Below are 56,863 nucleotides of genomic sequence, written 5' to 3'. Positions count from 1 at the left end.
AATTCTCGGGCGATTTGACCAAAAACCGCTTTGTCCGCTTCATTTCCGTCCCCTACTTTCAGGAATAAAGGTACATCTCCATCCCCACTTACGATTAAGTCAATCATAAATTGTTTTAAGTCAGGTCTTCGGTCGCGGGAGTATCCGTAGGTAATTTTTATTGGCTGTTGTCTGGTTTCAATTTCTTCTCCCACTGCTCCTGATTTCAGGATTTCTACTGTTGGGTATTCCTTTTTATATTCTCCTTCTACTGATAGAGAAGTCGAATCTAAATGGGAGTTCTCGGTTGCTACACCAAATTTTTTCACGGCGGCTAAACTGATGAGTAGGAAAATACCCGAAACATCCAGTTGATAAAGTTTGTCCATTACTCGACCAATTTTATCATCATTCAAGTGCTTGGGTTCGATGCCCTCTCCCAGCAGATGTTCGGTTGCTTTATCTTCAAAAAATTGAGGAAATAAATACAAGGCTCGGGAGACAAATCCCAATCCATTCAGGATAATTGCTTTCACTACTTGCCCCGCTGTGACAATTTCTCCTCGCTCAATTGAGACTTGTTCGTTGATAATTTCAACGATTCCTATTTCATCGATAATTCCGGCTACTAATCCCAGATGGTCTAGATTTTTGACTTCAATTTCTGTTGATTGATTCATGGTCGAACAGTCCACTCGCCTCAGTTTTCCAACAATTCCTATTTTTTCATAATTAGGGGTCTCAAGACCCCCCTAGCGGCCACCGAGAAAACCTTCACCAGCTAGGTATTTTTACTCAAGTCTCTGGAGGGGGACAGCTTACACCATTTTTCTTTATTCGCGTCACAACGAACACCGGCTTGGCAAGCATTCGAGCGTGGATGTCTGTCATGGATTTAGAAATTTGGTATTATGTGACAGTTGAGGGTGCGGAATGTGGGATACCAAGTAACGAAGAACCATCTCTTCTTGTTGATAGTAATTATAATTAACAATTCGATGACGATGAATCTCTAAATAACGACAGAAATTTTCAGCTCGTTCGTTTTTTAAAGGAGAGATTAATGCTATTGTTTCCTCAATTTTGCCCTGCCATAATAAACTTTCTGCTTTTTTCAATCTCTTCACTGAACCGCCGACTTTATGAAGATTTTCTACCAAATGAAACCAGTCAAGTATTTCTCTTTTTTCTCCTGGACAATCCCAGTTTTTCACAATTTTCCCAATACCGGGATGTCCGTCTCCCAAACAGGTAAGGGGGTCAGATAAAGGTTGTTGATTAACCCAATATATTAACGATTCATTCTCTCCAAACCAAGCTTTTCTTAGGAAAGTATCAACACAGATTGCTTGATAATCTTTCCAGATACAAGCCTCTCCCTTAGTTTCGGTTCTTAAGCGCACTTTTCCTCCATCTAGACTAATTTCTTGAACGGGGTTTCCTGATTCTTCTTCGGCAAATTGGTGGCGATGGACTAATCGTTGTTGAGTCCTAGCCGAGACCTTCATCCCTATATAAAATTGAATATCTCTGGCGGCATTTTCATAAGAAACATTGGCACTAGCTCTTAAACAACAGCGTTCTAAGTAAGGACTAATTTGGTTATTACGAGGAATATTTAAACGGATTGCTTGTTTTTCTGTCAGGCATAATTCTCCGATGATGCTTTTTATTTTTCTCGGTCTCCCGGCTTGAGTTCCTGTCGTTTTTGTGACCAAAAAAAATCCTAGTTTCGGAGTTATATATTTTCAGGTCTGTTCTCTTATTGTCGTCTCTATTCCCTCTAAAGTTTGAATTTTTTCAGCCTCAGCTTCCTGATGAAGAATCTTGGCTATCGCTTGAATATGTTGGTTAAGTTCTTGTTGTTGCTCTGGAGTCATTTTTGTCTTTTCCCTACTCTTTTCTCTATCCCATACCCAATTGATGCTTTTGTCAAGTAGTTTATTTGTTCTTCAGCTTTGACTTGCTCCCGTGCTCTCTTGAGGGTATCTAGTTTACCCAATGGACAAAAAAATCCTTAAAATTCAAGATTAAACAGTTAAAATTAGGTATAATTTAGCTATCTCCAACCAATGAGCGACGATTAATTATGAATGAGTCTGATACTTTGGCTAATCTCCAACAATTAGAATATATTCCCTACCTAGATGCCACGGGTAATATCTCTGCTGATTTCCAGGGAAAAATCGGGGTTTATGCCATTTTTGATCGAGAACAAGTCTTGGAGTTTGTCGGCTATTCTCGTGATATTTATCTCAGTTTAAAACAACATCTTGCCCGACAGCCTCAAGCTTGTTATTGGCTAAAAATACAGTTGATTGATCGTCCTAATCGGACTATTCTCGAATCGATTAAACAAGCTTGGCTAAGAGAAAGTCAGGCAGTAATCGACAATGAAAAACTCTGGACAGAACCAATTGATGCTAAATTAGCCATGACTGAGACAGAAAAAGAATTTTATCAAAGTGCTGACGAATTGGGGCAAATCAAGTTATTAAAACAGTTATCCAGACGAGTAGAAAACGATATTTTATCAACCCTAGAAAAACGGGGAGTACAGATGGAAATTCGTTTTAATCCCAAGTTAAAAGAACAGGGTTTGCTCGATTTAAAGTAAAAATTACTAGGAGCGATCGATTCTCCCGACAAACCGCTATGATAGTATATCGCCCCATCCCGACACCAATGGAACAGCGATGACCACTCCAGACTGGCCAAACCTACTGCAGCAACTACTCGATCGAAAATCCCTTTCCCTTAACCAAGCTGAAGAATTAATGACCGGATGGTTAAACGGCCAGATTCCAGAAGTTTTATCGGGGGCGATTTTAGCGGCTTTGCAAGCAAAAGGAGTCTCGGCCGCGGAATTAGCGGGAATGGCCGGAGTTTTACGGCAACAATCTCGCTTAGAAGACCCTAAACCCCATACCACTCCCGTTATCGATACCTGTGGCACCGGCGGTGACGGGGCCGCAACTTTTAATATTTCCACTGCTGTGGCTTTTGTGGCGGCCGCCGGGGGTGTCAAAGTGGCTAAACACGGCAATCGCTCGGCTTCCAGCAAGGTCGGTTCGGCCGATGTTTTAGAATATCTTGGGGTTAATTTGAGCGCCCCTAGCGAGAAAGTAGCAGCGGCTTTAGATGGGGTGGGAGTGACCTTTCTTTTTGCCCCCGGTTGGCATCCAGCCCTGAAAAGTGTGGCTAATCTCCGCAAAACCCTGAAAGTTCGCACGGTTTTTAATCTTCTGGGTCCTCTAGTTAATCCTCTCCGTCCCACAGGTCAAGTTATCGGGGTTTATGACCGGCAATTTCTCACCCCCATGGCCACGGCTTTAGCACAAATGGGAACCCCAAAGGCGATTATTGTTCACGGCCGGGAAAAACTCGACGAGGTGGGGTTAGGAGATCTGACCGATATGGCTTTATTAAATAATGGCGAGGTGATTTCTGCGGCGATCGATCCCTTGTCAATTGCTATCCCCAGAGCCAGTTTAAATGCCCTTAAAGGCGGGGAAGTACCAGAAAATGCCGAAATCCTCAAAAATGTCCTGCAAGGGGGGGGAACACCGGCTCAACGGGATGCTGTGGCGATTAATGCCTCTCTTGCCCTACAGGTGGCAGAAAAGGTCACTTTTGGCGACCATGCTGCCGGTTTCGCCCTCGCTCGCGACATTTTAGCCAGTGGGTTAGCTTGGCAAAAATTAGAGGAGTTGGTTAAGTTTCTCGCCGCCTAGGACAATTCACAGGAGTCAGTCTCGATGAAAAAATTTTCACCCCCACAGATGAAAGAGGTTTTCTTCCCCACACCCCACACCCCACACCCCACACCCTCTTTCAAGTCAGGAGACTCCGAGACAGGAGATTGCTTTTATTTATTCTCCCCACTTCCCCACTCCCCCACTCTGCAATAATTACTCGCAGCCAGAAATAGGTTGGGCTTATCATACTTTGTGCTTTTTGTCAAAAAAACTTTTTTTTTGCAATAAAACTACACAAAAAAAAGATCATCGTTAGGGGTGAAATTGACTGATTTACCCGCTTCAATTAGGATACCCTTCTAGGTGTGGCAAGGGTTTCAACCATTGCTGGTCAAAAAAGCACAGAATAACCCATTATGAAATTCAGTAAAATCGCTGTAACTATGATAACATCGTTGTTAAATAAAAATCTTTCTCAATTAATTCTTAAGAATTTATAAATATTGCGGAATGTTAATTTAAATATTCTCAAGTTTTTGCAGTCAATAAATAATTTTTGCTTATCTTTGTCAGAAAATAGAACTCCTGCAAAAATCCAACATCTACCATGGGGTTAGGAGTCAGTTATCAGTTATCAGTTATCAGTTATCAGTTATCAGTGAGAAGGGGATAGGAAAATGGGGGAATAGGGTAATGGGGAGATAGAGTAATTTCCACTAAAACCCTAAAACCCTAAAACCCTAAAACCCTACACCCCACACCCTACACCCCATCTCCCCACTTCCCCATCACCCCACACCCTACACCCCACTCCCCACTTCCCACTCCCCACACCCCACTTATGAGAGATGATCAAAAGATGAAAGAATCATGGCGAGAACGTCTGAATATCTCTCGAATAGCGATTAATGCCCCGAGGTTAACCATTGCTTTCTGGTTAGCGGTGGCCATGGCGGGAATTTTGGCTTTTAGTTCCCTAAAATACGCTCTTTTCCCCGATATAAGCTTTCCAGTCGTAATAATTAACGCTCAAGCGGATTTAGCTACTGCTATCACCACGGAAAAGCAATTAACTAAACCCCTAGAAAATCCCCTTTTCTCTCTCCCCGGTTGTCGGGATGTGTCCTCGACTACTGCCCCCGGACAGTCAGTAATCAGCGTTTTCTTTAAAATTGGCACAAATTTAGACAAAGCCACCGCAGCAGTTAAACAGGCTATCTCGCAAATCCCTTTACCCCCTCAAGCTACCACAGAAGTTATCCCCGTTGATTTAAATGAGTCGGCAACAGTCACCTATGCGCTGGTGAGTGAGCAGAAAACCCTAGAAGAATTAAGCCAAATCGCCCAAGATAATTTAATTCCGCCCTTAAAAGCTCTTCCTGGTACGGCTAAAGTTAATTTACTCGGTCAGGGTACAGTTAGAGAAGATAATCCCCATAAAAGCTTAACCCGACCATTGCCCACGCTGGTGCGCTTTAACGGTCAAGAAGCGATCGCTGTGCAGGTAATCAAACAAGGTGCTGCCAATAGTCTCGATCTGGCCGCGGTCGCAGAAAAACTGGTTAAAGACATAGCACAAAAACTGCCCGATGTCAAGATAATTTTAGCTGAAACTCAAGCGGAATATATTCGCGCTGCCCTACAAGGCACGATCGATGATTTACTTTTGGCAGTTTTGCTGTCGGTGCTGGTGATCTTGATATTTTTAGGCAGTTTCGCTGCTACAATCATTTCTGCTCTGGTTATCCCCCTATCTCTTTTGGGGACTTTCATTATCATGGCCATCTATGGGTTTAATCTGGAAACCCTGACGCTGCTGGCTCTCGCTTTGGTAATCGGCATTGTCGTGGATGATGCGATCGTTGATGTGGAGAATATTTCCCGTTTAATCGACGCGGGGGAAACCCCGAAAAATGCGGCACTCAAGGGGACAAGGGAGATCGGATTAGCTGTCACTGCTTCCACTTTAACCATTGTTGCCGTGTTTATACCCGTGGCTTTTATGGGGGGTGCGGTGGGGCAGTTTTTCCAACCCTTCGGTTTAACTGTCTCGGCTGCGGTGATTTTTTCTCTGTTGATCGCCAGAACTTTATCGCCAGTTTTGGCAGTATATTGGCTGAAACCGCAGTCACGGGCAAAAATGACGAAACAAAAGCGACCGATTGAAAACGCCTATCGACGGCTCTTAAACTGGTCATTGCGTCATCGTTTGCTGGTCATTGCTATTGCCCTAATTACCTTTTTTGCGGGTATTGCCTTGATTCCTTTTATTTCTAGGGGATTTATTCCCCGACTCGATCGCGGCGAGTTTAATCTGGTTTATACTTCTCCTTTGCCGAAAATAACGCAAATTAGCCCTAATAAACCGACCGCTAAGAGTTCTACTGATAGTTTCGCTTGGATTTCCCAGTTAGCTAGTTCTCCCGAAAGTTTTCTCCTGCGTCGCACTATCCGCGATGGCAGCAAATTAGAAGCGCCGATTTTGCAGGATGGGGAAGTGGAATCGACTTTTATGATCGCCGGTTTACGCGGTGAGCCGAATCGGGGCAAAATTCACGTTAAACTGAAGAGCGATCGTAGATCTCACACCAGTGCGGTGCAGCAACGGATTCGGCAAATTTTACCGACAATTAGAGGGGTGAATGTCAGTGTCGAGGACATTCCTTTTGTGCAGACGGAAGCGGAAAAGCCGATCCAAATTGCGATTAAAAGCGATGATTTCAAGCTATTGCGCGATAGTGCCGAGAAATTGCGGGTTGAGGCCGCTAAAATCGCCGGTTTAAAGGATATTTCCCTATCATCTAGATTAAATGAGCGGGGGGATTTTTTGGCGATCGAGCGTTTAAATGGTCAACAGGCGATTTTTCTCAGTGCTAATCTCAGTCCGGATTTAGGCTTAGAAGATGCGGCGATTAAAATTGAAGGGATTCCTTTACCGGAAGGGATAACTTTACAGCGTTGGGGTACTTCTTCTCAAAGTAGCGATGTTTTGGGCAGTTTTGGTCGTACTTTAATCCTAGCGACAATTTTAATGTTAGGAGTTTTATGGTTATTATTCAGAAGACTGTTAGAAACTATCGTCATCGCTTTATGTTTACCTTTAGCGATTGTGGGGGCAATGTTAGGGTTATTGGTAACGGGTAGTGAGTTTAGTATGATTTCTCTGATCGGGTTTATCTTCCTCTTGGGATTACTGGATAAAAACGCTGTGTTATTGCTGGATTATACTAACCAATTGCGTCAACAGGGTTGGAGTCGGGAGGAAGCGGTTTTAGAAACGGGAATGATTAGGTTAAGACCGATTTTAATGACCACTTGTTCGACAATTTTAGGCATGATTCCGATCGCTTTGGGATTGGGTACTGGTGCGGAATTGCGGCAACCCATGGCGATGGTGATTGTGGGAGGTTTAGTCACTTCTTCCCTGTTGAGTTTAATTGTTGTGCCTGTGTTATATCTAAGTTTAGAGGATGTTTGGAACCAGATTAAAGCCGGTCAAAAGTAGCTAGTTTTACCGTTTTGGCTTCTGATTACTATAGAGTCGTTTGAACTCTTTTTGTTGTTGATTATGATCGACAATTGGCTCAGGATAACCACAACGATGTCTTTCTAAACGGGGGATTTTCCCAGTTACTAAATATTCCGTATCTACGGAAGCTAATTCCGGCAACCATTGACGAATATATTCCCCTTCCGGATCGAATTTTTGTGTCTGACTAGCGGGGTTAAAAATTCTTAAAGGTTTCGGATCCATGCCACTAGAGGCACTCCACTGCCAACCACCATTATTAGCGGCTAAATCGCCATCAAAAAGTTTCTGCATGAAGTATTTTTCGCCTTTTTGCCAGTTAATAATTAAATCTTTGGTTAAAAAACTCGCCACGATCATGCGACAACGATTGTGCATCCATCCCGTTTCATTTAATTGTCGCATCGCCGCGTCAACGATCGGATAGCCGGTTTTTCCCTGGCACCAAGCTTGAAAATGTTCTTCGTTATCCTGCCAAGGAAAATGACGAAATTCTTTTCTATAAGCACCGACCGCCAATTCTGGGAAAAAATAGAGACAATGCTGGTAAAATTCCCGCCAAGCTAATTCTTGCTGCCAAGTGATAATACTATCTTTTGCTTCCTGGGCGCAGCAATTTTCTAATAACTCTAGGGTTGCCGTCCAAATTGTGCGAATGCCAATCGCCCCAAATTTTAAAGCGGCACTCAAGCGCGAGGTGCCATCGAAAGCGGGGAAGTTACGATCTTCTTGATAATTGTTAATAACCCCTTGACAAAATTCTTCTAATCTGCTATGGGCGGCCTTTTCTCCGGGGGTGAGGGGTAAGGGATTTTGCCAGGTAAAACCTAAATTTTCTAGGGTTGGTAAATTAATAGTTTCTGTGAGTTTCTCCCCCTCATTTTCGTCTAATCCTTGCAGGTTTTCTAGGGTTTTGGGGCTGGCTTTGGCTAATTGGCTCCAATTTTTCCAAAAAGGAGTATATACGGTGTAGGGACTTTTTGAGAGGGTGAGGACTTGCCCTGGAGCGTGGAGAAGTTGATCCCAGAAGGTTTCTACTTCAATTCCTTTTGTTTGTAAAGCGGCGATTACCTGTTGATCCCGTTGACGCGCGTAGGGTTCGATATCGAGGTTAAAAAAAACTGCTTTTGCCGATAAATTGCCAGCTAAATTGACGAGTGTTTGACTGGGGTTGCCGCGAATAATCAGTAATTGACTACCTTTTTGGTGATAATTTTTTTCTAATTCCTCTAGACAACCGAGGAGATAGGCAACTCTAGCAGGGGCAATATCATCCCCTTCTAAAATAGCAGGATCGAGGCAGAAAACCCCGATAATTTTCGGACTACGCTCCCTAGCTTTACTCAGTCCAATATTATCCGAGAGACGTAAATCGCGACGATGCCAGAAAAGGATTAGATTTGACATATAGTGAGGTGAAGAGAAGATTATCAGGGGCGAGATTATTGGGGTACAGTTAAGAACAAATTCAAGTCAAAAATACTCTTTCTGTCATTATAGGACAGTGGATCAAGAATAATTGTCTAATTGGGTGCATCTGATTTTTATCAATCTACTGAGTTGGGATTTTTAAAGGGAAACTATCTTCTAAAATTGGTATTACTTCCGATTTTATCACTCAATCCAAGCTTTTGGGGGGTTCTACCCCCCAAACCCCGGAGCGCATTAGTTTTTCGGTGGGATGCTTACACGCAGCTGCTGACATATTTGTAATAATTTAAGAGTCACTGATAATTGCTGATTGTCGGTATTTCTGCAAATGTGAGATGCACCCGTCTAATTTTAAAATCTAGCTGTGATTGGCAGTTAATTGATTGACAAAATCTCGATGTTCTGCTGTTTCTAACCCCCGCTGCAAAATCACTAAAACTTTTCCTAAGTCCCCCGTTAATAAAGCGTTTTTATCTAGCCATAAACCGGGGAAGATTTGGGAGCGCATTATGCCATCACTATCGGGTTCTAGTTTAATATATTCTCCTGCCTGTAGCCGAAACCAATCAATTTCTTGTTCATAAAACCGCCAGACTAGATATTCTTGGACTTGATTGCGACGGTAAACATTTAATTTTTGATGAACATCGTAGGAAGCACTAGAAGCGGCAATTTCGACAATTAATTCCGGCGCGCCTTCTACATAATCATCTTGACTAATTGTCGATTGTCCTCCCTTGTCAATTCTTAATAGGGCATCCGGTTGGGGTTCGTTATCAATATCTAATCTCACAGTACAATTATCCCCTAATTGCAGATAGGGGGTAAAAGCTTTATAAAAACCCAACCATAACATAATATGCGCGTGGGGTTCACCATGTTGGGTAATTCTCAAGGGAGATGCCATATAAACAATTCCTTCAATTAATTCCGCTTTTTTGAGATGGGGCATCCCTTGATAACGTCGTTCAAATTCCCATCGAGTTAATTTATCGCCGTTTTCTAGGGGAGGAATTGTTAAAGAAGCAGCTATTACTGGGGTAGTTGTCATAAGTTTTCTCTTTTCACCCTCTAGTTAATCTTTGCCCGCTATCGGATCAGCAATTTCTCCTGATCTTCCATTATTATAACAACCATCGGTAGGGTGTGTTAAAGTAGCTCAACACACCCACAAAAATCAGTTAGAAGTCAATAAATAATCCATTAATTTGAGCAAAGTTTTTTCTCCCATATTATAGAACACTTGAGAGAAAATAATTATCTAATTTTTAAACTTGAGAGCGATCGCTAGTTAATTTATTAACAAAATCTTGATGTTCTGGTGTCTCTAACCCTCGCTGTAAAATCACTAAAACTTTTCCTAAGTCGCCCATTAATAAAGCGTTTTTATCTAGCCATAAACCGGGGAAGATTTGGGAGCGCATTATGCCATCACTATCGGGTTCTAGTTTAATATATTCTCCTGCCTGTAGTCGAAACCAATCAATTTCTTGTTCATAAAACCGCCAGACTAGATATTCTTGGACTTGATTGCGACGGTAAACATTTAATTTTTGATGAACATCGTAGGAAGCACTAGAAGCGGCAATTTCGACAATTAATTCCGGCGCACCTTCTACATAATCATCTTGACTAATTGTTGATTGTCCTCCCTTGTCAATTCTTAATAGGGCATCCGGTTGGGGTTCGTTATCAATATCTAATCTCACGGTGGCATTATCACCCAATCTAACACCTGGAGTCGCCGCTTTATAGAGAGCTAACCATCCGACAATATTAGCATGAGGCTCGGCGTGACTTTCAAATCTGAGGGGAGATGCCATATAAACAATTCCTTCAATTAATTCCGCTTTTTTGAGATGGGGCATCCCTTGATAACGTCGTTCAAATTCCCATCGAGTTAATTTATCGCCGTTTTCTAGGGGAGGAATTGTTAAAGAAGCAGCTATTACTGGGGTAGTTGTCATAAGTTTTCTCTTTTCACCCGTCTTCTAGGTAAGTGTTTCTAGTTAAATAGAAGATAGATTTTGCCCTTGATCCCCCCTGCCCCCCTTATTAAGGGGGGTGCCGATAGGCGGGGGGATCCCCCCTGCCCCCCTTGATAAGGGGGGTGTCTGACAATTTTTAACACCTACCTACTTAGTTAATCTTTGCCCGCTATCGGATCAGCAATTTCTCCTGATCTTCCATTATTATAACATCCATCGGTAGGGTGTGTTAAAGTAGCTCAACACACCCTAAAAAATCAGTTAGAAGTCAGCAAATAATCGACAAGCTTAATTAATCTTTTCTCTTTAACTCCTGACACCGGGCGATTTAGGACATCTTCCAAAGAATCAAAGGGCTTTTCTGAACGTTTTTTCAGAAAGTCATTAACAGATGCAGGTGGAATTCCCGCTTTTTTAAGTTGATTAGCATCACAGGTATTCAAAAGCTCTAAAATCGACTTAGAAGCAGGAGGAGGAGGAGGAAGAATAATAATTTTTTCTTCCAGTCTTTTGATTTCTTTTTGGTACTCCTCTCGGATTGCTTGTAACTGGGTTTCTAATCGTTTTTCAAGATTACTCACCCTCAATTCTAGAGGATTATCTGTTTTTTCAGGCGTGGTAATTAACCCAGGAGAAGGAGATAATAACTGTATTTGCTGTAAAGCGATATTCTCCGCTTCTTTATCAACCACAAAAGCGTTAATCATCTCGATGTCAGGAACTTTCTGATTGGCGATAACAGAAGCATAATATTCTAAATCTCCACTGATAAGATTATAACGTTCATCAACTTTTTTATTATCAGCTTTTTTGAGAATAGCAGGGCGAATAAGTCCACCCATTTCAATAATAAGATTGGCTAAATTCTCCAATTCAGTTTCGGAGAAGGTTTCTCTGGGAACAGAAGGATTAATATCAGTAATATCGACTCGTAAAAATTTCCACATTTATTTAACTCCTATTTTAGCTAAAACTTCCAGTGCTAAGGCTTCAAATTCTGCTGCTGACACTCCCGCATCAGCTTGATGTTCGGCATAATCGATTATAGATTGGGGGGCAGGAATTTCTAAATCTCCCACAGTAACGTATTGATTTATACAGCGAGATAAAGGCATTCTTTCCGAGATAATTGATTCCATCAAGGGTAAACCATACTTGTCTGGAATCACTTGTTTTTGTTTGGGGAAATTATATTTTAAGTATTGAGCGTGGGTAGAAATTTTGGAAGGTAAAACGCCTAAAATTTGTAGTGTTGGTTTACCCAAATCTCCACGACTTTCATTGATTTCCTCTTGAACAAAGTTTTTAACGCTATCTAATCCTTGATTAGAAAATGGTTTAAGATCTGAAGGAATTATCAGATAATCAGCTGCAATTAAAGCAATGCGTGCATATAAATCAAGTGCGGGAGGTGCATCAATAATTACAATATCGTATTGATCATTTACTTTCTCTAATTTTCTTGCCAATCTAGCAAATACCGCTGCATTATCTTTAATTTTAGCTTGGTTAGCAATTAAAGATATGTGAGAGGGAATAACATCAATTTCTGGATGATTGAATCCTTGAGACTTTCTGACGATATTCTCAATAAAAATGCGGTTACTGTTATCTAGCAAATGAAAGACATTTTTATCTTTTAAATCATCGTCATCATCGAATTGAAACTTAATTAAACCAACGGCAAAGGTACTATTCGCTTGAGCATCAATATCAATTAATAAAACTCGCTTGCCTTTTTTACTCAAAGCTGCCGCTAGATTGGTAGCGACGGTGGTTTTACCAACACCACCTTTATGATGATAAATTGCGATGGTTTTCATGGGGTTTCTGTGGTTGATTATTGGAGAATTGAGCGGTGGAATACCCAGGGATAAAGTTTCGTAGCCAATCAGAGATTTTAACTGTTCTAAGTGAGCGGCAATTTCTAACCCAGAACATCTAAAAACTAAATAAATTTTATCGGGTTTTCTTCGATAAAGTTGAATCTCATCACCATTGGTTAATAATCCCCACTGCACTTTAAAGTAGTCGAGATAATAACCTAAGCGGTGACGATGATTGATGAGCTTTTCTCTGGGGTTTTTAGCTTCGATAATTAGACAGTGAGAGGGTAAAAACTGCTTTTTGTTGATAGGTTTTTGAGCGGAAACAAGGAAATCTAAGCGTACTTTACCGAAGCTAACTTGTTGATACCAATGTTCGGCATTGTAGCCTAGTTTGGGGAGTAAATACTGGACAATTAATTTACTCTCCACTTCCCTTTCGTTATGACAATGGTGAGGGTTGAAAGTCACACATTTGAGGAAATAAGTAGTTGGACAAAAGTAAAGTTAACTGTGGGGTAAGGAGTCAGGAGTCAGGAGTCAGGAGTCAGGACTAAGTAAGAATTGTGGTAATTTACATTTCTTAAGATAGACAACAGAATTTATCTCCGACTACTTACTTAACAACAACTTATTGTTAGTTTAAATGATGACGGCCTTTCCCGTCAAGGTGAAGCACAGACTAAATCCTTACTTAATCAAGTATTTCAGCTGCAAGAACGAACCCCATCTATCCCAGAAAAGCTGTATATTGAGATGCACATCGGTAAATTTACGGATTTATTGCAGTAGGATGTTTATCTAGCACTTTTGGCAATGACAGAGAAAACCATCCTACCCACAGCTTAATTAATGGATCTGCATAATTTTCTCGGCTACTTTCTGGGAAATAAAAGGTAAAATTGAGCGATTTTGACTGTTATCTTTTCCCTCGGTAAATACCACCAAGAGATAGGGAGTATGATGGGGAATTTCAATATAGGCTGCATCGTGACGCACTTGACTTGTCCAACCAGCTTTTGACCAAATTTGACTATTTTCTGGTAATCCTTGTCCCAGAAATCCTAAGATTTGTGTCTCATCTCCTTGACTTGTCCAATCAGCAGGATTAAGACTACGTTTTAGTAAAGACATCATCATCTGGGAACGTTGGGAAGAAACCGCAATCCCCCCGATAATAGTATGAATTAAACGCGCCACTGCATTGCTAGTTAACATATTGCGATTCTCCATTAATTCCCCTAAAAAAGCGCGTTCACGTCCATAGGGACCATCAGACCAAGTTTTTTGATTAACGTTAATTGTCGCTAATTCTGGCCAATTTAGGGATTGAAAATAACGATTAACTATGTTGCGTTGTTGCTTCCAAGTTTCAAAGGGACCGGCGGCAATTTCTGGACCGCTAGTGGTTCCCGTAACCAGATCTACAACTAAACTGGTAGCATCATTACTAGAGTCAACAATCATGTCACGAATGGCGCGATTTAATTCGGTGTTTTCGGGAATCATTCCCCCTTCTAACCACTCATGAATCGCTACTAGATAAAATAATTTCACTAAACTAGCGGGATAGGTTCTTTCTTGTCCTCGATAACTAAATCCGCGGGGGGAATATTTCCAGAATTCTTCGTGAGAAATTGCTCCCCCCGTGTTGACGATAACGGGAGGATCATATACTATCCAAGTTAGGGCGATTTGTTCTTGAGCTAATTGGGGAAATTCTCGCCAAGTTGTTTCTAAAATATCTGTACCGAACTGTTGGAGATGGTCTTCAGTATGAAAAAAGTTCATAGGTGTGCTGCAAAGTCAAGAGTTAGAAGGTGGATAAATTCTTGAGTCGGCAATTCTCATTTTACGGTAAAATTTACCGATAATTAATTATTTGATCGCTTCTGAGTTTAATGTTTATATCTACCGATGAGGTTCATCTCTATTTTATCAGTCTTGATCCCTCTGGGGATAGACTAGAAACACTGGCTTCTTTGCTCTCGGAAGATGAAATAATTAGAGCTAATCGTTACCATTTTCCCGAACACAAGCGGCGTTTTTTGGTGGCTAGGGGGTGTTTACGGGAGATTTTAGGGTCATATTTGGCGATAAGTCCCGAAAAAATCGAGTTTATCTACAGTGAACGGGGAAAACCGAGTATTAACTATCAATTGCAGTTTAATCTCTCCCATTCCGAGGAGATGGCAATCTGTGGCTTGACTTTAACCGCTCGCATCGGGGTAGATTTAGAGAAAATGCGCCAGATGAAAGATTTAGATAGCTTGACAAAAAGATTTTTTTGTGCTAGGGAACACGAGCTTGTTGAAAAGTCTGCGGAGAAGGAAAAGCTATTTTTTCAGTTATGGACGGCAAAAGAGGCTTATTTAAAGGCAGTGGGAACGGGAATTAGCGGGGGACTCGATCGAGTGGAAGTAGGCCTCAATCCCTTAAAATTAGACAATGTGGCGGGGGAATGGCAATTATGGACGGCAGCAATCGGCGATAATTATCGAGCGACGGTGGTTATCGAAGGTAGCGATCGAGTGATTAAAACCTTTGGCCTTTCTGATCTATGATTAATTGGGGAGTTAATTGCCTTGAGAAATTCAGTAATTATTCCTAGCTATCTCAAAAAGCTTGTCCTTAATTATTACTTAACCTTGTTTTCTCTATGCGAATTGCTCTTTTTACAGAAACCTTCTTACCGAAAATTGATGGCATTGTCACCCGTCTTAAACATACCGTGGAACACCTACAAAGATTAGGTCATCAGGTATTAGTTTTCTCTCCCGATGGCGGTTTAAAGGATTACAAAGGTGCTAAAATTCATGGAGTTACAGGGATTCCCTTACCCCTATATCCGGAATTAAAAATGGCTTTCCCCCGGCCTTCAGTCGGTCAAGCTTTAGAGAGGTTTAAACCTGATATTATTCATGTGGTTAACCCCGCTATTTTAGGGGTGGGAGGCATTTATTTTGCCAAAACTATGAACATTCCCCTCGTCGCTTCCTATCATACCCATCTCCCCCAATACTTACAACACTATGGATTAGGTTCCCTAGAAGGATTACTCTGGGAATTATTAAAATTGGCCCACAATCAAGCAAGTTTAAATCTCTGCACTTCCACCGCTATGGTGCAAGAATTATCTAGTCGTGGCATTGAAAAGGTCGAGCTTTGGCAAAGGGGAGTCGATACGGAATTATTTCAACCTCATTTAAAATCCCCAGCTATGAGACTGAAATTATCCCAAAATAACCCCGATAGTCCTCTCTTATTATATGTTGGTCGAGTGTCGGCCGAAAAAGAAATCGATCGCATTAAACCAGTATTAGAAGCGATTCCCGAAGCAAGATTTGCCATTGTGGGAGATGGTCCCCATCGGGAAGCTTTAACAAGTCATTTTGCCGACACAAATACCCATTTTGTCGGTTATTTACAGGGGTTAGAATTAGCCTCCGCTTTTGCTTCCGCAGATGCTTTTCTTTTTCCCTCACGCACAGAAACCCTCGGTTTGGTACTTTTAGAATCCATGGCTGCCGGTTGTCCGGTGGTGGCGGCAAATTCGGGGGGAATTCCCGATATTGTCACCGATGGAGTTAATGGTCATCTCTTCGATCCTAGGGATGAAAAAGGTTTAATTAGTGCCACCCAAAGATTACTAACCGCCAAGGCAGAAAGAGAGGAATTACGACGAAATGCGCGTCTAGAAGCGGAAAAATGGGCATGGCAAGCGGCCACCAAACAGTTATTAAATTACTATCACCGGGTTTTGAATAATAATACTGTGGCTTTTGCCGCTTAATTGTTGTCAAAATGCTCGAATTTAATTGCAAAAACCTTGACCTATTGTAACTTTTATGTCCAGCGCACCCAGTACCACCTTAGATAAGTCCACCCAAGTGGTCAAAAAGACTTATCCCAACTATAAAGTTATTGTTCTCAACGATGACTTTAACACCTTCGATCATGTGGCCAATTGTTTAATTAAATATATCCCGGATATGACTACTGATCGAGCTTGGGAATTAACTAATCAAGTTCACTACCAAGGACAGGCAATTGTCTGGACCGGTCCCCAAGAACAAGCGGAACTTTATCACCAACAATTGCGACGGGAAGGATTAACCATGGCTCCCCTAGAGGCCGCATAATTATGAATAATGGTCGCTTAGTTTGGAATCATTCTACTCATATTCCGGGGTTGATTGCGGTATTAGAAAAGTTAATTACTTATCAGGGAATCACCACTGTCACCCCGGGGGTACTTTCTCGCTCAAAAGGTCATTGTCCGCGGTTACAATTGCGGATATCAGTGCCGATTCGTGGTGGTTTTAAGCTGATTGCGAGGACAGGAAAAAGTGTTCAGGAGGTCTTTGTTATTACCGATTTAAACCAAGAGGATTTAGAAATGGCTATCCAAGCTTGTTTAGGAAAATAACTGTCGTGGGTGCGTTGTTGAAAGGCTGCTGGTTACTAATCATTGTTTTTCTGTTTTTCTGTTTACATTCTCTCCCTAGTTTGGCAGTAGTGGATAGGGTTCCTTTAACAGTAACTTTATTGCAGGAACGTTTAAGCGCACCCGTCCTTAAAGAAGGGATGACTACCATTAATTTAGCCAATTTAGTTATCGATATCCGCGATGAAAATAAAGAACTACAAGAACAATTTTATCAACAGATTCAAGGTCAAATTAATCGCGCTAAACAACCCCTAGGTTTAGATTTTAGTAATTCCTTAATTCAAGGCAATTTTATCGCTTCCCGTCTGGGTTTACCGACTCCTTTAACAAAAGTGGCTCTCGCTACCTTATTATCACCCACGGAAGAACAGTTATTACAACAGGACGAAAATTTTTTATTCGATAGCGATGAACCGGTTTTTAATGTCACAGTATTTCGCGGACCGGTGAAGTTGCAGGGAACCGTATTTATGGGAGAAGTGGACTTTTCTAAGACTTTTTTTCTGCAAATTGTCGAAGTAATGGAAGCAAAATTTAGTCGTGAAAGTAATTGGGTAGAATCGCGTTTTGCTAGGGTAGCGAAATTTACCAAAGCCACTTTTATGGGAGATGTAAATTTTAGTCAAAGTCAATTTTTAAATAAAGCTATCTTTCGCACGGCCCATTTTAAAAGTATTACTAACTTCCATCGCAGTCATTTTACTGCCGAAGCTTATTTTGATCAAACTAAATACGATAAACCCGCAGATTTTACCCGTACTTTCTGGGAAAAGGAAGCCAATTTTTCCCAAAGTCAATGGCGAGATCGTCCGCTATTTTCTAAGAGTAGATTTTTAAGTTTATTAACCTTTAGAAATGCCACTTTTGAAAAATCAGGCGCTTTCCGGTCTAGTTATTTTAATGGTGTCGTTAGTTTTCAAGATGTGAAACTTTTAGATCAGGTAGATTTTAGTAATTCCACTTTTACTAAAAATAGTTATTTGAGTGTATCAGGATTAGCTTTTGATTCCGATAAAGCGAAAATACTGGGAGATAGAGGAGTAATTGGTCAAGCAATTTATTTACCAACTTTAACAGGAAATGAGACAGTTTTAAGAAATTTAGTTCGTAATTTTCGCTCCCTAGAACAAATTGCCGATGCCAATCAAATTGAATACAAAACCGAAAAATTGCGATTTCAACAGTTAAAACAAAAACTGAATAATATCTCAGTTATTCGCCTAATTAACCTCACTTGGGTAGCTGATTTTCTGCATACTTCTTTCCTTGCTTTACTATTACTTTTAAGTCAAGATGGTACAAATTTTAGTTTAGTTTTCGGTACAGGAATCATAATTTTTGCCTATTTTGGCTGTTTATTTTGGTTAATTGATCGCGTGCGTCGTCTCACTCCTAAACCGGTAATTCCTAATCGTTATGAAATCTTTTGTATGGTAACTAGCTATATTATTCTCACCCTTTCAGGTGTGTTTAATATCCTGCAATCTGCCAGTCGTCCCCTACTAACTTTAACAGCTATTGCCCTAATTCTTGTCCCCTTACCCTTAATTTTAGTTATCGAACTTTATCGTCGGGGACGCTATCACGATTTAATGGATAGTTCCTATTTTTTGCAAGATGGTAGTATGCGACAATTACGCTTATTAATAACCCGTTTACCCGTGGTTCCCGAATTTCCCCTCTTTCGCGATCGTTATACTCCTATTCCTTGGCAAAAGCGTTGGAATTGGTTAAATTATTACGATTTAAGTCTCAATAATTTGCTAAAATTAGGCTTTAATGATTGGCGAGTTCGCGATCAAGAATTACCCGCTATCATTTCTTTTTTAGTTTGGTATCAATGGGGTATCGGCATCTTTTATATCACTCTCCTTATCTGGACTCTCTCGCGCACGATTCCGGGGTTAAATCTCTTGATTTATTTAAAATAAACTGTAACAATTTAAATACAGCAGTTATCTTTTTGTTTTGGGTAACAGAAATATGAGTGGAAAGAGGAAAAAAACATGAATGCCAAATTGATTGAATCTCTCGTCCAAATTATCCAATCCCTTTCTGAAGAAGAAAGATTGCTCTTAGAGAAGAAATTAGCTGCCCATGAAACTCAAACAGATTTTGATAACCTAGCCCAAGCTTTAGCAGAATTGCGACAAATTTGTGCTGAAGAAAACTATACTATAGAAGTTCCTCCTCGCCAAGATCGTTCTAATCCATTTGCAGAAAGCTTAAATGACATTCCTGTGTGATACTAACATTATCAGCGAGTTAGCACGTCCCCAACCTAAGATTTTTCTGCTAAAATTATGTACACAACGGTACACAAGCGGGAAAAGCAATAGTCTATGCTAGAAAAAATCGGAATGGGAGAATTCCGGGATCATCTCGCCAAATATTTGAGTTCTACTACTCCCATCGCCGTCACTTGCCAGGGTCAGACGGTGGGTTATTTCTTACCGGCACGACCGGAGCCATCGGAAGCGGAGATCGATGGGTTAAAACGCGCCGCCGAGAGGTTGGATGCGCTTTTACGGGAACAGGGACTTTCTGAAGATGCGCTCGTTCGCGAATTCCGTCAACTCCGCGAAGGCGAGCGTTAGGCTTTCTGCCATGACGAAAAGAATCGTTCTGGATGCCAATATTCTCATCCGTGCCGTGTTGGGGAAAAAGGTACGGGAGTTGACATCCTCGCCGCCCTAAAAGTGCGGCGATTCCTAAACCTCACGATTTAAGTTTCTGCTTCCACCACCGTCGCATACCACAGTTAAAAAACCATGTACTGTCTTACACAGAGTCCACAGACTTTCGCCCCATTTCAGAAGCCCGATTCCGTGTGTCCCACGGTACGTTGACCGCCTATAGCTTCTTGTACTTGTTGCGCGCGACTTTTTACCCGGCCAAGCTTTTCTGGTCGGAACCCCCTAAGCCGAGTTTTCAAGGTGCTGCGCCGTCCACTTGGTTTTCGAGACTGGCCTTTTAATTCTAACGTAAAGCCAACCTAGAACGGCGGGGTTTCAGACCCAAAATTTCCGATGATCGCTCGGTTCGCTCCCACGGTAGATTTTTTCACGACCGATCGCTGTTACGCCGACGCAAGGCGATATTTACCGATTCTTTTCGAGAAACGCGACCTAGGGAGCGAGGACGCGATGGCAGTCTTGGAAGGTTTGACCGGTTGGGTGCGGATCGTGGATAACAGCCTGTACGCTTCTTACGAGGGGGAGGCTAGAAAACGCATCGCCGCGCGGGATGTGGACGATTGGCCAGTCGTGGCGCTGGCTTTATTGCTGGAATGCCCGATCTGGACGGAAGACGCGGATTTTTTCGGCACGGGGGTGGCAACCTGGACGAGCAATCTGGTTCACCTGTATTTCGGTGAGTGAGCGACGGCGATCACAACAATATCCGATATTCTGGTGAATTCGTAAGAATCGAAGATATCCCGCCGTAGTCGGTGGGTGTCGCCCTGGGCTAGGTGCGCTTCCCAACTTTGCAAGCGTTGGATGAGTTTGGCTAGGGTTAATCTCAGACCGGCTAGATAGGGTTTGCTGAATAAATTTGAAATGTAGGCAAAGTAAAGGTTTTGGGGCTTTACGAGCGAAACAGGTGCAAGATTTTGAGAGAATCGTCGTTCAAAACCTTGCGTCTTCATCGGCCCGCGTCCTGTAGGGGCGAAGCATTCGGACAATAACCTATCGGTGAAAAGGTAGATTTTCTATCCGAATGCTTCGCCCGTACTTATTCAGCAAACCCTAGATAGAGCTTGCTGAATAAATCTAAAAACTCTGTTGGATTGCAGAGAATGACATTTGAGGGAATGAAACAACCCTACCCCACACCCCGCCCCCACAAAAAACTTTTTGCCGCAAACCCTGAGGGCGAAGGCAATTCGCCCCTACAATAATATTATTACGCCAATGGTAGGGCCGCACTGTGGTCAGTGAGTTTATCGAACTGTGTGCGCCCAAAATGTCCTATAGATATTTCGACCAAATTGAGATGCACCCAAATTATCCCTATTCTTCTTCCTTCCACACAAAAACTGGAAGAGCCATCTATTTCACCTATGATAGAACTAACTGGTAGCGACTCCGATAATTTTATGCAAATCACTGTTGATATTCCCGACGAAATCGCCCAGAGATTAGGTCAAACAGGCGATAATTTGGCTCATAAACTGCTGGAAATGGTTATTGCTGATGCTTACCGTGCCGGTATCTTGAGTACGGCCGAAGTTGGACGCATCCTTCAATTACCTTCTCGGTTAGAAACTCATGCCTTTTTAAAGCGGATGGGAGTCTATCTGAATTATGATGAAACTGAACTGGAACGCGATTTGCAAACTCTCAAAGAACTCAGAGCGAAATGATAGTTGTTTCTGACACTTCTCCGATTTGCTACCTGCTCTTAATTGACCAAATTATGATCCTACAAGAACTGTATGAGCTTGTGGTCATTCCTGAAGCTGTAGCTGATGAATTAAAGGCCTCAGAATCTCCATCTATCGTTCGCAATTGGATTGCTAACCCCCCTGATTGGCTCCGGATTGAAATTGTTAGGACATCCTCAAGGTCAGGATTGTAAAAACTCGATCCGGGTGAGCAAGAAGCGATTTTACTAGCAGAGCAAATTGAAGCTGAATTGATTATTTTAGATGACAAAGCAGGGAGGCAAATTGCTTCGGAGCGTGGCTTAAGAATTATTGGACTTTTGGGCATTGTCAAAGATGCTGCCCAATTCGGATTGCTCGATTTAAGAGTAACCTTTGAACGTCTCCAAGAAGCTGGCTTTTGGGTTGCACCCAGCCTACTCGAACGACTTTTGCGGCAGCAATAGATGTTCTGACGCTAACTTAAGATTCTTTACCGTTAGATTTTTCTGCTAAAATTATCTACACAACAGTACACAAGCGGGAAAAGCAATAGTCTCTGCTAGAAAAAATCGGAATGGGAGAATTCCAGGATCATCTCGCCAAATATTTGAGTTCTACTACTCCCATCGCCGTCACTTGCCAGGGTCAGACGGTGGGTTATTTCTTGCCGGCACGACCGGAGCCAGTAGATATCGTTTACAAAGATCAAATAATTTACATCAAGTACATTTTGACTCACGCGGAGTATGACAAAGATGAGGGGAAAAATGACCCTTACTTTGAACCGTGATACCTACGGAAGGTTACTAGCCGAGTATCTACCAAAAGTAATAGAAAACGATGCAGAAAACGAACAGGCTATTAACCTAGCTGAGGCCTTATCTCATCGAGAAAATCGCAGTCTAGAAGAAACCACCTTGTTAAATTTACTCTTGACTTTAATCGAAAAATACGAACAAGATCATTATCCCCTTGAAGAATCAGAACCCCATTCAATACTCTGGGAACTCATGGAAGCTAACAACTTACAAGAAAAAGATTTATCAGATATACTAGGTTCAAAAACAATAGTTTCTGATATTCTTATTGGCCAACAAATAATAACAGAAAAACAAGCTGTAAAGTTAGGACAGTTTTTTCACGTTGACTCAAGTTTATTTTTATCTACTCAGTAAATTTGTGCTATATAGGTGATGCTTGGTTATAACCCTACACCCTACACCCCACACCCTCCCCCCAGGAGAAACTTTTTGCCGCAAACCCTAGTCATGAACTCGACCCATTTGGTCGATTTTTGCTTAACAATTGAGATGGCAAATTCTCCTCAAATATGCCTGAATCGTGGGTAAGCAACTCACATAAAGTTAATTTTGTCAAGGATTGTTCAGATGCGCTTACCCTGCTAAAACCCCAACACCCAAGACCCTAATTTAGTGATTTAATAAAACCGACCACTGCTGCAGGAGATAAAAACTATGTGTATTCTCGGTTTTGATCCGGGTAAGGATAAATGTGGGATCGCGGTCAGGTCATCGACGGGGAAAATTTATACCCATGAGGTGATAGCATCGTCACAAGCGATCGAGCGTTTAGCTAGTCTCTGTCAACAATATCCGCTCGAATTATTGGTGATGGGGAACCAAACCACCTCGAAAAGTTGGCGCCAAAAAATTGCCGCTCGTATCACCATCCCGATTACTCTAGTAGATGAACGCAATAGTACCCTAGAAGCGCGCGATCGCTATTGGCAAATGTTCCCCCCCAAAGGATTACAGAAACTCATCCCCCAAGGTATGCGTCTTCCCGATCGCCCCATTGATGATATAGTGGCGATTCTGCTGATCGAACGTCATTTACAGTCCAAATAATGTCACACTACAAAATAGACACAGCAAGGTGAATTGACGATGCTCCTAAGTAAAGGTTTTGAAGTGGAAATGTACACCGGAACAGCAGCCGGAGAAATTATCGGTTTATCCGATCGCATTGTCAAGGATTTAGATGGTTTTGTCCGGGAACCGGATAGTCGTAACGTAGAATATACTACGGCTCCCATGACTAACTATGACCGTCTTTTATGCGCTACTTTAAAACCTCGTCTCGCTCTACGGCGATATTTGCGTCGTTTAGGCGATTATACCCTCATCCCTGGCAGTACCCTCTCCTTGGGCGATAGTCAACATTTTTATCGCAGTGACCCCCACAATCCCTATCATGACTATATTGAACAGACCTACGGCACTAATGTAGTCACGGCCAGTATTCATATTAACGTCGGTATTAGCGATTATGAGGATTTAATGCGTGCCTGTCGCTTAATTCGCCTAGAAGCTCCTTTATACTTGGCTTTAAGTGCTTCTTCTCCCTTTCTCGACGGTAAAATCACCGGTTCCCATTCCCGTCGTTGGCAAGTTTTCCCCCAAACTCCCGCTTATGTTCCCCTCTTTGAAAGTCATCAACATTTTGTCACTTGGACCGAGGAACAATTAAAACTCGGTACGATGCAGAATGTTCGTCATCTCTGGGTGTCGGTACGTCCTAACGGTAGCAATCGTCCCTATAATCTCAATCGTCTAGAATTGCGAATTTGTGACCTGATTGCTAATCCTATTAGTTTATTAGCAGTTATGGCTTTTTTAGAGGCCCGTTTAACTCAACTTTTACAAGCTCCCCAATTAGACCCCTTAATTTTAAGTCAATTACCCAGCAGCAATCGCAGCGAGGATTTATTAACTTTAACCCAAGAAAACGAACAGGCTGCCGCTCGTTTTAGTCTTGATGCCACCCTGAGACATTGGTACGATGGCCGAGAAATCTTAGCTAGGGATTGGATTAAAGACCTCTATGTTCAAGTTTATCCGATCGCTAAAGAAAAGGGTTTTAGTTGTTTCCTCTCTCCCCTACAAAAAATCCTCCGCGAAGGTAACACTGCACAACAATGGTTAAAACAATACGACCAAGGTATGGATGTTAAAAGTATTATCAAACAGGCGATTATTACCCTAGAAGAACAGGAACGAGAGTTAGAACATAAATTATGTCAGCATATTCTAGTTGCGTGAATAATTATTTTAAGGCCATGGTAATTAAACCCTGTTGACCGAGAAGAATTTCCCGCAGCAGCGTACAAATTCCCACCCAAATAATTGGAGAAATGTCAACTCCTCCTAAGGGGGGTATGAGTTTACGCACGGGGATTAAAAAAGGTTCTGTGGGCCAGGCAATAATATTAAAGGGAAAGCTATTTAAATCTACCTGTGGATTCCAAGTCAGCACGATCCGTAAGATAAACAAAAGGGTCATCAACCCTAAGATAATTGCCAATGTCCAACTTAATGCGATCGCTGTGTCCATAGTCTCCAATCCCGTCTTTTTTACCGATTATCTTCCCTAAAATATAACAGTTTTTGTCTCATAATCGCCCCAGCACCCTGCCAGTTATTCTTGTCAACCTCCCGGGTAAAAATGCCGCCAATAAAAAGTCCCGATAGGGCTTGACAAACCAGCCAGACTTGACTTATACTTTTCTTATAATGGGGATCCGTGTCGCCCTGGAGACCCTCTCTTTTCAGGCCAGATGCAGAAGTAACTTAAAAGATGACAGAATTTCGCATCGAGAAAGACAGCATGGGAGAAATTCCCGTCCCTGCCGATAAACTTTGGGGAGCGCAGACCCAAAGATCCCTACAATACTTTAGTATCGGTGATAATCTCATGCCCCGGGAGATGATCGGGTCCTATGCCATTCTCAAAAAAGCCTGTGCGATTGTCAATCAGCAAAAAAATCGTCTCAGTCAGGAGAGAAAAAACCTTATCTGTCAAGTCTGCGATGAAATTTTAGCCGGACAACACGCAGATAACTTTCCCCTCTACGTTTGGATGACGGGAAGTGGCACCCAGTTTAACATGAACATCAACGAAGTCATCTCCAATCGTTGTAGTCAACTGACGGGGAATCCTCTGGGTAGCAAAACTCCCGTGGATCCCAACGATCATGTTAATATGTCCCAATCGACTAATGATTCCTTTCCCTCGGCCATGTATATTGCCGTTGCCTTGGCAGTCAAGGAAAAATTAATTCCCAGTCTGCAACTATTACGGAATAGTCTCGATGAAAAGGCGCAATTATGGGCAAATATAGTTAAAATTGGTCGCACTCACCTACAGGATGCCACCCCTTTAACCCTCGGACAAGAATTCTCCGGTTATGTGGGTTTATTGGATGATGGCAGCGATTGGCTAGAAAAATGTCTAGAAAAAGTCTATCGTTTATCCTTGGGAGGAACTGCCGTCGGTACGGGAATTAATGCTCCCCCAGATTTTGATCGAGATGTGGCTGCCGAAATCGCTAATCTGACCAAATTACCTTTTATTACCGCCCCTAATAAGTTTACCGTGCAAGGTTCCCACGATGCTCTAGTTTTCTTGAGCGGGGGATTGAAAACTATCGCTAGTTCCCTGTATAAAATTGCTAATGATATCCGTTTACTTAGCTGTGGTCCCCGTTGTGGATTAGGAGAATTACAGCTGCCGGAAAACGAACCGGGTTCTTCAATTATGCCGGGGAAAGTTAATCCCACCCAATGCGAAGCTTTATCGATGATAGCATTGCAGGTGATGGCTAATGATTTAGCGGTGACGATGGGAGGCGCCGGAGGACATCTGGAAATGAATGTCTATAAACCGCTGTTGATTCATAATCTCATGCAGTCTATCCGTTTGCTCACTGATGGTTGCGCTAATTTCTGTCAGTTTTTGGTTAAGGGGATGACTGCTAATCAAAAACAAATTGAGACTTTTTTAAATCAATCCTTGATGCTGGTGACTGCCTTAAGTCCCGTGATTGGCTACCAAAAGGCTGCCTACGTCGCTCATTATGCCCTAGAAAAGGATTTAACCCTGAAAGTGGCAGCCTTGCAACTGGGATACATCAAGGAAGCGGATTTTGATCGCATTGTTGACCCCGCTAAGATGGTCAATCCCTACGTTGCCGATGGTTAATTCTCTGAGGGGTTGACTACCGTAAAAATCAGAGGTCGCAGGCAGGCACGGATTCCCATTATATATATAAGCATAAGGCAAGCGGCGGGATTTGTCAAGCCCCGCCGGTGAAAATTTCCGCTAAACTTGGCTAATGATAGCGAAGAAAACAAACAGAAAAACCATAAATGCCCCTGCCATGCGGAAGAAGGATTTAGGAAGATTAATAACTTTCTCCAGTTTCAAGAAACCCACCAGAAAATAAGCGGCGATTGCTAGGAGAATCGGGATAACCACGCGCAAGATTGTGCCAAGGGGACCAGAGAAAAACTCACCGATTTTATAGCGGGGTGTATTTTCTTCTGCGTGAGGAGGAATAGTTACACTTGTCCAAGTTTCTCCCCCATCGGTGGAACGAAAAACTGTAGTTTTAGCGCCACCAAAACCGAATAAAGTTTTATCTTGAGCGTAATTAGGAGAAAACTGGACGGAGATACCAGAGGAAGGGATACTATGAATTTTCACTAGGGGTATTTTAGGATCACCAATTGATTTAAAAGTTTCTCCTCCATCGGTAGATTTAAACAAGCCATTTCCCTGTAAACTAACTATTACCGTGCGATCATTAGCATAATCAGGAGAGATAGCAATGGTTTCTACTGATGCCTGCGGATTAAACCCTGGTTTCTCTAATTTTGTCCAACTTTTAGCCCCATCTTTGGTGACAAACAAACCAGAAATTGTCCCAGCAAAAATAGTTCCATCACTGGGATAATTGGGAGACATTGCCAACTGCACATTAGGGGTTTTTGATAGAGGTGTTCCTTGGCTGACATTTTTCCAAGTTAGTCCACCATCAACACTTTGATAAATACCCTCTTTTCCCGTGACAAACAAAGTTTTATCCTTAGCAAAATCAGGGGAAGCTACCATGGCAGGGGCATAATTACCGGAAATTCTGCCCACTTCACTGATATTTTTAACCGTATTTCCTCCATCAGTAGAACGAAATATTCTCCCCTGCTGATTGGTGAGAAAAAGAGTTTTATCCTTGGCAAAATCTGGGGAAGGAACTATCCTCGGACCGCGGACTCCTTCATCGATTTCGATAATTTTCCAGAAATCACCACTGTTATCGGATTTGGCAAATTTATTGCGTAAAAACCCCGCAAAAATAGTTCTATCTTCTCCATAGTTAGGAGAAAAGGCAATGTCAAAGAAACGCCGGGGATCTTGTCCTGATTCTTCGGGATCTTTCCCAAGTCGATAAACCTCTAAACCGCGATTAATTGGTGTCCAAGTTTCCCCTTTATCCCGACTGATGAAGATATTGCCTACATAATTAGCCATGACGACAGTGCCATCCTCGGCATAATTAGGAGAAACCGCCATGGCGATAACTGTTCCCCGGGCTAAAGTTTCTATTTCCTGCCATTGTTTGCCGCTATCTGTGGTTTTAAATAAGCCATTAAATCCCCCTAAAAACATCGTATCTTGAACTATTTTTAAATCCATAAAATGGGGAACTTTATAATCATCAGCCTGTTTGTCTTTGGTTAAACCCTCGCTCATTTTTGTCCAACTTTTGCCCCCATCTTGCGAAACATACATTCCCTCATACCAAGTGATGGCATAAAGGGTTGAATTTTGGGCATACTGGGGAGAAATAACGATGTCTTCGATGATTTTATCCTTAATTCCTTCGTTAACAACTTGGAAGGTTTTACCATCATCAACGGTTTTAAAAATACCCGCTTCTTTTGTGCCGACAAAAAAGGTTTTGTCGCTGTCTAGATTAGGAGAAAAAGCAATTGTATCCACTGCCCCCACATTAGCAGGTAAGGGGAGATTCTGCCAAGTTTTCCCCCCATCGGAGGAACTGTATAATTTACCCTGTTCATCCCCGAAAAAAATTCGATCGGGATTGTTGGGAGTAATAGCTAGAGAGGTTATCAGTGCCGTGGTGGGGAAAATATTTGACCAATTTTTACCGCCATCTTCGGTTAAATAAACCCCTTTTTCTAATCCCACTGCCGCTACTATATTGGGATCGGAAGGGGCAATTTCTAGGAAGTTAATAAATTTAGTTTCTAAACCCTGATTAACTTTCTGCCAAGATTCCCCCGCATCTTCACTTTTATAAATACCATCGGATCTTGAAGCTAAATAGAGAATATTTTTATTGAGGGGAGATAGGGAGAGGGAACTTAATTCCCCCGTATAATCTAAACCTTGAATTAATCTTGTCCAGTTGCTGCCTCCATCCCTAGACTTATAAAAGTTATTTCGCACCAAGATATATACTGTATTATCTGTCTGGAAATCGGGAGAAACTTCCAATTGACTAATTACATCATGGGGACGATGGGCAAAAGCAGCATTACTCCAAAGACAAAAAACTGTAGCGATTATCAATAAAATGAGATTAAACTTGTGGGCGAATCTCAGCAAACTTTGGCGATTAATCATACTTAAACTGCTAATATCGAGGATAAAAATTGACCTAATCTAGCAAAGGGCGATCAAAATTTGACCGAGGGTTCTGTAAGAGTATAGACGAAAATGGCTATTATAACCATTACTAAAATCAGGCTTATTTGCTATCAGCATAGATCAGAACCAATCTCTACACTTTGATTATTGTAGAGACTCATTGCCTTTTGTAACCCTTGTTTGAGACCAAGTTCGATCGCTTTTCTGGACAAGTCTAACACTTTCAAGATGACTTCGTTTTCTTGGGGGGTGAATCGGCCTAAAACGTGGGAAATTGTCGCTTTTTCGGTTGATTTACCGATTCCTATGCGTAAACGAGCGAAGTTTTCCGTGCCAACGTGGGCAATCATTGATTTAATACCGTTGTGTCCGCCAGCCGATCCCGATAGACGGATTCTCAACCGGCCTAGGGGCAGATCCATATCATCGTAAATGACTAAAATCGACTCTGGAGCTAGTTTATACCAGTCCAGCACCGATCGCACCGATTGCCCGGAGCGATTCATATAGGTTTGGGGTTTCAAGAGACGAATTTTGCCCGGGAGAGGACTGTCACCTTCGGCAATAAAACCTTGAAATCGCTTGTTTTCCTGCCAAGATAGCCCCCAATCCCGTGCTAATGAGTCCACAGCTTCAAAACCGATATTATGACGGGTGCGATCATATTTGGGTTCGGGATTACCCAAACCGATAATTAGCTGAGGAATGATTAAATTAGGGGTTTTATCGGAATTCATAGGGGAAAATCGGGTTTTTAACCATGACCCGACTCTTATTATCCCCGAATTAGCACTCCGAGCGCTGGAACAAAGTTTCTAGATAAACCTTGGCACAGCTATTTTGCTCCTCAAAATTCATCCTTTCGGAGGATTGACAATTAAGTAGAAAAAATGATAGAGCCGCCGTAAACACACCATCTTGATCCCAACCGGGGTGAGTTTCTAGATATTGTTGTAGGGATTGGTGGAGGATTTCGGGGATTTCTGCCAAGATACTGACTGATGTATTCATATCGTTTACCTCTAAATCTGAAGTGGGGAAATCCCTGACTGGTGCAGTGGACAGTAAGGACTATTGTGAGCCAAGTTGGGGGGAGTTGCAATATTACCAGATGTAAAGGAATGCTTTAGAAAAACTTAATATTTACGAGGGAATAAGGGTTAGAGCTAGATTTTATTTACTCAACTTAACAATAACTCAGTATCTATCGATGGGAATTTTGACAATCAAGATTAATTTTTTCTAGAAGCAAGTGCCGATTCTATCGCTGTTGCCTGTGGAAAAGTCTGGGTAAACTGTGGAAAACTTGGGAGTGAGTGGGGAAATACCGGGGAATGTATGGGGGAAAACATTGGGGAAAAATAAGATTTGCAAATTTTAATCCGTAGTGATGCTCAAGACTACTTAGGGTTTGCGGCAAAAAGTTTTTCGTGGGTGCAGGGTGTGGGGTGTGGGGTGTGGGGTTTTACCGATTTTGAGGTAGTAAGTTACCTAATTTTCAGGGAAAAAGTCCCAGAATTTTACCCCCGATCACTCCAATGGTCAGCACTTTTTGAGGTCAAAAAAGTCTAAAAGCCTTATCTAACAAGGTTTTTAGATTTATTCAGCCAACCCTACTTAGGCACTCTTGCCAGAGTACCTTTTCTAGCTGAATGCTGGCTGCTATGCTTTTACCACCAATACTGAACAGGTAGCTTCTGCCACCACGAGACTACTAACAGAATCTTCGATCACCCGTTGAACTCCCGTTAATCCCCGGCTGCCGATCACGATCAGATCAGCATGATAGATATTAGCTAAACGAATAATTTCCTCCGCTGGATCACCAAAGATGACCTCGATTTCACTAGGGGCAGCAATCTGGGATTGATAGCAGCGCAATTGATCTTCAATGATCTCACGGGAGGGGTGAGGGCGATCAACTGGCGATTCATCTCCCTCCTTGCCGAGGATATGGGTGAGGATGAGGCAAGAATTTGCCGTTAGAGAAAGGGAATTCAAGGAATCAAGGACTCGATCCGATAATTCCCCACAATCTAAGGCAACAACGATATTTTTAAACATTTTGACTAAATCCTGCCGCTAAACAAACTTCCAATTAAGATTCCGGAGCAAAAAATCTTTGATTCTGCCATTATGCCTAGATAGACAATTTTATAGGTTATTGCGCTCGGTTAAGATTTCGTACCCCGTGGCGGTTACTAAGACAGTATGCTCAAACTGAGCGGAGAGAGCATTATCCATCGTCACCACCGTCCAACGATCGCGCAAAGTTCTGGTATGTTTAGATCCCGCGTTGACAATTGGTTCAATTGCCAGAGTCATCCCGGTGCGGAGTTTGACATTGGGTAACTGATTAGTGCGAAAATTAAATACCGAGGGTTCTTCGTGGAGATTTCTGCCGACTCCATGACCAGTAAAATCTTCTACCACCTGGAAACCGTTAGCTTGAACGTGATCTTCGATCGCTCCCGCAATATCGAGCAGATAATTGCCCGCTTTTACCTGATTTATGCCTTTATATAAAGCTTCTTCCGCCACGCAGATTAATTTTTCGGTTTTTGGAGAGACGGAACCGATCGCGATCGTGATACAGGAATCCCCATGATAACCTTGGTAGTAGGCCCCCGTATCTACCTTTAACACAGAACCGGCTTTGAGGCGTTTTTTCGGGCTAGGGATACCGTGAACGACTTCGTTATCGACGGAGGCACAAATCGAGGCAGGAAAGCCATAATAACCTTTAAAACTGGGAGTAGCACCCATTTCGCGGATACGTTGTTCCGCATAGGCATCCAAATCCGCCGTCGTCATCCCGGGTTGAGCGATCTCGGCAATTTCCTTAAGGACTGTGGCGGCAATTTTACCCGCTTGTCGCATAATCACGATTTCGGCGGCGGATTTAGTCTCGATTCCCCGGCGGCTTTTCTGTACTCGCGGCGAACCTACTTGCTCTGGAGTTTTAGTTTCGGGAAAAAGCAGCTTGGTTAGGATGTTCATGGAGAGTTGGCTGTCGAGTCTTTACCTAACTTAGCATTTTCCCAGTGATCGATGACCACTCTGGAGAAATCAAGGAACATCTAGAAAAGCTATAGTAGGAAAAAGGCTATTTTTCTGGCGAGGTGACAATTTATGGCAGTCAAAAAAGAGTTTTCCAGTTTTCAGGAACTGTTGCAATCCACTAATCTCCCCGTGTTAGTGGATTTCTATGCCACTTGGTGCGGTCCTTGTCAAATGATGGCTCCGATTCTAGAACAAACGGGAATGTATTTCAAAAATCGCCTACAAATTGTCAAAATTGATACAGACAAATATCCTAATTTAGCCACTAAGTACGGTATTCAAGCTTTACCGACTTTAGTAGTCTTTAAAAATGGTCAACCGATCGATCGAATCGAGGGAGTGGTGCAGGTTAACCAACTGGTTCAACATTTACAAACTCTGTTGTAAGATAATTTTGAACCAGAACTAGGAGTTAGTGCCATGGCAAAGGCGATTTGGAATGGTGCAGTGGTAGCCGAAAGCGATAACTGCGAAATTGTCGAGGGAAACTACTATTTTCCCCCCGATACCATCAAAGCTGAATATTTTCAATCCAGTAACACCCATACCATTTGTTCTTGGAAGGGAGAGGCTAGTTATTATACTCTCAGGGTAAATGGACAGGACAATAAAGATGCCGCTTGGTATTATCCCGATCCTAAACCAAAAGCCCAAAATATCAAAGGATATATCGCTTTTTGGCGAGGTGTGCAGGTTGAGAAATGATCGCCATCTACCCCGGCAGCTTCGATCCAGTTACACTCGGTCATTTAGATATTATCGAACGCAGTGTGCCACTATTCGAGCGAGTAATCGTGGCAGTTCTTTGCAATCCCCATAAAAACCCCTTATTTACCGTCGAAAAACGCATAGAACAGATCAGTTACTGTACAAAACACCTGAAAAACGTTGAGATAGACAGTTTTTCAGGATTGACGGTTGAATATGCCAGATTGAAAGGCGCTAAGGTGCTGTTGCGGGGGTTGCGGGTCCTCTCAGACTTTGAAAAAGAACTGCAAATGGCACATACCAATAAAACCCTCTGGGAAGGGATCGAAACGGTTTTTTTAGCCACCACCAAAGAATATAGTTTTTTAAGTAGTAGCGTGGTTAAAGAAATCGCTCAATTCGGTGGCTCCGTCACCCATCTAGTCCCAGAAAACGTTTCTAGAGATATTTACTCATACTACAGTTAACATACTAGAATACAGCAATGAGGACGATCTGAACCTATGGCGCGCCGAGAACCTAATGATCGCAGAAAAGCAGTACCTAACACTTCTAATAGTGGGGTTCCCAGTCCACCCGTCGATTTCGATATCTATCAGGATTTGGCGCGTCTGCAAGAGATGATTTTTGATAGTTTCCATATCCCCCTCACCCGTTGGACAATCATCGATGAGGGACAGATATCCGAACAGATCGATCTCATCTATGAAACCGTGCCACCAGCAGTACAGAAAGCTTTGGCAATTTTGCAGGAAGAACAGGAAATTATCACTAAAGCGGAGGAATACGCTCAACAAGTCCTTCGTTCCGCTCAACAAAGAGCCGCCCAAATTCTCGATGAGTCCGGTATTATTCAACAAGCAGAACGGCAAGCGGCCCAAATTCGTCAACGGGTTCAGCAGGAGTGTGAATCCTTGCAACAACAAACCCTCGATGAAATCGAACAGATGCGTCACAGCACCTTGCAGGAAGTGCAACAGTTACGACAAAAAACCCAAGCTGAATGTCATGAAATTCAAAAAGGCGCTGACGACTATGCCGAAGCGGTTTTAGAACATCTCGATCGAGAATTAGGGGAAATGTTACAAGTTATTCGCAACGGTCGTCAACAGGTAAGATCGAAACCAACATCGTCAAAAAATCTACCCGGAGAACGTCCTTAATCAGTGATCAGTGATCAGTTATCAGTTATCAGATGTAAGTTTTAAGTTAATTAGTTAGTTAGTTATCTTCATCTTTATCCCTGATTACTGTTTACTATTTACCGCTCACTGAAAAGAACCAAACCCCGAATCCCTCACTGATAACTGATAACGGAATTTCATGAATAACCCCTCCTCGAATTCCCATCTATTCGGACGCTTTGTCAGCGGGTTATTCAGCTGGAAAATTTGGTTATTTGTCCAGATATTTCAAGGCAGTAAAAGCTTTTATCGATTCCTGTATCATTATTTATATCGTCGTCCTAAAATTGATCGCATTCTCGGTAGTGATGTCATCTATATTCCCGATAAAAAACTTTATAGTATTCCCCTTGATGTGCTGAAAATGGAGCGGCAAATGGTTAATAGTGATCGCCAGCAGTTGACTTCTATTACTACTTGGAAAGTTAAAACGATTCATCCCACCATCACCGAAACCGAGATACAATTCCACGATATTACCGTCGATTTACAACAGGTACACCTGATTAAATCAGACCTTAATAACTACGATTATACTAACACTCGCCGCTTGGCTCCTCTGGTGAAAACCTTACTTTTTGAAATTAACCCCAAAATTGCCAGTTTAGTAGAAAAGAAAAATCAATTACATAGACTGCGAAATCTGGCCGCATCTTCCGAAATTTTTCATTCACAAACCCCATTGTACGATCGAGCAATTAATCAAGTCCAGCTAATTATTGATCAAGCGGAAACTTTGAGACAAGAATGTTTAAAATTTATCCGAGAAACCCTGATCGAACGGGAATTAGTGAAATCCGATATCGATACCAATCTCGTTGATTTGCCCCTCGATTTTGCCAGTCAATATCAACTAATTCAAGAAAAATATCAACTCTGGAAAGAAGAAGTACAAGCTTATTTTGAATTAAAAGATTCTTCTCTACCTAAAAATTAACTATGACCATCAGTATTCAGTATTCAGGAGTTAGGAGTCAGGAGCCAGTATTCAGGAGTCAGGAGATTATTTTTATTTATTCTCCCTTTTGCATGAGTGCATGAGTGCATGAGTGCCTCTCCTGATATGTAGCCTATACTCAACGGATTTAGTATTATGTCTAGTTTAACGGCAATTCGTGAACATATTTTTGCTTGGGGAAAACGCACCTATATCATGGGTGTTTTAAACGTTACTCCCGATAGTTTTAGTGATGGGGGAGAATTTGACAATGTTGAAAATGCCCTGCTACAGGCGATGAAAATGATCGAGGCCGGGGCTGATATAATCGATATCGGTGGTCAATCCAGCCGTCCGGGAGCCGAAGAAATTAGCCTAGAAGCAGAATTATCGCGAGTTATCCCCGTAATCACCGCTATTCGACAACAAAGTTCTATTCCTATCTCTCTCGATACTACCCGGGCGATCGTGGCAGCCCAAGGTATCGCCGCCGGGGCCGATTTGATCAATGATATTTCTGGGGGAACCTTCGATCGCCTATTATTGCCCACGGTGGCTAAATTGGCCGTTCCCATCATCCTCATGCACCTGCGGGGCAATCCGCAAACGATGCAATCCATAACACATTATGATGATTTAGTCAAGGAAATTAAAGAATTTTTACAGAATCGCGTTAAGGAAGCTTTACAGTGGGGCATTGCTAGGGAAAATATTATCATCGATCCGGGGATTGGTTTCGCCAAAACTGGGACACAAAATCTTGAGTTATTGCGAGAATTAGGGCAATTTCGGGATTTAGATTTACCTATTTTAATTGGATTGTCGAGAAAACGCTTTATCGGCGAGATTACAGGCAAAGATGACCCAAAAGAACGAGTTTTCGGAACGGCGGCGGCCTGTGCTTTAGCGATCGCTAAGGGGGCCGATATCCTGCGCGTCCATGATGTGGCTGCGATCGTAGATGTGAGTAAAGTGGTGGACGCAATCGAGCGAAGTTGAAAATTTTTGCTAGTCTTAGAATCATCCACACTTCGATCGAAATCAGCGATGAATAGCCAACTAACTAGCGATCATTGTATGTTACCCGTGATTCGATCTCCCCGGGATTATCAAGTTTTTCGCATTAGTGCTGGGGATACGAATCGTTTAGCGATCGTCTTCGATTCTACCGTAGCGGGGGATTCCTTGACCGTTTGTGTGGAAATTTTCGATCCCCACGGTCGCACCCCTACCCATCGTCATCATTTTGCCGTAGAAATGTTTTTTATCCTCAAAGGGGAAGGAATGGCTATCTGTGATGGTAAACCGATTCCCCTGGGGCCGGGGGATAGTTTATTAGTCCGTCCCACGGGTATTCACGAGATTAGAAATGTGGGGGACGGAAGACTTTATGCACTATGTTTTATGGTTCCTAATGAGGATTTTTCGGAATTAATTCGCAATGGTATCCCAGAGGAGTTAGACGCAGAAGATTTAGAGGTGTTGATGGGAACTATTAAAGAATAATCAAGCAATACCATCCCTTAAATTTTGGGCTTTTTTTTCAGGAAAAGAGCGATAAAAAAGGTAAAAGTCCCTCCCAGAAGTCCGAAGATTAGCCAATTTAATCTTGGATAGCCTTTATTGATAGCGATGACTGTAGCAATGCCACCGATGAGACAATGCCAGAAAAAAAGCAACAAGAATAAATCCAAGCTCGGGGAAATATCACCAATTAGTTTCATATTTTATCAGTAGAGCGATCGAGTTAATTGTTTAGATAGCAAATCTCTAGAATTTTTCCAATGACCGAGTCCCTGACCCGATTTTATGTTTATTTACATCTATAAGTATTTCTCTTATTTTTTTGTCCAAGGCCATTTTGTTCCCATCTCGGTTAAAGCTGAAAAAAATAGATAGAGAATAAGAAGGGCAACACAAAAGAGAAAAGTCAATAAGTCGTTATTCATCGAGTTATCCCTGATAGCTTAAAGGTCACTGATTCACTACTATTGATGCTTTTCTAGACTGTTGAAACAGGATTGATCATTGTTGCTGTTGTGCCAAATAGTTAAGCACTGTTTCCAGAGTCAAGTCTAAGCGTTCCGAGATTTGTTGCGGGGTTAAACCGAGGTCTTGCAGTAGAGGAATTGTTTTCAATTTTTGCAAGTTTATTCCCCGTTCAATTCCCTGTTCAATTCCCTGTTCAATTCCCTGTTCAATTCCCTGTTCAATTCCCTGTTCAATTCCATCTCCAAAAGCTTCTTGATAGAAACGAGTTTGTTTTAGGTCTTGTAGTTCCAACATAGCTTCAATTTCCTCTCGACTTTTTTGGGGTAACTTATAAATGATGATCGTTTCGATTAAATCAATGACATTTTTCTGCACTAAGCGATCGCTCACTTCTCTTTGAGCCTGTTTAATTAAAATCTTAGCAGAATTAACAGCTTGACTCTCACTTTCCGTGACCAATTTGATCAGGGCGATCGCTAAAGAAGGAGTCTCGTCATTTGCCAATTCATCCAGATAGATTCTTTTAATCCTGGCCAAGGATAACAAGTCTTCAAATTGCTGGGGATGTTCTCGTTCAATTTCTCGGCTAGGATAAATAACAACTATCTGCCACGGTGACAAAGGTTTATACTGTCTAAGATATAAGAAAAGTTCCGAAAATAATCGATAATATAGGTCTTCATCCTTTTGAAACTGCACTTCTACCAGATAAAAGGGCGAATTTTCTAGATGATCGAGCGGCAAAAATAAACCATCCAATCGAAAAGCTAGTTGTTTAACTTCTTGGGAAGTAAATCGATAATTGCTCACGATAGCATCGGGTTGAGCGATTAATTCAAAGAACGAATCGGGAAAATCGAGAAACATTCGATAGAATATGCTGTCAGTTTTCATGCTGCCACAAAATTGCCTGTAATTTCCGCTTAATCCGCCCACAAAAGAGAATTAACCTATGATCATCCCATCATTTCTGCAACCCGGTGCTAAAGTTTCTCTGGTGGCCACCAGTGGAGCCGTCAAGGAATTAGCCGCCCTAGAAAAAGGCGTAGAAATCTGGCGATCGAGGGGTTATCAAGTGGAATTTAGCGAGAATTGGTCGAATCGTCTCGGTTATCTCGCTGGTAGCGACGAGCAACGTCGTCAAGCTTTAGCCCAAGCATGGCAAGATCCCGATTGTCAAGCAATTCTCTGCGCTAGGGGGGGTTACGGTAGCGCTCGCCTCTTAGAAAATTGGACATGGGCAAAAACTAACCCGAAATGGTTAATCGGTTTTTCCGACGTGACGGGGATTTTATGGAGTTTAGCGAAACAGGGCATTTGTAGCGTTCACGGGGCAGTTTTAACCACCTTAGCCCAAGAAAGTCCCCAATCAATCGATCGCCTCTTTTCTCTTCTAGAAGGTCGTCCTTTAGCCCCTCTTATCGGTCAAGGTTGGGGTGGGGGCAAAGTGCGGGGACGCTTATTACCAGCTAATTTAACCGTAGCCACCCATCTCCTCGGAACCTCGGTTCAACCCACCCTAGAGGGGGTAATTTTAGCCCTAGAGGACGTAACCGAGGCCCCCTACCGGATCGATCGAATGTTAACTCAGTGGCGAATGCTGGGCATTTTCTCCCGAATTAAAGGCATTGCTCTCGGTCGTTTTAGCCGTTGTCTGGCGGCCTCCGGTAGTGATAGTCAAACCGTAGAGGAAGTGTTAAAAGAGCGTTTGGGCGATTTGGGTATTGCGGTTATTGCTGAGTTACCTTTCGGTCATGATGGCGATAATGCCGCTTTACCGGTGGGAACAATGGTAGAACTGGACGGGGATCGGGGAATCTTAGAATTTTTCTATCCCCAATGATCCACTTTTTTGATAGTATCTTAGAGAAGTGTTAACAAATGTAACAAAAAATTAATTATAGATGAAAGTATTAGTTGTCGGTGCGACGGGAACCCTAGGGCGACAGATCGTGCGTCATGCCATCGATCAGGGACATCAAGTGCGTTGTTTGGTACGCAGTCAGAGAAAAGGGGCTTTTTTGAAGGAATGGGGCGCGGAATTAGTCGGGGGAACCCTACGGGATAAGAGTACCATTATTGCCGCTTTAGAGGGAATGGATGCGGTGATCGATGCCGCTACTGCCCGGGCGACGGACTCGGCCAGCATTAAACAGGTGGATTGGGATGGTAAAGTTAATCTGATTCAAGCGGCCAAAACCGCCGGGGTAGATCGCTTTATTTTCTTTTCGATTCTCAATGCCGAAAAATATCCCAACGTGCCTTTGATGGAGATAAAACGCTGTACCGAGAAATTTATAGCAGAATCGGGTTTAAAATATACAATTCTGCGTCCCTGTGGCTTTATGCAGGGGTTAATCGGTCAATACGCCATCCCGATGTTAGATAATCAAACGGTCTGGATCACGGGGGAAAGTACGGCGATCGCCTACATGGACACCCAAGATATCGCTAAATTCGCCGTTCGCGCCCTAGAAGTCCCCGAAACCGTCGGTCAATCCTATCCTGTGGTGGGCAGCAAAGCTTGGAAAGCTGAAGAAATTATCGAAGTTTGCGAACGCTTATCGGGTAAAGAGGGGAAAATTTGGCGTTTACCCATGGGATTACTGCGTTTTATGCGGGGAATAAGCCGTTGTTTCCAATGGACTTATAATATATCCGACCGACTAGCTTTTGCGGAAGTTCTCGCTAGTGGTCAAGCTCTTGATGCCCCCATGGCAGAAGTTTATCAAGTATTTGGCCTTGATCCGAGTCAAACAACTACTTTAGAATCCTATTTACAAGAATACTTTAGCCGCATTCTCAAGAAGCTCAAGGAAATCGACTTCGAGAAACAAAAAGCTCAGAAGAAGAAGAAAACTCCTTTCAAAAAGAAAGCGTGATTCAGCAGTAGGAAAATTTGTCAATGCCCAAAATCGGCATTATTTACAACGATATTAAGCCTATCGCTTGTAAAACAGCCCATCAGATACAAGATCAGCTACTTTCCCGAGGTTGGCAGGTGTTTATGGCTACCGGCAGCGGTGGCCTGCTAGGCCATTCTAAACCCTCTCGTCCGGTTTGTTTTACCCCGATCGATCAGTTAGTCCCCCCCCACTTCGATCAGGATTTAAGTTTTGCGATCGTGTTGGGGGGCGATGGTACAGTCCTATCGGCGGCCCGGCAGTTGGCCACCCTCAATTTGCCCCTGTTAACGGTCAATACGGGACACATGGGCTTTTTGACCGAAATTTACCTAAATCAGCTTGAACCCGCCTTAGAACTGGTTCTAGAGGGGAATTACACCATCGAAAATCGCTCGATGATCACAGTGCGACTATTTCGCGAAGATACCCTCCTCTGGGAGGCACTTTCTCTCAATGAGGTGGTCGTCCACCGCGAACCCCTCACCAGTATGTGTCATTTTGAGATTCAAATTGGTGAACACGCGCCCGTCGATATCGCTGCCGATGGGGTGATTCTCTCCACTCCTACCGGTTCTACTGCCTATGCTCTCAGCGCCGGTGGCCCGGTAATAACTCCCGATGTGCCGGTATTACAATTAGCTCCCATTTGTCCCCATTCTTTAGCTTCTAGGTCCTTGGTATTTTCTGACAAGGAAACTGTGAATATTTTCCCAGCAACTGCTAATCGGATGGTGATGGTAGTGGACGGTAATGGCGGTTCTTATATCTTGCCAGAAGATCGAATTAATGTGCAGAAATCCCCCTACAATGTTCATTTTATTCGCCTGCAATCGACGGAATTCTTCCGCATCCTCCGGGAAAAATTAGGTTGGGGTTTACCTCATATTGCTAAACCAACTTCGGTGGAATTACCTTAATCAGTTATCAGTGATCAGTTATCAGATGTGAGCTTTCAGTTCACTGATTACTGGTTACTGTTTACTGATAGCTGAATTTATGCTCCCTTTTCGCACCAAAATAGCTTTTTATTTAGAGGATGTCACCACGGCGATCGGACTGACGGTAAATCTGCTTATCTTGGCATTAATTTTACTATCTTTGGGGATTTATGTGGCTCAAACCTATCCCTTATCCGCCACTTGGCAAATGTGGTTACGTCAGCTTGATTGGGGAATTTTAAGCTTATTTTCCCTAGAGTATTTAATTCGGTTTTGGTGTGCGGAATCAAAACTAGGCTTTGTTTTTAATATTTTTTCCATTCTAGATTTATTGTCAATTCTGCCCCTATTTTTTGGTTTTTTTGATATTAGGTTCTTTAGAATTTTTCGCTGGTTTAGAATTTTGCGAGTGATTCGTTTTTTTGGTTCCGATCTCTCTATTTTTCGGATTAAAACTTCCGATCAGATAGTATTTACTCGCATATTACTAACTCTATTCTCGATTATTTTTGTCTATGCTGGTTTAATTTATCAGATCGAACACCCGATTAATCCTCAAGTCTATCGGACATTTTTTGATGCTTTTTACTTCGCCGTTGTGACTATGACTACCGTGGGATTTGGGGATGTAACTCCCCTTTCTGATGGGGGCAAAATGGTGACAGTTTTAATGATTTTAACGGGAGTTTTGTTAATTCCCTTGCAAATTAGCACTCTGACTAAACAACTATTAAAATCTGGCACTCAAATTGATTATCCTTGTCCAGATTGTGGTTTACCCCGTCACGATATAGATGCCAATTTTTGTAAAAACTGTGGGGCAAAACTCTTAAAAAAACCTGATTGAGACTAATTCTGGCGAAATTCAGGAGCCGGTCCTCAGGAGATTATTTTTATTTATTCTCCCCGCTTCCCCACTCCCCCACTTCCCCACTTCCCCACCCCCAATCCGTCTAAATGTTAAGTTAAGTATCGAAGAGCGGCCGTTTCATCACCCAGTAGTAATATAATCACTGAGTTATCAACTTTGATCCTTGAGTATGACTGCATTCACCACAACCCCCACCCTTGCCAATTTGCCCGCCAGTGACAGCCGTAGCCGCGTCAGTGAATTTATGAAATCCCTACAGGATGAAATTTGTCAGGGATTAGAAGAAGTGGATGGACAAGCAAAATTTATCGAAGATAGTTGGCAACGGCCCGAAGGTGGCGGCGGACGTTCGCGAGTTTTGCGGGAAGGGGCAATTTTTGAACAAGCAGGGGTGAATTTTTCGGAAGTTTGGGGGAAAGAATTACCTCCTAGCATTGCCAAACAACGGCCCGAGGCTGCCGGTCATCAATTTTATGCCACGGGAACCTCGATGGTCTTGCATCCTCACAATCCTTATATTCCCACGGTTCACCTCAATTATCGCTATTTTGAAGCAGGTCCGGTTTGGTGGTTTGGCGGTGGCGCTGATTTAACTCCCTACTATGCTTTTGAAGAAGATGCTAGTCATTTTCACCGCACTTTTAAACAGGTTTGCGACCAACATCATCCCGAATATTATCCCGTTTTTAAACGCTGGTGTGATGAATATTTTTATCTCAATCATCGTCAGGAAGCCAGAGGCATCGGCGGGATTTTCTTTGATTACCAAGACGGTTTAGACCCTCTCTATCGTGGTCCTTTTGCCGAAAGTGATGCCGCTATCTATTCAGAAAAATTATCTCCCCAACAACCCCGCAACTGGGAAGAAATTTTTAGTTTCATTAATGACTGTGGCCGGGCTTTTCTACCCGCTTACGTTCCCATTGTCCAGAAACGGCGCTCGACGGAATACGGTGACAGAGAACGTCAGTTTCAACTCTATCGTCGCGGTCGTTATGTAGAATTTAATTTAGTTTATGATCGTGGCACAATTTTTGGGCTGCAAACTAACGGTCGTACCGAGTCGATTTTGATGTCTTTACCTCCTTTAGTTCGTTGGGAATACTGTTATCAACCTGCACCAAACACCCCAGAAGCAAAACTCTATGATGTCTTCCTAAAACCACAAGATTGGGTTAATTGGCAAGGTTAAATCAGTTATCAGTTATCAGTTATCAGTTTACCGTTCACTGAAAATACTTCCCACACCCTTGTCAAGTAAATAAATCTAAAAATTTTGGCTAATTTTTGGACCCCTCTCCATACTCGTCTGGAAACCACGGTGAAAAAGGGACAATTACTACCTAAAAATGCGTCTCTATTAGTGGCATTGTCGGCGGGTCAGGATTCCCTCTGTTTAGGGCAATTATTGCTGGATTTGCGCTCTCGTTGGGGTTGGCAACTAGCGATCGCTCATTGTGATCACCGTTGGTCCTCCGACCGAGGATTAGTCACTCATGTGCGGAAAATCGCCGAAATTTGGCAATTACCTGTTTATATTACCACCGCACCCCCCATGGCGGAAACGGAAGCCAAGGCCCGACAATGGCGTTATCAAGCTTTACAAACAATCGCCCAAGAACAGGGTTTTAATTATCTTCTCACGGCACACACGAGGAGCGATCGAGCGGAAACTTTTCTTTATAATCTCACGCGCGGGGCCGGTAGTGATGGACTTTCTGCCTTAACTTGGTTGACAAGTTTAACCTCAGATATTTTTTTAGTCCGTCCCCTCTTAAATGTCACTCGCGGGGAAACTTTCGCTTTTTGTCAAAGTCGAGAATTACCGATCTGGTATGATCGAGCTAATGAGAATTTACGCTATGCTCGCAATCGCATCCGTCAGGAATTATTACCCTACCTGCAAACTAATTTAAATCCCCAAATCGAAAAACATCTCGCCCAAACTGCCGAAATTTTGGAAGCAGAAAGCGATTATTTAGATAGTATTGCCCGGGATATTTTTCGCCAGGTTATCGATCTAGATCAACAAAGACTCGATCGCTCCCCTTTACAAATTCTACCTCTAGCGATACAAAGACGAGTGATTCGTTTATTTTTGGCTCAATATTTACCCTCATCCCCTAATTTTGCCGAAGTTGAGTCAGTGGTTAATCTCATTACTGGTGTTAATCGCGATGCCACTTCCTCCTTAACCGGCAAAATTCGGGTAGAAGTACAACAAAATTGGCTATATATCAGTTATCAGTGATCAGTTATCAGTTATCAGTTATCAGATTACAGTTTTAAGTGGACAGTGTTAGGTGAAAACTTCGCTACTTTCTTTTCACTGATTAAGTGGGTGGGTGGAATTAAATATAAGATGAACGTAGGTTGGGTTGAAGCATGAAACCCAACACCCGCTCATGTTACGCTACCGCTAACCCATCCTACAAATAATTGTGCCTCCCTACTTACTGCTTACTGTTTACTGTTCACTGAAAAACCCCATCTCCCCATTCTAGTTATCTCTAGCTAACTTTTACAGCAATTAGTTTAAGGAGAAACTAAAATAGTAATACAATTAAACTAAAAATAAAATTGGCGGGGCATAATGAGCGAAACTAAAGTAATTAATCGAGAAAGTTTACTGGTCAATCTCCGGCAACAACTGCGAGCCGGACAACAGGAATTAGCCGATTGGCAAGGGGGAAAAATGGCCATTTCTGCGGTGCCGGGGGCAGGAAAATCCCACAGTTTGGCCGTAGCTGCCGCTATGGTTATTGCTCGTGAGCAACTTCATGCTAAAAAACAGTTAATTATTGTCACCTACACGCGCTCGGCTGCCGCTAGTATTAAAGCTAAAATTAAACAACGCTTGCAAGATTTACAACTTTCGGCCCAAGGTTTCAGCGTCCAAACTCTGCACGGACTCGCCCTACAATTGGCCCGTCGTTACCCGGAATTATCGGGATTAGACCTCGAATCTTCTACCTTAGTTATTCCGACTCCTAGCCACAGAATTATTAGAAACTCGGTGGAAAAATGGCTAATTACTGATCCAATTCGTTATCAAAAGTTATTAGAAGGAGTGGAATTTGATGGGGAAGAAACCGAAAGATTACGCCGTCAATCGGTGCTGAGAACCGAAATTTTACCTAGTCTTGCCTATACGGCCATTCATGAGCTAAAAAGTTCGGGATTATCACCGCAGCAAGTTTGGGAATTAAGCCACTACACCGACGATAATTATCAAATTCTCGCTATTGCTAGTGGTTTGTACCAACAGTATGAAATCCTGATGCGTCAGAAAAACTATATAGATTATGATGACATGATTTTAGGAGCCTTGCGAGTATTAGAGGAAGAAAAAATTCGCCGACAATGGCAAAAATCTGTCTTTGGAGTCTTTGAAGATGAGGCACAGGATTCTAGTCCTCTTCAAGAAAAACTAATTACTATTTTAGCAAAAAATAATGACGGAGAAATACCTAATTTAATTCGCGTCGGCGATCCCAATCAAGCCATTAATTCTACCTTTACCCCCGCCGATCCTGTTTACTTTAATTGGTTTTGTGAAAGTTGTCAAAGCGAAGGCAATTTATCCACTATGAACCAAGCAGGTCGCAGCAATACTAAAATTATTGAAGCTGCTAATTTAGTTTTACAATGGGTCGATCGAGATTGGAAACAGGGGAAAGATAATCATAAAGTTACCGAGGCTCCTTTTCGGGTTCAAGCGATTCTTCCCGTCAGCGCTGAAGATCCCCAACCTAATCCAGTTAAGGAGGGAAAAGGATTAGAAATTTATCAACCCGATGACATTTATCAAACAGTAGAGTTAATTGAAAAACGTCTAGTTAAATTACTCCAAGAAAACCCTCAACATAATGCGGCTATCCTCGTTAGAGAAAATCGACAGGGACACTTTTTTGCTCAAAAATTTGCCCATTTTTATAAAAGTTATCAAATCAGAATTTTTGAAGCTAACGAGATCGATCGCTTTTCCCAAATTCCCGCCGAAATGCTGAAACTATTAGCTTTTGTCGAACGTCCCCACTCTCCCGATTATCTCAAAGCGGCCTTAGAAGTGCTACAATTGAGGGGTTTAATTACTGCCCAAGATTTAAATCCTTTAGTTACCTATCCCGAACAATTTCTTTATCCCACTCCCCTCGATCCTGAACTGAAATCTAACGAAAAAATCGCCCGTCGTTATTGCTGCAGTTTACTAAAAGCTAGATTAGAATTACCCCATTATCAACTCCTGTCTTTTTTCGCTATGACTCTCCAATATTCGGGGTCAGAATTAGCAACTTTGCAAAAATTAACCGCCCGTATTTATCAGGAAACTGCTGGTAATAGTTCTCTCAAAAATACAATTAATACCCTTAATGAAATTATCGCCTCTGAGCGCTTTGAAGGAGTGGAAGAAGATAACGACGATTGTTATACTCGTCCCGGACAACTGACGATTATTACTATGCACAAAGCCAAGGGTTTAGACTGGGATTATGTTTTTATTCCCTTTCTTCACGAAGATATTATCCCGGGCAAACCTTGGGTTCCCAATGGGGCGAAATTTTTGGCAGATTTTACCCTCGCAGAAGTGGCCCGGGCGCAAATTCGAGCAGCGGTTCATCAACGCTATTTAAACCCCGACAGCATACCAATTATTCCCCCACCTTTAAGCGCTTGGTTAGAAGCTGGACAACTTAAAAAAGCTGAAGAATACCGACTTTTGTATGTAGCGATGACGCGAGCAAAAAGACTTTTATGGATGTCGAGTGAAAAAAAAGCTCCTTTCCGTTGGAACACTTTTCGCGGAGATGAAAGTAGTCAATTACAGGATAAAAATCCCTGTCCTGTCTTTCCTGTTTTAATCAATGCTTTCCCCGATTCTTTCTGTGTTTAACTGTTGCTGCAGCGTCCTTGGATAAAGAATTAGGAAGACAAACCACCACAGGAGTATGGGAATAGATAGGAGTAGAGTTAACCAGATACGCTGGGTTAAAAACCAACAGCCAGCAATCAGGGTAATTCCTGTCAACAGAATCGACCAAGGTTGACACCAACGGGGTTTGTGGTCCCAAACGCTACTAGATTTCGAGTTGGACATTAGTTAAGGGGCGGTAATTTACTAACTTGATTTTATCGTACCTGACTATTCAGATAACTGCTACAATTTTGGGTAATTCTATCAATAGAGTTTCTTATCTCTAGACAAACTAAGCTAAATTTTCCTATGATTGATGTCTTTTATCCGATTCCCAAGCTGTTAGATACTATTCTGACGGAGATTTATGCCGAAAATCGCCGTAAACATGAAGAAAGAATGGCCGAATTACAAGTAATCTCTAATTCGTCCCTTCGCGATGCCTACGCCCAACAGCTATTATTAGATCGATTTCTTGCTCCCGTGGAAAATGCTCAACATAGCATTCAAAATGCCGCTAAACACGCTCAGTACATGGCAGAAGTAGTTAATTATTATCATCGTGACCATGGCTGTAGTCAAGAGCAAGCTCAAGAAATATCCCGTCAATTTCGGGCTTTAGCGGTTAAAATTTCTCAAATTGACTCTCTTTACGATTTAAAAATCATTTATCAAGTGGTTACTGTTTTCACCCAGCAATTATCAAGATTTAAACACCGAGAAAGAAATTATTCTTGGGAAAGGGAAATCAGAAAGGGTATTTTAAATCCCTTAAATACCTGCATTGCTGTGGAAAAAAATTTTCAAAGACGGGTAGCTTTCATGACTGGTGAACCCGCATCAGCTAAGGTAATGGGATTATTAGAGTCAGAATAGACAAACTGACTCTAGGGACATTCTTGGGGGAGTTTTAATACAAACTTCCCCCAATCATAGCCGCTAATAAAATAAAACCGACCCAAACATTTTGACCGAACATTTGACCATAAACTGGTTTGGGTAAATCCGATTGACGTAACAGCCGGTATTGACGCCACCAAGCGATCACCGATAGACCCAACCCTAGCCAAAAAAAGGCTGATAACTGCATTTTTTGCCCCTCCCAAGCCAATAAACCCACTGTTAGGGCAAAAAAGACCCCCACGGCTTCCGGGGCGTATTTGCCGAAAAATATGGCACTAGAGTTAATACCAACCTTGAGATCATCCTCTCGATCGGACAGAGCATAAATTGTATCAAATGCCAATGTCCAAAAAATCACCGCTCCCCATAATATAAATGTATTACTATTTAACGACCCGGTGACGGCACTCCAACAGATTAAAACCGCAAAACCCCAAGCGAGAGAAAGAACCAATTGGGGTACAGGAAAAAAACGCTTGGCGAGAGGATAGCAGATAATCAGGGGAACGGCGGCTAAACATAGGCAAAAACTCAGGAAATTCAGATATAAAGCTAAAATTGCGGCGCAAAAGAAAGCAATCAGAGCGATAATCAAACCAACCTTGATCGATAAAGCTCTGGCCGCTAAAGGACGGTTACGAGTGCGATCGACTTGTGGATCGATATCCCGATCCCAAAGATCGTTAACCACACAGCCGGCGGCGCTAGTGGCCAAAGTTCCCAAAACGATCACCCCGATCAAGGGTAGCGGTGGCACACCGTCTGCCGCCAAAAATACCGCCCATAAAGCGGGAATCATCAAAATTAACCTACCTGCGGGTTTATCCCAGCGCAAGAGGCGAATAATCGTCATCCAAGTGGGTTCTAGATCGGGTTGGGATATAGTCATAATTTCTCGTAAAAAGTAGAAACTAGGAGTTAAGGGGGTGTGGGGTGTGGGGTGTAGGGTGTAGGGTGTAGGGTGTAGGGTGTGGGGTGTGGTGCGATTCGTTGGCTAGAAACTAGACAGTAAGACGTTTAGAGGATTAGCCGCTTGGTAAATGTAGTACCTTGATAACTTTATAACCCTACAGGTGCGGGTTAGTAATAACCTTAGTCCTGTCCTCTAGATGCCTAGAGTGACGGCATTTCCTGCTGCTTTAGACTTGGTACATCTGAGGTAGTGAGCGAGGAAAAAAAAAGCGGTATCTGATAGCCTAAATCAGAAACCCGTTGAGCCAGAACCTATGGATAGCCCTGGGGCGAAGATACGAATTAACCATCGTCAACACCCACGAGCCAAAAGGCTGACAGGCTCGAAACAAAAGTTAACAGAGTTGGGGCTGATAGCTCATACCACTATCAGTAAGGCATTCCCGTTACTCTGTTGTGGACAGTATCATCCTAAGGGTTCAACCAATGGTTATAGGGAACGAAGTAACCCTGATTGACTCTGCCCGTTCGGGGCAGTAGGAAACCATCCGCAAGTCAATAGAGGGAGAGGATGTCCTTAAAAGCCAAGGCTTTGAGTAATATCAAAGATATGCTGACAAAGGACGGGTAACTAGGAAGTCTAAGCAACAATCAACGGTCATATACGCCCTAAAACCAACAATCTTGTCTGGTGGGGATACAGCCAAGAGGGTTGAATAGACAAGGAAATAATAATTCCCATTATTATTCTACTAATGACAGTAGCCTAGTTACTCAGGAGCCGGATACGGCGAAAGTCGTAAGTCCGGTTTTGAAGCAGGGGGTGGGAAGGCGACTTCCTGCTCTACTGTAACGGGTGTGGGGTGTAGGGTGTGGGAAGAATAAATAAAAATAATCTCCTGACGACCGGCTCCTGACTCCTGACTCCACCAATAAACTTTTTCAGCAAACCCTACTTACTTAACGGGATTACCAGCCCCAACTATTGGGAACGCCTTTAAATGGACCAACCACATCGGAGGTTATCCATCCCCCGTAAAAGTTGCCCGGTTGCGGTTGTACTAATTCACCGTCGGCATAACAAGCGGTCATTTTGGCAGGATAAAAAGCCAGATAATTCTTAATTGCCTGAAACTCTGGTGTCGGGTCCGGATAATACCAAGCGGCGTTAATTGCCTGTTGGTCGCCAACAGTGATATTGTAATATCCCGCTAGACCTTTCCACTCACAAAAAGACTTTTCTGCTGTGGCTTGCAGGTATTCCATTTTAATATCTTGGGGCGGTAGATAATAAACTGGGGGATGACTGGTTTCTAGAACTCGATAACTGCTTTTAGTATCGGCAATTATCACCCCATTAAAGATGATTTTTAGGTGTTTAGGCGATAATTCTAGGCGCGGGGGACGCGGATAATCCCAGACGGATTCCTGTCCTGCTTTTGCTGGTATCGGTTGGGGACGAAACATAATTTTTCTTATCGTATTCTCTGATTCAGTTCACCGTTTACTGATTACTGATCACTGAAAAGAGTTTTCTCAGGGTTTCCACTCGTTCTCGATTGACATTTAAATCCGATTCTCCTAACCGGGAGGCCGAGCGAACATCGATCGCATTTTTGCTAGGATTAAGAGAAAATTCCACATCATCGACAAATCCCATCCATTGACTGCTAAATTCGGCGTAGAGATAGTTACTATCTTGGTTAATAATTTTAGTTCTCGGTTGGGAGGCGATAATTTTAGCTAATTGCTCGATCGCTTTTTCACCGCTACCCTGATAACTAAGGGGTTCGATCGCATGAGCCTGATCCTGACTCTGACTACTAACACAATTAGGAGTGACCGGACAAGGAGCCAGTTTACCTTCCCTGACTCCCAAATAATCGGGACGAGTACCGGCGAATAAACTGACGCTATCGGGAGCGATTAACCTAATTCCTAGCCAAATGAGCAGTATTCCTAGGAAAATAAACGGGGTTAGCCGGAAAGATTTTTTCACCGTGTTGGGAGTTTCAGTCATGCTAGTCTTACAGAATCACTTCAATTAACTTAACATTGATAGGTGTGACAATATCAGGAGATAGAATAAGATGTTTCTCGATGAATTACAACCCGTTGTTAAAGAACTGATTCAACAACCGATCGCTTTTTTCGGTGGTTTTGCCTCTGGATTACTGCGCTTGAAACTTTCGGACGATCCCCTCAAAAAATGGTTAGAAGAGCAGGGATTAGTCAGTTTTAACGACAATAATCAGGATAACGGCAACAGTCCCCAGTCGATCTCGATCGATTAGGGATCAGGGGTTAGCTGTTGGGGGTGAGGGTATTCTCCCATCCCCAAAACCCCCCGCTTACCACCCCATCAGCTTAACTTGTTGCTGAAAGTAGATAAATTTCCTCGGCTACTCGTTTTAAGCGTCTTAATTGCGCTTCCATATCCTTTTTAGTCCATTTGGCGGCGAATTGCTGGAATCCCCACCCCACAACCGGATTAGGAATCGCAAACTCAAAACGATTGATTAAACAAGTGCCGCCATCATTGGGTTGACATTCCCAGCGATCGCAACCGCGAAAAAAGCCTTCAAATTGCCAGACAATTAACCCCGGTTCCCTCTCAATCACCGTACTTTTCAGCGTTGGCTGAATTAGGGGGATTTGAATCAAAAAACGACTTCTCCCACCGATATCGGTCTTCCAATCGCCGATAGGTTCACAAACTAACACCGGATTCAACCAACGACGCATTAACTCTAAATCCGTGATACAACGCTCCACCGTCGTGGCACTAGCTTTAATCTGAATTGATTGTTCAAATACTTGACAAGATGACATTGATCTGCTTATAAATTGCTGGCTGAGAATTATCGGTAGTCGGACAAAAATAAAGTTAACTGTGCAGACAAGGCAACAGTAAGGGTTTTGTCCTTCGTTACATTTCTTAACATAGTGTTATTTATAGCCTTTCTCATCAAGATGAAGTGTAACCTAATTTGCTATGGACGACCGGCGACCGACTCCCCAAAACGAAAACTTCCTACCTCACCATTAAGATAACTGCTCTCAAGCTCATTTTTTCACTAGCTTGAGCAACTCTCGAAAACGTTGGCTTAATCTCTCGATATTAACTGATAATAACATTGGTATCGAGAACAAAGCGTTTAGTTATCTTCATTTAAGAGAGATTCTAAAATTTCAGTGGTTAATCCTCTCTCTTGTGCTTTTTGTCCAATAGTATCCATCGTTTTATATAATTTCTCCAGAGATTCTTTTCTAGATAAATTTGAAAATTGAACATAAAAAGCGATTTTTTCTGCTATTTTTTGACGCTCTTCTTCCGTTGCATTCCAATAAGTTTCAGCAACATCTAAAGGAACTTTGATTAGGGTTTCTGTTTGATATTTTGTCATAATTATATTTTCTTAGTTTAGTTATTAGTAAAAAAAATCAGTCGAAATTAATAGCCTCCCTTCCGCCAGCGTTACAGTCTAGAAGTTTCATTTACTCTAGCGCATTGTTAAACTGATTGTCAAGTTTAGTTACTCTCAATTTAAGATATGTAATTTACTTTGGTTGCGAAAAACCAACGCCGCTAGTGTAAGTATTCTTCAGCGCCTTGACTAAATCTAGAGATGACGTTGGGGGGAAGGCTAATGCAGGAACGGTAAATAAATTTGGCTGAGTTGTTTGCTATGATTAGGGGTAATTATTAACACTTCTTAAAAAGCGAGTGGAAAAATGAGGCAAGTCATTGTATATCGAGACGAAGACGGCTATTGGATTGTGGAGTGTCCAAGTCTCAAAGGCTGTGTTAGTCAGGGAAAAACGAAAGAAGAAGCCTTGATTAATATAAAAGAGGCGATTGCCGGTTATATTGCGGCTTTAGCGGAAGACGGACTGCCGATTCCAGAGGATACATTGGAAACATTTCTGGCGGTTGTGTGAGTAAGCTACCGAGTGTTTCAGGCAAGGACTGTATTAAGGTGCTGGAGAAAGTCGGCTTTTACCAAAAACGACGAGAAAGCAGTCACGTTATTCTTCGTCGAGATAACCCATTTTCTCAGGTTGTTGTCCCAGATCACCCCAAACTGGCAAAGGGAACTTTGCGTTCAATTATTAGAGACGCCGAGTTGAGCGTGGATCAGTTTATTACCTTATTATAAATATCCCCAGCACCGTTAGGTTAAGCACCGAGGTCCAGAAAACGGGTTTCCTAAAGAAACCCGTTTTCTCGGTTTCTTAACCCGTAATACTAAATCCAGTTATTGATTATTTAGGATTTGCTGAAAAACTTTTTGCCGCAAACCCTAACTATAGGCTCAAGCTCACTTTTTCACTAGCTTGGGCAACTCTCGAAAACGTTGGCGTAATCTCTCAATATTAGCCGATTTCCCGCCATAACGCCAATCAACGTAGGCGCGAGCAATCTCCTCGATAATATTCGCCACTGGCGGCGGTTGGACGCGGCGGGCGGCGGCGGCGTATTCTAAAGGGGTTTGAGCGGGATGTTTGCCATAACCGGCTTCTGTTAAGATTCCTAACATTTGCTGGTATAAACGCTCGATTGGTGGTAGTTTTGCTAACCGGCGACCCCGACGCCAACGATGGAACTGTCCCCATCCTAACCAACCAGCGTAAGCGAAGACGACCCCGACTAAACCGCCGAGAATTCCCCCTAAAAGACTGCCGGAAATAAAGCGCCATAACCAGGCCAATAACTGACCGATAGTAACGATAACATTTTCCCAAATCAGACCGAGAAAACCCGTTACTGGGGAGGGCAACCATCCGGCTACCCATTGCCAAAATTGCTTGAGGACGCTAAAAGGTTCCGCTTGCTCAAAGGATGGGGGAATTAATTCGTGGCCCGGGATAGGATCGAAATTGTACCAACCGTAACCGGGGAAAAACACCTCTGTGATGGCGTAAGCGTCCGTATTTTGGACAACATAAAAGCCAGTGAAAGGATTAAACTGGCCAGGAGCAAAACCGGTGGCTAATCGGGCAGGAATACCGATCGAGCGTAACATAATCGTTAACACGGTGGAAAAATGATCGGCGTAACCCCCCTGAAAACGAAACAAAAAGGCCGAGACTAAATCCTCATTTTCGGCTAAAAAGGGCAAATCGGCTTTTAATTCGTAGTTTTGCTTCAATGCTTGGGCTAAATATAGGGCCTTCTCGTAGGGAGAGGTTAACGGTGTGGGAGATTTTGCCAGCAATTCCTCGGTTTTTCGGCGGACTTTCGGGGCAATTTCGGCAGGAATTTGTAAATAATGCTTGAGAATAGACTTAGGGTAGGTTTCTGGTGCCGATCGCAGTTGGCTGCGATTGCGTTCCGGCACTTGTGAGATTACAGTATAAGTTAGCCCTTCCGCTAACCCCCCCGGCGACCTTAAGCTATTTTCTCGGTCTAAAGATACCTGTCGGGTAGGAAAAAAGAGAAACTGAGGCGAAGTAAGAGCGGGGATAATATTCGGTAAACTGGAGACAATGCTGTAAGTTTGGACTACCTGATGGGTTTTGGCTTGGGTTGCAGGTAGCGGCACAAAAAAGCGATAGGACCAACTACTGCGATTTAAATCCTCCACTTCTTGATCTCGCGAGATTTGCCACCCTTGACCAGTATAGCGATCAAAGGCCATAGCCCGCCAGAATCCGGGGGCTTGGGAACGTACCCGCATGACTGTCTGGGGAGTCATACTTCCCCGCAAATTTTGGTTGATTTGGGGGTTAAAACCGTAATAAAAGGTGGAATCTAACTGTCCTGACCCTGTAGTGGGACTATTACCGCCATTTACGCCACCATTCCCCGTTTCACCCTCGCGCACATAGCCGGGGTTAACGATTTGTCTGTCTCCCTGTTCAAAATCCTGATTTTCCATACCTCCTGGACTATTGACGGGAAAAGATTGAATTTGATAACCCGGAAAACGCGGCATCAGGGCAAAAATTGTCAATCCCAAGAGGAGAATTGTCAGAAAGAAAATCCCAAAACGTTTGGGAGAAAGGGGGGAATTTGGCGGGGAAACTAATTTTTTTGTGGCTAGACGCGGGGATTTCCTTGAGAAGAAAGGGAGACTCTGATTGAGATTATCTAAACCTAAACGAGAACGGTAGTCTAAAACTAGGGTAGGTAGGGATAAAAGCAGAAAGAGGATTAACCAAGGCGCAAAAGCGAGGGTTTGGGAGATTGTCCCGGCGACTCCCAAGAGAATTAAACCGATTACCATAGAATAACCTAAATCTTTGCGTCGGGGCAGGTCAAAACTATGGAGAATTTGCAGTTGAATTAATAATTGTGTTAGGGCAATGCGACTATCCTGCATCGCAACTATATCACCCAAGAATAGCGCCAACACTACCAACATTCCGATCGCTATACAAAATTTTGCCCCGATATTGCGCTTTTTCCTGCGTCGCCAACTCCAGATTCCGCCGATAATACTGAGAGGAACGGCCCAAATACTGGTATAACTATCAGTAGCCACATCGGTGGCGATAATACCGACGATTACTAAAGCTTGCACCAGAATTCTTAAAATAATCGATTCCTCGGTTTCCGGCAAGGGAGAAGATTCTATCTTTTGCCAGAGGGTTTTTAAGGAAGGTCTTGGACGAGTGGCACTGCTAACCATAGGGTAAATTGGGAGAAGGATCAAAAAGTTAATTTTATGTTTCCCAGTTCTAATCTCGATCGCTCCATGAGGTAAAGTGGATTTTAGATGTCAGGAGACAGGAGACAGGAGAGGGGAGAAGGGAGAGGTGAGCAGGGGAGATAAGGAGAAAAAAGCCGATTACTGATAACTGATTACTGATTACTGATAACTGATTACTGATTACTGACCCATGATAGCCGTTACCACGCCTGAAATTTTACCGTTACTTCATCCCCTGATTGGACAATTAGCCACGGCAATTCTGTCCCACTGGGAAAATTATCTTGATTTGTCGCCCTTTGAGTTGCCGGAAGGTTTAGGCTATGTGGAGGGACGTTTAGAAGGGGAAAAATTAATTATCGAGAATCGCTGCTATCAAACTCCCCAGTTCCGCAAAATGCACCTAGAATTGGCTAAACTGGGCAATGGTTTGGATATTCTCCACTGTGTCATGTTCCCCCGTCCAGAATATCCGCTGCCGATGTTCGGATGTGATATAGTCTCCGGCAAAGCGGGAATCAGTGCCGCTATTGTGGATCTTTCTCCCACCAGTGGCGATAAAACTCTCCCTAGTGCCTATAATCAAGCTTTAGCGGCTCTACCTGGGGCTGATTTCGCCCAAGCTCGTGATTTACCGCCTTGGGGTCATATTTTCTCCCAATATTGTCTGTTTATTCGTCCCGAAACCGCCGCCGAGGAACGACAATTTTTACAAAGAGTTACAGATTTCTTGACAATTCACTGCAAATGTGCTAGGGAAAGTCAGCCTCTTTCTGGGGAAGAAGCGCGCATTTATTTACAGGGACAACGGGATTATTGTAGTCAACAGCAAAAAAACGATAAAACTCGGCGTGTACTAGAAAAAGCCTTTGGTTGGGAATGGGCAGAGCGTTATATGACAGGTGTTCTCTTCGATTTACCCGATTAAACTGAACTATCCCCTCCCCCCTTGCTCCTAGGGTTGATTCATCGTAGGGTTGATTCATCGTAGGGTTGATTCATCGTAGGGTTGATTCATCGTAGGGTTGATTCATCGTAGGGTTGATTCATCGTAGGGTTGATTCATGAATCAACCCTACCATTAGTATGCGGGGGAGCCGACAATTTTTAACACCTACCCACTTAATTTAGAGATTTTCTGCAACCTCATCGGTATTTTTCCCATTTTTGAACTCTCAAACCCTAATTAGGCCAGCAGTCTCTTGAAACTTAACAATATTAACAGACAAGGACAGGAAAATAATTGCTAGATTGATTTAGGTACAGTTAACTGTAACCGCGAGAACAAGAGAAAAAAGGTGGTTTTGCTAGGTAAAACCGTCAAAAAGCCTTAGCTTAATTTCTCGATTCTGACGATTAAATAAATATTAAAACAGCCGATGAATCTAACGAACTTTCCTTGGTTAACTGCCATCATCCTTTTTCCCATCGTCGCCGCTTTATTGGTTCCCATAATTCCCGATAAAGACGGTAAAACCGTGAGATGGTTTGCTCTGACGGTGGGATTAATCGACTTTGCCCTAATTATCTACGCTTTCTATAGCAGTTACGATTTCGCTAATCCCAATCTGCAATTAGTGGAAAGTTACCAATGGTTGCCCGAAATTGACCTAAGATGGTCCTTAGGAGCCGATGGCCTCTCCATGCCTCTGATTATCTTAACGGGATTTATCACCACTCTGGCTATCTTAGCGGCTTGGCCGGTGACTTTTAAACCGAAACTATTCTACTTCCTAATGCTGTTGATGTACGGGGGACAGATTGCGGTGTTTGCCGTACAGGATCTGTTACTGTTCTTCCTCGTCTGGGAATTAGAATTAGTCCCCGTCTATCTGATCCTCTCCATTTGGGGCGGTAAACGCCGTCTCTACGCGGCCACCAAATTTATCCTTTACACCGCCGGAGGCTCTCTATTTATCCTTGTAGCGGCGCTGACGATGGCTTTTTATGGCGATACCGTCTCCTTTGACATGGTGACTATTGCTGGCAAGGATTTCCCCCTGAAACTGCAATTATTCCTCTACGCTGGTTTTCTGATTGCCTACGGGGTAAAACTGCCGATTTTCCCCCTCCATACTTGGCTACCAGATGCCCACGGCGAAGCCACTGCCCCCGCCCATATGTTACTAGCGGGA

The 56,863-nt window shown here is 42.7% G+C and carries 61 protein-coding genes and 2 pseudogenes (2 of these 63 cut by a window edge); 40 read left to right on the top strand and 23 right to left on the bottom strand.

The features are described from left to right. Together MAE_RS03200 and MAE_RS28350 are read right to left on the bottom strand one after the other, a co-directional pair. Positions 1-659: the 5' end (the start) of an IS1634 family transposase gene (locus MAE_RS03200; protein ID WP_012264292.1), read on the bottom strand. 1,000 nt of this gene lie to the left of the window's left edge; 659 of the gene's 1,659 nt are visible here — the first part of the coding sequence; its start codon is at positions 657-659; its stop codon lies beyond the left edge, outside the window. A 279-nt stretch (positions 660-938) separates the two neighbouring features. Beyond that, positions 939-1,859, bottom strand: a pseudogene (locus MAE_RS28350) (ISKra4 family transposase); the annotation flags it as partial. 209 nt (positions 1,860-2,068) lie between these two features. On the opposite strand from MAE_RS28350, the gene MAE_RS03190 reads away from it, so the two are divergent. From MAE_RS03190 to MAE_RS03180, 3 genes are all read left to right on the top strand, one after another. Beyond that, positions 2,069-2,596, top strand: a complete 528-nt coding sequence (locus tag MAE_RS03190; RefSeq protein ID WP_012264290.1) for a GIY-YIG nuclease family protein — start codon at positions 2,069-2,071, stop codon at positions 2,594-2,596. Between the two features lie 79 nt (positions 2,597-2,675). Further along, complete coding sequence (trpD, locus tag MAE_RS03185; protein ID WP_012264289.1) at positions 2,676-3,713, top strand: anthranilate phosphoribosyltransferase; 1,038 nt, start codon at positions 2,676-2,678, stop codon at positions 3,711-3,713. A gap of 823 nt (positions 3,714-4,536) precedes the next feature. Then, positions 4,537-7,182 (top strand): efflux RND transporter permease subunit, encoded by a 2,646-nt coding sequence (locus MAE_RS03180; protein WP_012264287.1) that lies wholly within the window; start codon positions 4,537-4,539, stop codon positions 7,180-7,182. 6 nt (positions 7,183-7,188) lie between these two features. Here MAE_RS03180 and MAE_RS03175 read toward each other — a convergent pair whose 3' ends face one another. The 6 genes from MAE_RS03175 to MAE_RS03150 all read right to left on the bottom strand — a co-directional run bounded on the left by MAE_RS03175 (position 7,189) and on the right by MAE_RS03150 (position 14,242). After that, positions 7,189-8,613, bottom strand: coding sequence for an FAD-binding domain-containing protein (locus MAE_RS03175; protein ID WP_012264286.1), 1,425 nt, complete (start codon positions 8,611-8,613; stop codon positions 7,189-7,191). A gap of 382 nt (positions 8,614-8,995) precedes the next feature. Further along, positions 8,996-9,688 carry a Uma2 family endonuclease gene (locus MAE_RS03170; RefSeq protein ID WP_012264284.1) on the bottom strand — a complete coding sequence of 231 codons (693 nt, stop codon included), beginning with the start codon at positions 9,686-9,688 and terminating at the stop codon, positions 8,996-8,998. A 217-nt stretch (positions 9,689-9,905) separates the two neighbouring features. After that, on the bottom strand, positions 9,906-10,604 hold the full coding sequence (locus MAE_RS03165; RefSeq protein WP_012264283.1) for a Uma2 family endonuclease: 699 nt from the start codon (positions 10,602-10,604) through the stop codon (positions 9,906-9,908). A gap of 278 nt (positions 10,605-10,882) precedes the next feature. Then, entirely contained in the window at positions 10,883-11,572 is a 690-nt protein-coding gene (locus MAE_RS03160) for a hypothetical protein (RefSeq protein WP_012264282.1), read from the bottom strand. Continuing rightward, positions 11,573-12,922, bottom strand: a complete 1,350-nt coding sequence (locus tag MAE_RS03155) for a ParA family protein (RefSeq protein WP_012264281.1) — start codon at positions 12,920-12,922, stop codon at positions 11,573-11,575. A 378-nt stretch (positions 12,923-13,300) separates the two neighbouring features. Continuing rightward, positions 13,301-14,242 carry a serine hydrolase gene (locus MAE_RS03150; protein ID WP_004163141.1) on the bottom strand — a complete coding sequence of 314 codons (942 nt, stop codon included), beginning with the start codon at positions 14,240-14,242 and terminating at the stop codon, positions 13,301-13,303. Between the two features lie 110 nt (positions 14,243-14,352). On the opposite strand from MAE_RS03150, the gene MAE_RS03145 reads away from it, so the two are divergent. From MAE_RS03145 to gshA, 15 genes and pseudogenes are all read left to right on the top strand, one after another. After that, complete coding sequence (locus tag MAE_RS03145) at positions 14,353-15,015, top strand: 4'-phosphopantetheinyl transferase family protein (protein WP_004163140.1); 663 nt, start codon at positions 14,353-14,355, stop codon at positions 15,013-15,015. A gap of 95 nt (positions 15,016-15,110) precedes the next feature. Continuing rightward, complete coding sequence (locus tag MAE_RS03140) at positions 15,111-16,244, top strand: glycosyltransferase family 4 protein (RefSeq protein WP_004163138.1); 1,134 nt, start codon at positions 15,111-15,113, stop codon at positions 16,242-16,244. 55 nt (positions 16,245-16,299) lie between these two features. After that, the gene (gene clpS, locus MAE_RS03135) at positions 16,300-16,593 is read left to right on the top strand and encodes an ATP-dependent Clp protease adapter ClpS (RefSeq protein WP_004163137.1); all 294 of its coding nucleotides are present in this window, start codon (positions 16,300-16,302) and stop codon (positions 16,591-16,593) included. 2 nt (positions 16,594-16,595) lie between these two features. Next, positions 16,596-16,880 (top strand): DUF2103 domain-containing protein, encoded by a 285-nt coding sequence (locus MAE_RS03130; protein WP_002732155.1) that lies wholly within the window; start codon positions 16,596-16,598, stop codon positions 16,878-16,880. A gap of 5 nt (positions 16,881-16,885) precedes the next feature. Beyond that, positions 16,886-18,832: a pentapeptide repeat-containing protein gene (locus tag MAE_RS03125; protein WP_004163134.1), complete on the top strand. Its 1,947-nt coding sequence runs from the start codon at positions 16,886-16,888 to the stop codon at positions 18,830-18,832. 75 nt (positions 18,833-18,907) lie between these two features. After that, positions 18,908-19,147, top strand: a complete 240-nt coding sequence (locus tag MAE_RS03120; RefSeq protein WP_004163133.1) for a hypothetical protein — start codon at positions 18,908-18,910, stop codon at positions 19,145-19,147. Between the two features lie 96 nt (positions 19,148-19,243). Further along, positions 19,244-19,498, top strand: coding sequence for a hypothetical protein (locus MAE_RS03115; RefSeq protein WP_002782656.1), 255 nt, complete (start codon positions 19,244-19,246; stop codon positions 19,496-19,498). A gap of 432 nt (positions 19,499-19,930) precedes the next feature. Further along, positions 19,931-20,281 carry a PIN domain-containing protein gene (locus MAE_RS03110; protein ID WP_012264278.1) on the top strand — a complete coding sequence of 117 codons (351 nt, stop codon included), beginning with the start codon at positions 19,931-19,933 and terminating at the stop codon, positions 20,279-20,281. Between the two features lie 683 nt (positions 20,282-20,964). After that, on the top strand, positions 20,965-21,267 hold the full coding sequence (locus MAE_RS03105; RefSeq protein ID WP_004163132.1) for a UPF0175 family protein: 303 nt from the start codon (positions 20,965-20,967) through the stop codon (positions 21,265-21,267). Next, positions 21,264-21,482, top strand: a complete 219-nt coding sequence (locus tag MAE_RS34675) for a hypothetical protein (RefSeq protein WP_004163131.1) — start codon at positions 21,264-21,266, stop codon at positions 21,480-21,482. Before MAE_RS03105 ends, MAE_RS34675 begins: the two co-directional genes overlap by 4 nt. A 57-nt stretch (positions 21,483-21,539) precedes the next feature. After that, a complete protein-coding gene (locus MAE_RS34670; RefSeq protein ID WP_004163130.1) occupies positions 21,540-21,734 on the top strand; it encodes a DUF3368 domain-containing protein in 195 nt (64 codons plus the stop codon). 221 nt (positions 21,735-21,955) lie between these two features. Then, positions 21,956-22,060: pseudogene (locus tag MAE_RS36310) on the top strand (type II toxin-antitoxin system HigB family toxin); the annotation flags it as partial. After that, positions 22,026-22,445: a helix-turn-helix domain-containing protein gene (locus MAE_RS03090; protein WP_004163128.1), complete on the top strand. Its 420-nt coding sequence runs from the start codon at positions 22,026-22,028 to the stop codon at positions 22,443-22,445. The pseudogene MAE_RS36310 and the gene MAE_RS03090, both read left to right, overlap by 35 nt. A 300-nt stretch (positions 22,446-22,745) precedes the next feature. Further along, positions 22,746-23,138: a pre-16S rRNA-processing nuclease YqgF gene (locus MAE_RS03085; protein WP_004163127.1), complete on the top strand. Its 393-nt coding sequence runs from the start codon at positions 22,746-22,748 to the stop codon at positions 23,136-23,138. 39 nt (positions 23,139-23,177) lie between these two features. After that, positions 23,178-24,332, top strand: coding sequence for a glutamate--cysteine ligase (gshA, locus tag MAE_RS03080; protein WP_004163126.1), 1,155 nt, complete (start codon positions 23,178-23,180; stop codon positions 24,330-24,332). Between the two features lie 4 nt (positions 24,333-24,336). On the opposite strand, the gene MAE_RS03075 is transcribed toward gshA, so the two are convergent. Next, positions 24,337-24,624: a YggT family protein gene (locus MAE_RS03075; protein ID WP_004163125.1), complete on the bottom strand. Its 288-nt coding sequence runs from the start codon at positions 24,622-24,624 to the stop codon at positions 24,337-24,339. Positions 24,625-24,867: 243 nt separating this feature from the next. Here MAE_RS03075 and fumC point away from each other — a divergent pair, with 243 nt between their 5' ends. Then, positions 24,868-26,271, top strand: a complete 1,404-nt coding sequence (gene fumC, locus MAE_RS03070) for a class II fumarate hydratase (protein ID WP_012264271.1) — start codon at positions 24,868-24,870, stop codon at positions 26,269-26,271. A gap of 120 nt (positions 26,272-26,391) precedes the next feature. Here the strand turns inward: fumC and MAE_RS03065 are convergent, their stop codons facing one another. The 3 genes from MAE_RS03065 to MAE_RS03055 form a co-directional block, all read right to left on the bottom strand. After that, entirely contained in the window at positions 26,392-28,719 is a 2,328-nt protein-coding gene (locus MAE_RS03065; protein ID WP_012264270.1) for a WD40/YVTN/BNR-like repeat-containing protein, read from the bottom strand. A gap of 134 nt (positions 28,720-28,853) precedes the next feature. Further along, complete coding sequence (pth, locus tag MAE_RS03060; protein ID WP_012264269.1) at positions 28,854-29,480, bottom strand: aminoacyl-tRNA hydrolase; 627 nt, start codon at positions 29,478-29,480, stop codon at positions 28,854-28,856. Positions 29,481-29,529: 49 nt separating this feature from the next. After that, the gene (locus MAE_RS03055; RefSeq protein WP_002800048.1) at positions 29,530-29,754 is read right to left on the bottom strand and encodes a DUF2811 domain-containing protein; all 225 of its coding nucleotides are present in this window, start codon (positions 29,752-29,754) and stop codon (positions 29,530-29,532) included. Between the two features lie 357 nt (positions 29,755-30,111). On the opposite strand from MAE_RS03055, the gene MAE_RS33695 reads away from it, so the two are divergent. Next, entirely contained in the window at positions 30,112-30,315 is a 204-nt protein-coding gene (locus MAE_RS33695) for a hypothetical protein (protein WP_012264268.1), read from the top strand. 90 nt (positions 30,316-30,405) lie between these two features. Here MAE_RS33695 and MAE_RS03045 read toward each other — a convergent pair whose 3' ends face one another. Continuing rightward, a complete protein-coding gene (locus tag MAE_RS03045) occupies positions 30,406-30,807 on the bottom strand; it encodes a universal stress protein (RefSeq protein ID WP_012264267.1) in 402 nt (133 codons plus the stop codon). Between the two features lie 90 nt (positions 30,808-30,897). After that, positions 30,898-31,743: a type I methionyl aminopeptidase gene (gene map, locus MAE_RS03040; RefSeq protein WP_012264266.1), complete on the bottom strand. Its 846-nt coding sequence runs from the start codon at positions 31,741-31,743 to the stop codon at positions 30,898-30,900. A 132-nt stretch (positions 31,744-31,875) separates the two neighbouring features. Between map and trxA the strand changes: the two genes are divergently transcribed. The 7 genes from trxA to MAE_RS03005 all read left to right on the top strand — a co-directional run bounded on the left by trxA (position 31,876) and on the right by MAE_RS03005 (position 36,141). Next, entirely contained in the window at positions 31,876-32,193 is a 318-nt protein-coding gene (trxA, locus tag MAE_RS03035; RefSeq protein WP_012264265.1) for a thioredoxin, read from the top strand. A 33-nt stretch (positions 32,194-32,226) separates the two neighbouring features. Further along, a complete protein-coding gene (locus tag MAE_RS03030; protein ID WP_004163118.1) occupies positions 32,227-32,511 on the top strand; it encodes a DUF427 domain-containing protein in 285 nt (94 codons plus the stop codon). Continuing rightward, complete coding sequence (coaD, locus tag MAE_RS03025) at positions 32,508-32,981, top strand: pantetheine-phosphate adenylyltransferase (protein WP_002758057.1); 474 nt, start codon at positions 32,508-32,510, stop codon at positions 32,979-32,981. The genes MAE_RS03030 and coaD overlap by 4 nt, the downstream gene beginning before the upstream one ends. A 36-nt stretch (positions 32,982-33,017) precedes the next feature. Continuing rightward, entirely contained in the window at positions 33,018-33,677 is a 660-nt protein-coding gene (locus MAE_RS03020; RefSeq protein ID WP_041803739.1) for a hypothetical protein, read from the top strand. Between the two features lie 160 nt (positions 33,678-33,837). Next, on the top strand, positions 33,838-34,635 hold the full coding sequence (locus MAE_RS03015) for a hypothetical protein (protein WP_041803737.1): 798 nt from the start codon (positions 33,838-33,840) through the stop codon (positions 34,633-34,635). A 156-nt stretch (positions 34,636-34,791) separates the two neighbouring features. Next, complete coding sequence (gene folP, locus MAE_RS03010) at positions 34,792-35,634, top strand: dihydropteroate synthase (RefSeq protein WP_012264262.1); 843 nt, start codon at positions 34,792-34,794, stop codon at positions 35,632-35,634. Positions 35,635-35,682: 48 nt separating this feature from the next. Beyond that, a complete protein-coding gene (locus MAE_RS03005; RefSeq protein ID WP_004163112.1) occupies positions 35,683-36,141 on the top strand; it encodes a cupin domain-containing protein in 459 nt (152 codons plus the stop codon). Positions 36,142-36,158: 17 nt separating this feature from the next. On the opposite strand, the gene MAE_RS03000 is transcribed toward MAE_RS03005, so the two are convergent. Next, positions 36,159-36,359, bottom strand: a complete 201-nt coding sequence (locus tag MAE_RS03000) for a hypothetical protein (RefSeq protein ID WP_012264261.1) — start codon at positions 36,357-36,359, stop codon at positions 36,159-36,161. Positions 36,360-36,660: 301 nt separating this feature from the next. Further along, positions 36,661-37,521 (bottom strand): Rpn family recombination-promoting nuclease/putative transposase, encoded by an 861-nt coding sequence (locus tag MAE_RS02995; RefSeq protein ID WP_012264260.1) that lies wholly within the window; start codon positions 37,519-37,521, stop codon positions 36,661-36,663. Positions 37,522-37,579: 58 nt separating this feature from the next. Between MAE_RS02995 and MAE_RS02990 the strand changes: the two genes are divergently transcribed. The 7 genes from MAE_RS02990 (at position 37,580) to MAE_RS02960 (ending at position 46,236) form a co-directional block, all read left to right on the top strand. Then, positions 37,580-38,470, top strand: a complete 891-nt coding sequence (locus MAE_RS02990; protein ID WP_012264259.1) for a S66 peptidase family protein — start codon at positions 37,580-37,582, stop codon at positions 38,468-38,470. A 61-nt stretch (positions 38,471-38,531) separates the two neighbouring features. Next, positions 38,532-39,509: an SDR family oxidoreductase gene (locus MAE_RS02985; protein ID WP_002762970.1), complete on the top strand. Its 978-nt coding sequence runs from the start codon at positions 38,532-38,534 to the stop codon at positions 39,507-39,509. Between the two features lie 23 nt (positions 39,510-39,532). Beyond that, positions 39,533-40,450, top strand: coding sequence for an NAD(+) kinase (locus MAE_RS02980; protein ID WP_002762972.1), 918 nt, complete (start codon positions 39,533-39,535; stop codon positions 40,448-40,450). A 79-nt stretch (positions 40,451-40,529) separates the two neighbouring features. Then, a complete protein-coding gene (locus tag MAE_RS02975; RefSeq protein WP_004163109.1) occupies positions 40,530-41,318 on the top strand; it encodes an ion transporter in 789 nt (262 codons plus the stop codon). A gap of 193 nt (positions 41,319-41,511) precedes the next feature. Then, positions 41,512-42,534 (top strand): oxygen-dependent coproporphyrinogen oxidase, encoded by a 1,023-nt coding sequence (gene hemF, locus MAE_RS02970; protein ID WP_002762975.1) that lies wholly within the window; start codon positions 41,512-41,514, stop codon positions 42,532-42,534. Between the two features lie 84 nt (positions 42,535-42,618). After that, positions 42,619-43,593: a tRNA lysidine(34) synthetase TilS gene (gene tilS / locus MAE_RS02965; protein WP_004163106.1), complete on the top strand. Its 975-nt coding sequence runs from the start codon at positions 42,619-42,621 to the stop codon at positions 43,591-43,593. Positions 43,594-43,935: 342 nt separating this feature from the next. Beyond that, positions 43,936-46,236 carry an ATP-dependent helicase gene (locus tag MAE_RS02960; RefSeq protein WP_012264257.1) on the top strand — a complete coding sequence of 767 codons (2,301 nt, stop codon included), beginning with the start codon at positions 43,936-43,938 and terminating at the stop codon, positions 46,234-46,236. On the opposite strand, the gene MAE_RS28325 is transcribed toward MAE_RS02960, so the two are convergent. Further along, positions 46,201-46,440, bottom strand: coding sequence for a DUF6737 family protein (locus tag MAE_RS28325; protein WP_012264256.1), 240 nt, complete (start codon positions 46,438-46,440; stop codon positions 46,201-46,203). The genes MAE_RS02960 and MAE_RS28325 overlap by 36 nt on opposite strands. 126 nt (positions 46,441-46,566) lie before the next feature. On the opposite strand from MAE_RS28325, the gene MAE_RS02955 reads away from it, so the two are divergent. After that, positions 46,567-47,133, top strand: coding sequence for a hypothetical protein (locus tag MAE_RS02955; protein WP_012264255.1), 567 nt, complete (start codon positions 46,567-46,569; stop codon positions 47,131-47,133). Between the two features lie 34 nt (positions 47,134-47,167). On the opposite strand, the gene MAE_RS02950 is transcribed toward MAE_RS02955, so the two are convergent. The 3 genes from MAE_RS02950 to MAE_RS02940 all read right to left on the bottom strand — a co-directional run bounded on the left by MAE_RS02950 (position 47,168) and on the right by MAE_RS02940 (position 50,092). After that, positions 47,168-48,049 (bottom strand): 4-hydroxybenzoate solanesyltransferase, encoded by an 882-nt coding sequence (locus tag MAE_RS02950; protein ID WP_012264254.1) that lies wholly within the window; start codon positions 48,047-48,049, stop codon positions 47,168-47,170. 992 nt (positions 48,050-49,041) lie between these two features. Next, positions 49,042-49,539: a DUF427 domain-containing protein gene (locus MAE_RS02945; protein ID WP_004163102.1), complete on the bottom strand. Its 498-nt coding sequence runs from the start codon at positions 49,537-49,539 to the stop codon at positions 49,042-49,044. A 37-nt stretch (positions 49,540-49,576) separates the two neighbouring features. After that, positions 49,577-50,092 (bottom strand): DUF1499 domain-containing protein, encoded by a 516-nt coding sequence (locus MAE_RS02940; protein ID WP_012264253.1) that lies wholly within the window; start codon positions 50,090-50,092, stop codon positions 49,577-49,579. Positions 50,093-50,162: 70 nt separating this feature from the next. On the opposite strand from MAE_RS02940, the gene MAE_RS02935 reads away from it, so the two are divergent. Beyond that, a complete protein-coding gene (locus tag MAE_RS02935) occupies positions 50,163-50,366 on the top strand; it encodes a hypothetical protein (RefSeq protein ID WP_002778572.1) in 204 nt (67 codons plus the stop codon). Between the two features lie 73 nt (positions 50,367-50,439). Here MAE_RS02935 and MAE_RS02930 read toward each other — a convergent pair whose 3' ends face one another. Next, positions 50,440-50,904 (bottom strand): SRPBCC family protein, encoded by a 465-nt coding sequence (locus MAE_RS02930; protein WP_002778570.1) that lies wholly within the window; start codon positions 50,902-50,904, stop codon positions 50,440-50,442. Between the two features lie 326 nt (positions 50,905-51,230). Beyond that, positions 51,231-51,479 carry a hypothetical protein gene (locus MAE_RS02925; protein ID WP_012264252.1) on the bottom strand — a complete coding sequence of 83 codons (249 nt, stop codon included), beginning with the start codon at positions 51,477-51,479 and terminating at the stop codon, positions 51,231-51,233. Positions 51,480-51,807: 328 nt separating this feature from the next. Between MAE_RS02925 and MAE_RS02920 the strand changes: the two genes are divergently transcribed. Both MAE_RS02920 and MAE_RS02915 read left to right on the top strand, forming a co-directional pair. Further along, on the top strand, positions 51,808-52,014 hold the full coding sequence (locus MAE_RS02920) for a type II toxin-antitoxin system HicB family antitoxin (RefSeq protein ID WP_004163097.1): 207 nt from the start codon (positions 51,808-51,810) through the stop codon (positions 52,012-52,014). Continuing rightward, positions 52,011-52,232 (top strand): type II toxin-antitoxin system HicA family toxin, encoded by a 222-nt coding sequence (locus MAE_RS02915; RefSeq protein WP_012264251.1) that lies wholly within the window; start codon positions 52,011-52,013, stop codon positions 52,230-52,232. Before MAE_RS02920 ends, MAE_RS02915 begins: the two co-directional genes overlap by 4 nt. A 162-nt stretch (positions 52,233-52,394) precedes the next feature. On the opposite strand, the gene MAE_RS02910 is transcribed toward MAE_RS02915, so the two are convergent. Further along, positions 52,395-54,707, bottom strand: a complete 2,313-nt coding sequence (locus MAE_RS02910; protein ID WP_012264250.1) for a transglutaminase TgpA family protein — start codon at positions 54,705-54,707, stop codon at positions 52,395-52,397. Between the two features lie 211 nt (positions 54,708-54,918). On the opposite strand from MAE_RS02910, the gene MAE_RS02905 reads away from it, so the two are divergent. Together MAE_RS02905 and ndhD1 are read left to right on the top strand one after the other, a co-directional pair. Next, the gene (locus tag MAE_RS02905; RefSeq protein ID WP_004163095.1) at positions 54,919-55,656 is read left to right on the top strand and encodes a phycocyanobilin:ferredoxin oxidoreductase; all 738 of its coding nucleotides are present in this window, start codon (positions 54,919-54,921) and stop codon (positions 55,654-55,656) included. Between the two features lie 451 nt (positions 55,657-56,107). Then, a protein-coding gene (gene ndhD1, locus MAE_RS02900) for a photosynthetic/respiratory NAD(P)H-quinone oxidoreductase subunit D1 (protein ID WP_012264249.1) crosses the window boundary here: on the top strand, positions 56,108-56,863 show its 5' portion. Its footprint extends 828 nt past the window's final position; only the first 756 of its 1,584 coding nucleotides appear in the window; the start codon lies at positions 56,108-56,110; the stop codon falls past the right edge of the window.

Source organism: Microcystis aeruginosa NIES-843, from assembly GCF_000010625.1.
In the GTDB taxonomy this organism is placed as follows: Bacteria; Cyanobacteriota; Cyanobacteriia; order Cyanobacteriales; family Microcystaceae; genus Microcystis; species Microcystis aeruginosa.
This window is presented reverse-complemented; position numbering and strand designations above follow the sequence as displayed.

Excerpts from the sequence above, each read along its gene's own strand:
- MAE_RS03120 (WP_004163133.1), top strand. The coding sequence starts at position 18,908 with ATGAATGCCAAATTGATTGAATCTCTCGTCCAAATTATCCAATCCCTT.
- trxA (WP_012264265.1), top strand. The coding sequence starts at position 31,876 with ATGGCAGTCAAAAAAGAGTTTTCCAGTTTTCAGGAACTGTTGCAATCC.
- MAE_RS03020 (WP_041803739.1), top strand. The coding sequence starts at position 33,018 with ATGGCGCGCCGAGAACCTAATGATCGCAGAAAAGCAGTACCTAACACT.
- MAE_RS03165 (WP_012264283.1), bottom strand. The coding sequence starts at position 10,604 with ATGACAACTACCCCAGTAATAGCTGCTTCTTTAACAATTCCTCCCCTA.
- fumC (WP_012264271.1), top strand. The coding sequence starts at position 24,868 with ATGACAGAATTTCGCATCGAGAAAGACAGCATGGGAGAAATTCCCGTC.
- MAE_RS03180 (WP_012264287.1), top strand. The coding sequence starts at position 4,537 with ATGAAAGAATCATGGCGAGAACGTCTGAATATCTCTCGAATAGCGATT.
- MAE_RS02960 (WP_012264257.1), top strand. The coding sequence starts at position 43,936 with ATGAGCGAAACTAAAGTAATTAATCGAGAAAGTTTACTGGTCAATCTC.
- MAE_RS02940 (WP_012264253.1), bottom strand. The coding sequence starts at position 50,092 with ATGACTGAAACTCCCAACACGGTGAAAAAATCTTTCCGGCTAACCCCG.
- hemF (WP_002762975.1), top strand. The coding sequence starts at position 41,512 with ATGACTGCATTCACCACAACCCCCACCCTTGCCAATTTGCCCGCCAGT.
- map (WP_012264266.1), bottom strand. The coding sequence starts at position 31,743 with ATGAACATCCTAACCAAGCTGCTTTTTCCCGAAACTAAAACTCCAGAG.
- MAE_RS03170 (WP_012264284.1), bottom strand. The coding sequence starts at position 9,688 with ATGACAACTACCCCAGTAATAGCTGCTTCTTTAACAATTCCTCCCCTA.
- MAE_RS03075 (WP_004163125.1), bottom strand. The coding sequence starts at position 24,624 with ATGGACACAGCGATCGCATTAAGTTGGACATTGGCAATTATCTTAGGG.
- MAE_RS02955 (WP_012264255.1), top strand. The coding sequence starts at position 46,567 with ATGATTGATGTCTTTTATCCGATTCCCAAGCTGTTAGATACTATTCTG.
- coaD (WP_002758057.1), top strand. The coding sequence starts at position 32,508 with ATGATCGCCATCTACCCCGGCAGCTTCGATCCAGTTACACTCGGTCAT.
- folP (WP_012264262.1), top strand. The coding sequence starts at position 34,792 with ATGTCTAGTTTAACGGCAATTCGTGAACATATTTTTGCTTGGGGAAAA.
- MAE_RS02995 (WP_012264260.1), bottom strand. The coding sequence starts at position 37,521 with ATGAAAACTGACAGCATATTCTATCGAATGTTTCTCGATTTTCCCGAT.
- MAE_RS02945 (WP_004163102.1), bottom strand. The coding sequence starts at position 49,539 with ATGTTTCGTCCCCAACCGATACCAGCAAAAGCAGGACAGGAATCCGTC.
- MAE_RS03065 (WP_012264270.1), bottom strand. The coding sequence starts at position 28,719 with ATGATTAATCGCCAAAGTTTGCTGAGATTCGCCCACAAGTTTAATCTC.
- gshA (WP_004163126.1), top strand. The coding sequence starts at position 23,178 with ATGCTCCTAAGTAAAGGTTTTGAAGTGGAAATGTACACCGGAACAGCA.
- MAE_RS03160 (WP_012264282.1), bottom strand. The coding sequence starts at position 11,572 with ATGTGGAAATTTTTACGAGTCGATATTACTGATATTAATCCTTCTGTT.
- MAE_RS03105 (WP_004163132.1), top strand. The coding sequence starts at position 20,965 with ATGATAGAACTAACTGGTAGCGACTCCGATAATTTTATGCAAATCACT.
- MAE_RS02990 (WP_012264259.1), top strand. The coding sequence starts at position 37,580 with ATGATCATCCCATCATTTCTGCAACCCGGTGCTAAAGTTTCTCTGGTG.
- pth (WP_012264269.1), bottom strand. The coding sequence starts at position 29,480 with ATGAATTCCGATAAAACCCCTAATTTAATCATTCCTCAGCTAATTATC.
- MAE_RS02975 (WP_004163109.1), top strand. The coding sequence starts at position 40,530 with ATGCTCCCTTTTCGCACCAAAATAGCTTTTTATTTAGAGGATGTCACC.
- MAE_RS03090 (WP_004163128.1), top strand. The coding sequence starts at position 22,026 with ATGAGGGGAAAAATGACCCTTACTTTGAACCGTGATACCTACGGAAGG.
- MAE_RS03045 (WP_012264267.1), bottom strand. The coding sequence starts at position 30,807 with ATGTTTAAAAATATCGTTGTTGCCTTAGATTGTGGGGAATTATCGGAT.
- MAE_RS28325 (WP_012264256.1), bottom strand. The coding sequence starts at position 46,440 with ATGTCCAACTCGAAATCTAGTAGCGTTTGGGACCACAAACCCCGTTGG.
- MAE_RS02920 (WP_004163097.1), top strand. The coding sequence starts at position 51,808 with ATGAGGCAAGTCATTGTATATCGAGACGAAGACGGCTATTGGATTGTG.
- MAE_RS03085 (WP_004163127.1), top strand. The coding sequence starts at position 22,746 with ATGTGTATTCTCGGTTTTGATCCGGGTAAGGATAAATGTGGGATCGCG.
- MAE_RS03140 (WP_004163138.1), top strand. The coding sequence starts at position 15,111 with ATGCGAATTGCTCTTTTTACAGAAACCTTCTTACCGAAAATTGATGGC.
- trpD (WP_012264289.1), top strand. The coding sequence starts at position 2,676 with ATGACCACTCCAGACTGGCCAAACCTACTGCAGCAACTACTCGATCGA.
- MAE_RS02950 (WP_012264254.1), bottom strand. The coding sequence starts at position 48,049 with ATGACTATATCCCAACCCGATCTAGAACCCACTTGGATGACGATTATT.
- MAE_RS02930 (WP_002778570.1), bottom strand. The coding sequence starts at position 50,904 with ATGTCATCTTGTCAAGTATTTGAACAATCAATTCAGATTAAAGCTAGT.
- MAE_RS03015 (WP_041803737.1), top strand. The coding sequence starts at position 33,838 with ATGAATAACCCCTCCTCGAATTCCCATCTATTCGGACGCTTTGTCAGC.
- MAE_RS34675 (WP_004163131.1), top strand. The coding sequence starts at position 21,264 with ATGATAGTTGTTTCTGACACTTCTCCGATTTGCTACCTGCTCTTAATT.
- MAE_RS03175 (WP_012264286.1), bottom strand. The coding sequence starts at position 8,613 with ATGTCAAATCTAATCCTTTTCTGGCATCGTCGCGATTTACGTCTCTCG.
- MAE_RS03145 (WP_004163140.1), top strand. The coding sequence starts at position 14,353 with ATGTTTATATCTACCGATGAGGTTCATCTCTATTTTATCAGTCTTGAT.
- clpS (WP_004163137.1), top strand. The coding sequence starts at position 16,300 with ATGTCCAGCGCACCCAGTACCACCTTAGATAAGTCCACCCAAGTGGTC.
- MAE_RS03115 (WP_002782656.1), top strand. The coding sequence starts at position 19,244 with ATGCTAGAAAAAATCGGAATGGGAGAATTCCGGGATCATCTCGCCAAA.
- MAE_RS03005 (WP_004163112.1), top strand. The coding sequence starts at position 35,683 with ATGAATAGCCAACTAACTAGCGATCATTGTATGTTACCCGTGATTCGA.
- MAE_RS03055 (WP_002800048.1), bottom strand. The coding sequence starts at position 29,754 with ATGAATACATCAGTCAGTATCTTGGCAGAAATCCCCGAAATCCTCCAC.
- MAE_RS03130 (WP_002732155.1), top strand. The coding sequence starts at position 16,596 with ATGAATAATGGTCGCTTAGTTTGGAATCATTCTACTCATATTCCGGGG.
- MAE_RS02925 (WP_012264252.1), bottom strand. The coding sequence starts at position 51,479 with ATGACAAAATATCAAACAGAAACCCTAATCAAAGTTCCTTTAGATGTT.
- MAE_RS03150 (WP_004163141.1), bottom strand. The coding sequence starts at position 14,242 with ATGAACTTTTTTCATACTGAAGACCATCTCCAACAGTTCGGTACAGAT.
- MAE_RS02910 (WP_012264250.1), bottom strand. The coding sequence starts at position 54,707 with ATGGTTAGCAGTGCCACTCGTCCAAGACCTTCCTTAAAAACCCTCTGG.
- MAE_RS02980 (WP_002762972.1), top strand. The coding sequence starts at position 39,533 with ATGCCCAAAATCGGCATTATTTACAACGATATTAAGCCTATCGCTTGT.
- MAE_RS02985 (WP_002762970.1), top strand. The coding sequence starts at position 38,532 with ATGAAAGTATTAGTTGTCGGTGCGACGGGAACCCTAGGGCGACAGATC.
- MAE_RS02905 (WP_004163095.1), top strand. The coding sequence starts at position 54,919 with ATGATAGCCGTTACCACGCCTGAAATTTTACCGTTACTTCATCCCCTG.
- MAE_RS03190 (WP_012264290.1), top strand. The coding sequence starts at position 2,069 with ATGAATGAGTCTGATACTTTGGCTAATCTCCAACAATTAGAATATATT.
- MAE_RS03110 (WP_012264278.1), top strand. The coding sequence starts at position 19,931 with ATGATCGCTCGGTTCGCTCCCACGGTAGATTTTTTCACGACCGATCGC.
- MAE_RS02935 (WP_002778572.1), top strand. The coding sequence starts at position 50,163 with ATGTTTCTCGATGAATTACAACCCGTTGTTAAAGAACTGATTCAACAA.
- MAE_RS03030 (WP_004163118.1), top strand. The coding sequence starts at position 32,227 with ATGGCAAAGGCGATTTGGAATGGTGCAGTGGTAGCCGAAAGCGATAAC.
- MAE_RS03000 (WP_012264261.1), bottom strand. The coding sequence starts at position 36,359 with ATGAAACTAATTGGTGATATTTCCCCGAGCTTGGATTTATTCTTGTTG.